General features: G+C 72.2%; 50 protein-coding genes and 1 pseudogene (1 of these 51 only partly in view). 25 read left to right on the forward strand and 26 right to left on the reverse strand.

All coding sequences use genetic code 11. The annotated features are described in order from the left end of the window. The first annotated feature begins 375 nt into the window (after positions 1-375). The gene (locus tag I5Q34_RS04720) at positions 376-1338 is read left to right on the forward strand and encodes a zinc-binding dehydrogenase (protein ID WP_199890865.1); all 963 of its coding nucleotides are present in this window, start codon (positions 376-378) and stop codon (positions 1336-1338) included. Positions 1339-1345: 7 nt separating this feature from the next. Further along, positions 1346-2713: a glycoside hydrolase family 5 protein gene (locus I5Q34_RS04725; RefSeq protein ID WP_199890866.1), complete on the forward strand. Its 1368-nt coding sequence runs from the start codon at positions 1346-1348 to the stop codon at positions 2711-2713. A gap of 521 nt (positions 2714-3234) precedes the next feature. On the opposite strand, the gene I5Q34_RS04730 is transcribed toward I5Q34_RS04725, so the two are convergent. Together I5Q34_RS04730 and I5Q34_RS04735 are read right to left on the reverse strand one after the other, a co-directional pair. Next, positions 3235-4107: a PadR family transcriptional regulator gene (locus I5Q34_RS04730; protein ID WP_199890867.1), complete on the reverse strand. Its 873-nt coding sequence runs from the start codon at positions 4105-4107 to the stop codon at positions 3235-3237. Then, complete coding sequence (locus I5Q34_RS04735) at positions 4107-4940, reverse strand: DUF4097 family beta strand repeat-containing protein (protein ID WP_199890868.1); 834 nt, start codon at positions 4938-4940, stop codon at positions 4107-4109. The genes I5Q34_RS04730 and I5Q34_RS04735 overlap by 1 nt, the downstream gene beginning before the upstream one ends. A gap of 123 nt (positions 4941-5063) precedes the next feature. On the opposite strand from I5Q34_RS04735, the gene I5Q34_RS04740 reads away from it, so the two are divergent. After that, positions 5064-5870, forward strand: a complete 807-nt coding sequence (locus tag I5Q34_RS04740; protein ID WP_199890869.1) for a hypothetical protein — start codon at positions 5064-5066, stop codon at positions 5868-5870. A 70-nt stretch (positions 5871-5940) separates the two neighbouring features. On the opposite strand, the gene I5Q34_RS04745 is transcribed toward I5Q34_RS04740, so the two are convergent. After that, positions 5941-6120 carry a DUF6104 family protein gene (locus I5Q34_RS04745; RefSeq protein WP_199890870.1) on the reverse strand — a complete coding sequence of 60 codons (180 nt, stop codon included), beginning with the start codon at positions 6118-6120 and terminating at the stop codon, positions 5941-5943. 197 nt (positions 6121-6317) lie between these two features. On the opposite strand from I5Q34_RS04745, the gene I5Q34_RS04750 reads away from it, so the two are divergent. The 8 genes from I5Q34_RS04750 (at position 6318) to I5Q34_RS04785 (ending at position 19223) form a co-directional block, all read left to right on the forward strand. Beyond that, entirely contained in the window at positions 6318-6722 is a 405-nt protein-coding gene (locus I5Q34_RS04750) for a CU044_2847 family protein (protein ID WP_199890871.1), read from the forward strand. A gap of 17 nt (positions 6723-6739) precedes the next feature. Continuing rightward, a complete protein-coding gene (locus I5Q34_RS04755) occupies positions 6740-8857 on the forward strand; it encodes a trypsin-like peptidase domain-containing protein (protein WP_199890872.1) in 2118 nt (705 codons plus the stop codon). Between the two features lie 156 nt (positions 8858-9013). Next, positions 9014-10018, forward strand: a complete 1005-nt coding sequence (locus tag I5Q34_RS04760) for a MoxR family ATPase (RefSeq protein ID WP_199890873.1) — start codon at positions 9014-9016, stop codon at positions 10016-10018. A 6-nt stretch (positions 10019-10024) separates the two neighbouring features. Then, a complete protein-coding gene (locus I5Q34_RS04765) occupies positions 10025-13357 on the forward strand; it encodes an SAV_2336 N-terminal domain-related protein (protein ID WP_199890874.1) in 3333 nt (1110 codons plus the stop codon). A 131-nt stretch (positions 13358-13488) separates the two neighbouring features. Further along, complete coding sequence (locus tag I5Q34_RS04770) at positions 13489-14157, forward strand: hypothetical protein (RefSeq protein WP_199890875.1); 669 nt, start codon at positions 13489-13491, stop codon at positions 14155-14157. Beyond that, entirely contained in the window at positions 14154-15458 is a 1305-nt protein-coding gene (locus tag I5Q34_RS04775; RefSeq protein ID WP_199890876.1) for an HEXXH motif-containing putative peptide modification protein, read from the forward strand. The genes I5Q34_RS04770 and I5Q34_RS04775 overlap by 4 nt, the downstream gene beginning before the upstream one ends. A 99-nt stretch (positions 15459-15557) precedes the next feature. Continuing rightward, positions 15558-18581, forward strand: a complete 3024-nt coding sequence (gene fxsT, locus I5Q34_RS04780; protein WP_199890877.1) for an FxSxx-COOH system tetratricopeptide repeat protein — start codon at positions 15558-15560, stop codon at positions 18579-18581. Positions 18582-18590: 9 nt separating this feature from the next. After that, positions 18591-19223, forward strand: a complete 633-nt coding sequence (locus tag I5Q34_RS04785) for an EF-Tu/IF-2/RF-3 family GTPase (RefSeq protein WP_199890878.1) — start codon at positions 18591-18593, stop codon at positions 19221-19223. A gap of 7 nt (positions 19224-19230) precedes the next feature. Here the strand turns inward: I5Q34_RS04785 and I5Q34_RS04790 are convergent, their stop codons facing one another. Next, a complete protein-coding gene (locus tag I5Q34_RS04790) occupies positions 19231-19482 on the reverse strand; it encodes a winged helix-turn-helix domain-containing protein (protein ID WP_199890879.1) in 252 nt (83 codons plus the stop codon). 593 nt (positions 19483-20075) lie between these two features. Between I5Q34_RS04790 and I5Q34_RS04795 the strand changes: the two genes are divergently transcribed. Then, complete coding sequence (locus I5Q34_RS04795; protein WP_199890880.1) at positions 20076-20267, forward strand: hypothetical protein; 192 nt, start codon at positions 20076-20078, stop codon at positions 20265-20267. A gap of 198 nt (positions 20268-20465) precedes the next feature. Beyond that, positions 20466-22442, forward strand: coding sequence for a glycosyltransferase family 2 protein (locus I5Q34_RS04800; RefSeq protein ID WP_199890881.1), 1977 nt, complete (start codon positions 20466-20468; stop codon positions 22440-22442). Between the two features lie 12 nt (positions 22443-22454). Here the strand turns inward: I5Q34_RS04800 and I5Q34_RS04805 are convergent, their stop codons facing one another. Then, on the reverse strand, positions 22455-22625 hold the full coding sequence (locus I5Q34_RS04805) for a hypothetical protein (RefSeq protein ID WP_199890882.1): 171 nt from the start codon (positions 22623-22625) through the stop codon (positions 22455-22457). A 73-nt stretch (positions 22626-22698) separates the two neighbouring features. On the opposite strand from I5Q34_RS04805, the pseudogene I5Q34_RS34365 reads away from it, so the two are divergent. Then, positions 22699-23008, forward strand: a pseudogene (locus I5Q34_RS34365) (IS5 family transposase); the annotation flags it as partial. Between the two features lie 378 nt (positions 23009-23386). Here the strand turns inward: I5Q34_RS34365 and I5Q34_RS04815 are convergent. Together I5Q34_RS04815 and I5Q34_RS04820 are read right to left on the reverse strand one after the other, a co-directional pair. Continuing rightward, positions 23387-23752, reverse strand: a complete 366-nt coding sequence (locus tag I5Q34_RS04815; RefSeq protein WP_199890884.1) for a hypothetical protein — start codon at positions 23750-23752, stop codon at positions 23387-23389. Positions 23753-23761: 9 nt separating this feature from the next. Continuing rightward, on the reverse strand, positions 23762-27631 hold the full coding sequence (locus I5Q34_RS04820; RefSeq protein ID WP_199890885.1) for a polymorphic toxin-type HINT domain-containing protein: 3870 nt from the start codon (positions 27629-27631) through the stop codon (positions 23762-23764). 619 nt (positions 27632-28250) lie between these two features. Here I5Q34_RS04820 and I5Q34_RS04825 point away from each other — a divergent pair. Together I5Q34_RS04825 and I5Q34_RS04830 are read left to right on the forward strand one after the other, a co-directional pair. Beyond that, entirely contained in the window at positions 28251-28700 is a 450-nt protein-coding gene (locus I5Q34_RS04825; RefSeq protein ID WP_277965655.1) for a hypothetical protein, read from the forward strand. 157 nt (positions 28701-28857) lie between these two features. Then, positions 28858-30399 carry a trypsin-like serine protease gene (locus I5Q34_RS04830; RefSeq protein ID WP_199890886.1) on the forward strand — a complete coding sequence of 514 codons (1542 nt, stop codon included), beginning with the start codon at positions 28858-28860 and terminating at the stop codon, positions 30397-30399. A 181-nt stretch (positions 30400-30580) separates the two neighbouring features. Here I5Q34_RS04830 and I5Q34_RS04835 read toward each other — a convergent pair whose 3' ends face one another. The 6 genes from I5Q34_RS04835 to I5Q34_RS04860 all read right to left on the reverse strand — a co-directional run bounded on the left by I5Q34_RS04835 (position 30581) and on the right by I5Q34_RS04860 (position 38070). Beyond that, positions 30581-30799 carry a type II toxin-antitoxin system RelE/ParE family toxin gene (locus tag I5Q34_RS04835; protein WP_199890887.1) on the reverse strand — a complete coding sequence of 73 codons (219 nt, stop codon included), beginning with the start codon at positions 30797-30799 and terminating at the stop codon, positions 30581-30583. Positions 30800-30837: 38 nt separating this feature from the next. Beyond that, positions 30838-31152, reverse strand: coding sequence for a hypothetical protein (locus tag I5Q34_RS04840; protein WP_199890888.1), 315 nt, complete (start codon positions 31150-31152; stop codon positions 30838-30840). A gap of 133 nt (positions 31153-31285) precedes the next feature. Next, on the reverse strand, positions 31286-35122 hold the full coding sequence (locus tag I5Q34_RS04845; RefSeq protein WP_199890889.1) for a multifunctional oxoglutarate decarboxylase/oxoglutarate dehydrogenase thiamine pyrophosphate-binding subunit/dihydrolipoyllysine-residue succinyltransferase subunit: 3837 nt from the start codon (positions 35120-35122) through the stop codon (positions 31286-31288). 250 nt (positions 35123-35372) lie between these two features. Next, positions 35373-36464 carry a HAMP domain-containing sensor histidine kinase gene (locus tag I5Q34_RS04850; RefSeq protein ID WP_199890890.1) on the reverse strand — a complete coding sequence of 364 codons (1092 nt, stop codon included), beginning with the start codon at positions 36462-36464 and terminating at the stop codon, positions 35373-35375. 16 nt (positions 36465-36480) lie between these two features. Further along, a complete protein-coding gene (locus I5Q34_RS04855) occupies positions 36481-37218 on the reverse strand; it encodes a response regulator transcription factor (RefSeq protein ID WP_049716958.1) in 738 nt (245 codons plus the stop codon). 150 nt (positions 37219-37368) lie between these two features. Then, positions 37369-38070: a spermidine synthase gene (locus I5Q34_RS04860; protein ID WP_199890891.1), complete on the reverse strand. Its 702-nt coding sequence runs from the start codon at positions 38068-38070 to the stop codon at positions 37369-37371. Positions 38071-38263: 193 nt separating this feature from the next. Here I5Q34_RS04860 and I5Q34_RS35720 point away from each other — a divergent pair, with 193 nt between their 5' ends. Then, on the forward strand, positions 38264-39304 hold the full coding sequence (locus tag I5Q34_RS35720; RefSeq protein WP_199890892.1) for a rhomboid-like protein: 1041 nt from the start codon (positions 38264-38266) through the stop codon (positions 39302-39304). A gap of 269 nt (positions 39305-39573) precedes the next feature. Here I5Q34_RS35720 and I5Q34_RS04870 read toward each other — a convergent pair whose 3' ends face one another. After that, positions 39574-40449, reverse strand: coding sequence for an NAD(P)-dependent oxidoreductase (locus I5Q34_RS04870; protein ID WP_199890893.1), 876 nt, complete (start codon positions 40447-40449; stop codon positions 39574-39576). Positions 40450-40610: 161 nt separating this feature from the next. Between I5Q34_RS04870 and I5Q34_RS04875 the strand changes: the two genes are divergently transcribed. Then, on the forward strand, positions 40611-41663 hold the full coding sequence (locus tag I5Q34_RS04875) for a helix-turn-helix domain-containing protein (RefSeq protein ID WP_199890894.1): 1053 nt from the start codon (positions 40611-40613) through the stop codon (positions 41661-41663). 57 nt (positions 41664-41720) lie between these two features. Continuing rightward, on the forward strand, positions 41721-44180 hold the full coding sequence (gene lon, locus I5Q34_RS04880; protein WP_199890895.1) for an endopeptidase La: 2460 nt from the start codon (positions 41721-41723) through the stop codon (positions 44178-44180). Positions 44181-44269: 89 nt separating this feature from the next. Here the strand turns inward: lon and I5Q34_RS04885 are convergent, their stop codons facing one another. Beyond that, positions 44270-44629: a hypothetical protein gene (locus I5Q34_RS04885; RefSeq protein ID WP_199890896.1), complete on the reverse strand. Its 360-nt coding sequence runs from the start codon at positions 44627-44629 to the stop codon at positions 44270-44272. 110 nt (positions 44630-44739) lie between these two features. Next, positions 44740-44910 (reverse strand): hypothetical protein, encoded by a 171-nt coding sequence (locus I5Q34_RS04890; protein ID WP_199890897.1) that lies wholly within the window; start codon positions 44908-44910, stop codon positions 44740-44742. A gap of 466 nt (positions 44911-45376) precedes the next feature. Between I5Q34_RS04890 and I5Q34_RS04895 the strand changes: the two genes are divergently transcribed. Beyond that, positions 45377-45607, forward strand: coding sequence for a GntR family transcriptional regulator (locus I5Q34_RS04895; RefSeq protein ID WP_234428473.1), 231 nt, complete (start codon positions 45377-45379; stop codon positions 45605-45607). Between the two features lie 3 nt (positions 45608-45610). Here the strand turns inward: I5Q34_RS04895 and I5Q34_RS04900 are convergent, their stop codons facing one another. Next, complete coding sequence (locus I5Q34_RS04900) at positions 45611-45805, reverse strand: hypothetical protein (protein ID WP_199890899.1); 195 nt, start codon at positions 45803-45805, stop codon at positions 45611-45613. A 138-nt stretch (positions 45806-45943) separates the two neighbouring features. On the opposite strand from I5Q34_RS04900, the gene I5Q34_RS04905 reads away from it, so the two are divergent. Then, the gene (locus I5Q34_RS04905; protein WP_277965654.1) at positions 45944-46648 is read left to right on the forward strand and encodes a MerR family transcriptional regulator; all 705 of its coding nucleotides are present in this window, start codon (positions 45944-45946) and stop codon (positions 46646-46648) included. Between the two features lie 453 nt (positions 46649-47101). After that, positions 47102-47698: a hypothetical protein gene (locus I5Q34_RS34375; protein WP_234428442.1), complete on the forward strand. Its 597-nt coding sequence runs from the start codon at positions 47102-47104 to the stop codon at positions 47696-47698. A 29-nt stretch (positions 47699-47727) separates the two neighbouring features. Here the strand turns inward: I5Q34_RS34375 and I5Q34_RS04915 are convergent, their stop codons facing one another. Both I5Q34_RS04915 and I5Q34_RS04920 read right to left on the reverse strand, forming a co-directional pair. Continuing rightward, on the reverse strand, positions 47728-48360 hold the full coding sequence (locus tag I5Q34_RS04915) for an NAD(P)-dependent oxidoreductase (RefSeq protein ID WP_199890902.1): 633 nt from the start codon (positions 48358-48360) through the stop codon (positions 47728-47730). A 149-nt stretch (positions 48361-48509) separates the two neighbouring features. Then, positions 48510-49331 (reverse strand): trans-aconitate 2-methyltransferase, encoded by an 822-nt coding sequence (locus tag I5Q34_RS04920; protein WP_199890903.1) that lies wholly within the window; start codon positions 49329-49331, stop codon positions 48510-48512. Between the two features lie 41 nt (positions 49332-49372). Here I5Q34_RS04920 and I5Q34_RS04925 point away from each other — a divergent pair, with 41 nt between their 5' ends. Next, positions 49373-49756: a hypothetical protein gene (locus I5Q34_RS04925; RefSeq protein ID WP_199890904.1), complete on the forward strand. Its 384-nt coding sequence runs from the start codon at positions 49373-49375 to the stop codon at positions 49754-49756. A gap of 90 nt (positions 49757-49846) precedes the next feature. On the opposite strand, the gene I5Q34_RS04930 is transcribed toward I5Q34_RS04925, so the two are convergent. Further along, a complete protein-coding gene (locus I5Q34_RS04930; RefSeq protein ID WP_199890905.1) occupies positions 49847-50251 on the reverse strand; it encodes a MerR family transcriptional regulator in 405 nt (134 codons plus the stop codon). 60 nt (positions 50252-50311) lie between these two features. Between I5Q34_RS04930 and I5Q34_RS04935 the strand changes: the two genes are divergently transcribed. Both I5Q34_RS04935 and I5Q34_RS04940 read left to right on the forward strand, forming a co-directional pair. Next, positions 50312-51196, forward strand: coding sequence for an NAD(P)-dependent oxidoreductase (locus tag I5Q34_RS04935; RefSeq protein WP_199890906.1), 885 nt, complete (start codon positions 50312-50314; stop codon positions 51194-51196). A 141-nt stretch (positions 51197-51337) separates the two neighbouring features. Then, positions 51338-51772 carry a lamin tail domain-containing protein gene (locus tag I5Q34_RS04940; RefSeq protein ID WP_199890907.1) on the forward strand — a complete coding sequence of 145 codons (435 nt, stop codon included), beginning with the start codon at positions 51338-51340 and terminating at the stop codon, positions 51770-51772. Between the two features lie 64 nt (positions 51773-51836). Here the strand turns inward: I5Q34_RS04940 and I5Q34_RS04945 are convergent, their stop codons facing one another. The 6 genes from I5Q34_RS04945 to I5Q34_RS04970 form a co-directional block, all read right to left on the reverse strand. Continuing rightward, a complete protein-coding gene (locus tag I5Q34_RS04945) occupies positions 51837-52250 on the reverse strand; it encodes a hypothetical protein (RefSeq protein WP_199890908.1) in 414 nt (137 codons plus the stop codon). A 164-nt stretch (positions 52251-52414) separates the two neighbouring features. Further along, a complete protein-coding gene (locus I5Q34_RS04950) occupies positions 52415-53623 on the reverse strand; it encodes an ABC transporter ATP-binding protein/permease (RefSeq protein ID WP_199890909.1) in 1209 nt (402 codons plus the stop codon). A 46-nt stretch (positions 53624-53669) separates the two neighbouring features. Continuing rightward, entirely contained in the window at positions 53670-54512 is an 843-nt protein-coding gene (locus I5Q34_RS04955) for a DUF4097 family beta strand repeat-containing protein (RefSeq protein WP_199890910.1), read from the reverse strand. A gap of 82 nt (positions 54513-54594) precedes the next feature. Then, entirely contained in the window at positions 54595-55098 is a 504-nt protein-coding gene (locus tag I5Q34_RS04960; RefSeq protein WP_199890911.1) for a hypothetical protein, read from the reverse strand. A gap of 600 nt (positions 55099-55698) precedes the next feature. Continuing rightward, a complete protein-coding gene (locus I5Q34_RS04965) occupies positions 55699-55911 on the reverse strand; it encodes a hypothetical protein (protein ID WP_199890912.1) in 213 nt (70 codons plus the stop codon). Continuing rightward, a protein-coding gene (locus tag I5Q34_RS04970) for a hypothetical protein (protein ID WP_199891350.1) crosses the window boundary here: on the reverse strand, positions 55908-56196 show its 3' portion. 110 nt of this gene lie beyond the right edge of the window; the window shows 289 of its 399 coding nt (coding positions 111-399); its start codon lies off the right edge, out of view; it ends in the stop codon at positions 55908-55910. Before I5Q34_RS04970 ends, I5Q34_RS04965 begins: the two co-directional genes overlap by 4 nt.

The following is a 56196-nucleotide window of genomic DNA, read 5'->3' on the forward strand; positions in this document are numbered from 1 at the left end:
GGGGCGGGGGGCGGGGGGGGGGGGGGGGGGGGCGGCGGGGGGCGCGGGGCGCTGAGGCGATGCCGAGCTGCGGCGATGCCGTGGTGACGCGTCCGGGGCGGGGGCGCCCGGCCCCGTACGCGGGTGTCGACAAGGCGGCGGACGAAGACGTCCGCCGCCTTGTCGGTGTCACCGGGGACCGGATCGCCCGCGTCGCCGGTGAAGACCACGGTGCGCCGGGAGCGGTCCACCGCGGGAGCCCGCCCGACCGGCCGTCGGGCGGGCTCCCGCCCCTCTGCGCCCGTCAACGGGAACGGCCGCGTCCTCCCGCCACGGATACGGCCGTTGTCGCAGTGCACCCTGGACGGTCGGGGCGCGTGGGGCTAGGTTCGGATCATGTTCGCCGCCTACGCCGCCCGCATCGACCGCGACCAGCCGCTCAACGGACTCGAGTTGGGCGATCGCCCCGAGCCCGGGCAGCGGCCCGGCTGGACGACCGTCACCGTCAAGGCCGCCTCCCTCAACCACCATGACCTGTGGACGCTGCGCGGGGTGGGGATCACCGAGGACGCGTTCCCCATGATCCTCGGCGGCGACGCCGCCGGGATCGACGAGGACGGCAACGAAGTCGTCATCCACTCCGTCATCGGGGAGACCGGGCACGGCATCGGCCCCGGGGAGAAGCGCTCCCTGCTCACCGAGCGGTACCAGGGCACCTTCGCCGAGCGGGTCTCCGTACCCACGTGGAACCTGCTGCCCAAGCCGAAGGAGCTCTCCTTCGAGGAGGCCACCTGCCTGCCGACCGCCTGGCTGACCGCGTACCGGATGCTGTTCACCAACGCGGGCGTCCGGCCCGGCCAGAGCGTCCTGGTGCAGGGGGCCGGCGGCGGGGTGGCCACCGCGGCGATCGTGCTCGGCGCCGCCGCCGGGCTGCGGGTCTTCGCCACCAGCCGGGACGAGGCCAAGCGGCGCCGTGCCGTCGAACTCGGCGCCGAGGCCGCCTTCGAGGCGGGTGCGCGGCTGCCGCACAAGATGGACGCGGTGATCGAGACCGTGGGCGCGGCGACCTGGTCGCACTCGGTCAAGTGCCTCAAGCCGGGCGGCAGTCTCGTCATCTCCGGTGCCACCAGCGGCCCGAACCCGCCGGCGGCCGAGCTCACCCGCATCTTCTTCCACGAACTCAAGGTCATCGGCTCGACCATGGGCAGCAAGGACGAGCTGGCCGACCTCATGGACTTCTGCGCGGCCACCGGGGTGCGGCCGGTGATCGACTCGGTGCTGCCGCTGGACCGGGTGCGCGAGGGGCTCGAAAAGATGGCCGGGGGTGAGCTGTTCGGGAAGGTCGTCCTGACGGTATGACCGTGGGATGCGGACGAGACGCTGGTGGGGCGCGGGGCTCGTTCTCGCGCTGGTGCTGATCGCTCCTCCTGTTGCCGCCGCGCCCGGTGACGGCATTCCGCCGCTGACCGACGGGCGCGGCCGGGTCCTGACCCTGCGCGGCTGGAACCTCGCGGACAAGACCCACCGCGGCGACGCGGCCCTGTCCTCCATCACGGAGCGCCATCTGCGGGACATGGCCGGCCGGGGCTTCGGCTTCGCGCGGCTCGCGGTGTTCTGGGACGACCTGGAGCCGCGGCGGGGGCAGTACAACGAGCGCTACCTGCGGAAGATCGAACGGATCCTGGACTGGGCGCAGCGGTACCGGATCCGCGTCGTCCTCGACGCCCATCAGGACGTCTACGGGCCCGCGTTCGGCGGCCACCGGGGCATTCCCGAGTGGGCGACGCGGACGGACGGGCTGCCGTGGCGGCCGCATCCGGACGACTGGTTCGCCGAGTACTTCGAGCCCGGCGTCCAGGCCGCCTTCGAGCACCTCTACGAGGACGCGGACCTGCGGCGCGCGCAGGAGGACATGTGGCGGGTGCTGGCGGGCAGGCTCGGCCGCCACCCCGCGGTGTTCGGCTACGACCTGATCAACGAGCCGATGGGCAGGCTGCGGCCGGGGGAGCAACTGCCGGACGCGGCGCGGCGGGTGGAGTCCACGCAGGTGACGCCGATGTACAACCGCCTGGCGGCGGCGATCCGGTCGGCCGACGCGGACCGGCGGCACTGGCTCTTCGTCGAGCCGACGCCGGTGGTGGGGGAGGGCGTCCCGACGGCCCTCGGACGGATCCGGGATCCCGCCGGGAAGGTCGTCTACGCGCCGCACTTCTACAACACGGCGATGGAGACGGGCGGCGACTACGACCCGGCGGCCGGGTGGATCGAGCGCTACGAGGCGGCGGTCGTGCGGTACCCGAGGGAGCAGCGGGTCCCGGTGGTGGTGGGGGAGTGGGGGCCGCCGGACAGTTCGCTGCCGGGGATGGCGCGGTATTACGCGGATGCGCTGGGGTCGTTGGGGCGGTACGGGAGTGGGTGGGCGGGGTGGGAGTGGTGTTACGGGGGTGGGTATTGCGCGGTGGACGAGGGCGGGCGGTTTCTGCCGAACAAGGGGTTGACCGTTGGGCCTTACGCGGTGGCCGTCGCGGGGGCGGTGCGGGGCTCCTCGTACGAGGAGGGGCGGTTCCGGCTGGAGTATGTGGCGTCGGGGGCGGGTGGGGTGACGGAGCTGTCCGTGGGGCGGGGGCGGGTTGAGGTGCGTGGGCCGGTTGTGGTGCGGGTGGGGGAGCGGGGGAGGGTGTTCTTGCGGGCGGTTGGGGTGGGGGTGGTTGTGGTGCGGGTGGTTGGTGGGTAGGGGGGGTTGCCCCTGGCCCGCCCTTTCACCGTTTCTTCCGGGGCTCCGCCCGGGCCTGGCACCGCGCTCCGCCCGGGGGGGTACCGCGCTCCGCGCGGTGGGTGCGGTGGCTTTGCCCCCTGCGCCCCCACCGGGGGCTTCGCCCCCTGGACCCCCGCAACCGCGCTGCGCGCGGTTGTCCTCAAGCGCCGGACGCCCCTGGACCCCTGCCGGGGCTGCGCCCCTGGCCCCTTTGCGGGGCTGCGCCCCCGCGCCCCGCTTCGGGGCTCCGCCCCGGACCCCGTATCGCGGCTCCGCCGCTCGTCCTCAAACTCCCCGGAGGGGGCAACCCCCGGACGGGCTGGATCGGCGCGCCAATCCAGCCCGTCCGGCGCTTGAGGACAACCGCGCGGAGCGCGGTTGCGGGGGTCCAGGGGGCGAAGCCCCCGGTCAGCGTGGCGAAGCCGCGTTGCGGGTCCGGGGCTTGCCCCGGAGGAAACGGTGAAAGGGCGGGTCCGGGGCACCCTCCCCGCGAAGCGGAGCTAACGCCGCAACACCGCCCCCACCCTCCCCACCGCCTCTGCCAAATACCCCCGGCACTCCGCCAGTTGCTCCGCCGTCACCCCATGATCCCGCGCCACGTCGCGGATCTCGTCGCGGAAGCGGTCGAGCAGCCGGTCGAGATCGCGAGCCGGGTCCGCGGAGGCGGAGTCCGCGGAGGCGGAGTCGTCCGCGGAGCCCCACTCGGGGGCGGAAGCCGGAGGACGTCCCCCCGCCAGCGAACCCAGCTCCCGCGCCAGCGCGTTGACCCCCTCCACCAGCCCCGTCGGCCAGTCCCCCCGCCGCGTGTGCTCCCGCACCTGCTCCTGGACCCGCTCCTTGACGCGCAGCACCTCGTCCCGCGCGTTCTCCTGGACGCGCCGCGCCTGGCGGCGGGCCTGCTGGGCCTCCTGGCGGGCCCGGCGGCTCTCCTCCTTGGCCCGGCGGGCCTGTTCCTTCCATTCCGCACCGGGCCCGGGCCCGGCCGCGGCGGCCTCGCGCATCTCCCGCCGCATCTCGCGGCGCAGATCGCCGGCCGCCCCGCGGACGTCCTCGCGGATGTCCGCGGCGAGCGCCGTGACGGAGTCCTGGATCTCCAGCTCCAGCTCGGCCAGTTCGCCCCGCCGGCCGTCGAGTTCGGCGCGTCCGGCGTCGGTGACGGAGTAGACCTTGCGGCCGCCCTCCGTGGCGTGGCCGACCAGGCCCTCGGCCTCCAGCTTGGCGAGCCGGGGGTAGACCGTGCCGGCGGACGGCGCGTACAGGCCCTGGAAGCGCTCCTCCAGCAGGCGGATCATCTCGTAGCCGTGCCGCGGTGCCTCGTCGAGCAGCTTGAGCAGGTAGAGGCGCAGCCGGCCGTGGGCGAAGACGGGGGGCATCAGAGGACCTTCCCTTCGCGCCGGCGCAGCAGGGCGACCGCGCCGGAAGTCGTGGTGACCTTGACCCGCACGCCGCCCGCGCCGAGCCGGCCCGAGACGCGCCGGGGCGGCCAGTGGCCCTGGACGGTCAGGGACTCGAAGGCGCAGGAGACGCGGCCGGTCGCGGTGGTGGCGTCCACGTCGGCGTCCGTCTCCGGGGGCAGCCGCAGGGCGACGTCGCCGGAGACGGTGGTGAGGTCCAGCGCGGTGCCCGCGGCCCCCGAGGCGTCGGCGAGGTCGATGACCATGCCGCCGGTGACGGACTCGGCCCTGACCGCGCCGCCACGGCCCTCGACGAGGGTCAGGTCGCCGGAGACGGAGTTGAAGTGGAGGTCGCCGCCGAGGGACTGGGCCTCCAGGGCGCCGTTGACGCTCTCGGCCCGGACCGGCCCGGTGAGGGCGACGAGCGTGACGTCGCCGGTGACGCCGCGGACGTCCGTCGCCCCGCCGATGCCCGAGACGACGGCGGCGGCGCCCACGACGCCGGCCTCGACCCGGGTGGCGGTGGGCACGGTCAGGGTGACGGTGGCGCTGCGCCGCCAGCCCGAGCGGTCGAGCCAGGCGAGGAACCCGCGCCAGGGCACGTCCTCGTACCCGACGGTGAGCCGGCCGTCCTCGTGGGTGACGCGCAGCGGCGGCCCGGAGACGGCGGACAGCTCCAGCCGGGCGGGGCCGGAGTCGGTGCCGACGATGTTGAGGGTGCCGTTGACGAGGCGCACGTTCAGCGCCGTGACCGGTTCCTCGAAGGTGAGCTTCTGCGGTGCGGTCAGCGACCACTCCGACGGTGTCGGCATCCCGGCCTCCCGGCGTCCATGCGGTATCGATGCAACATATCGCGTCTTATCGCGTCTCTCGAAAACACGATATATCGCGGATGGGTGAAGTCAAGCGGCGGCGACGTGGCATAGCGTGGACGCATGTCCGCTTTCGATCACACCCCCGCGGCGGGGATCCTGCTGCTCTGCCGGGCAGCGCCCGACCGTGTACGCCCCTCCGCACAGCTCCTGCGGCGGCCGCTGCTCATGGCCCCGGCGGGGGAGGAGTGGAGCGTCCTGGTCCCCGCGGAGAAGTCCTGGCTCGACAACGGGACCAACCTCGCCGCGGTGACGGCGGACTGGGCGCGCGCGCTGACCGCGGACGGCAACTGGCCGGTCGTGGGCCTGTGGTGGGACGCGGACGGGGCGGGCTTCGTGGTGGCGGCGGGCTTCCGCCGGACGGTCGGCCACACCTGGCTCGCGGACGGCACCCCGCTCGGCGGGCAGGAGGCGATGACCGCGCTGCGGGCCCGGCTCGGCCTCGACCCGGTGCTGGACGCGGCGGCGTTCGACCGGCTGATCCAGCAGGACGGCGGCGAGGACGCGGCGGACGCGGCCGCGCGGGTGCTCGGCCTGGTCGCGGTCCTGGCCCGGGCGGGTCTGCACCTCGGCCCCGGCCTGGTGCCGGGGGTGAGCGCCGGGCGGCTGTGCGAGGCGGCCGGGGCGCTGCCGGGGGCCGAGCCGGTGGACTGGCCGGGGTGGCGGGCCGCCGAGCGCGGGGCGCTGGGCGTCTGGACGCGCGGGCCGCGGGCGCGGGCGCTCGGGAAGGCCGAGGTCGCCCTCGGGGCGGCGCTGCTCGTCTGGTCGCGCGGGTCCACCCGGCGGACGTGGCGGGCGGCGGGCGTGGCACTGGTCGCCGACGGCGCGCTGACGCTGCTCTACGACCGGTGGCGCGCGGGGCGCGTGTAAGCCGGAGGGCGCTTCAGGGGGCTTCTGCGCGCCCCCTGTGAGCGCCACTGCGCACTTCTTGCCCGTCGTCCTACTCGTCGTCCTCGTCGTCGAGCCGCGCCAGCCATGTCGCCAGCCGCTCCACCGGGACCTCGAAGTCCGGGTTCAGGTCGACGAAGGTGCGCAGCTGCTCGGCCATCCAGCCCAGGGTGACCTCCTCCTCGCCCCGTCGTTTCTCCAGCTCCTCGATGCCACGGTCGGTGAAGTACAACGCTCTCTCCGTCTGGGGTGGTTCCTGGGTTTTCGGTCCGGTCGGTCCGGTCGGTCCGGGAGTCTCCGGGGGGAGGCCCCGGGAGTCCCAGGATAGGCGGCGTTGGCCATGACCTCTCGCGTCTGTCAGACCCGGGGACTAGCCTGCTGCATCATCGCGGAGCACGCGGAGCACCGGACAACAACGGGGGCGGACACGTGACGGACGGAATCACCCAGGTGCGGCTCGACGACGGAACGGTCGTCTGGGCCCGGATCAGCGAGCCGGAGCAGCTGCGCGCGGCGGGCGACGGCAGGTATCAGGACTCCGGCGGTTACGAGGACTCCAGCGCCGCGCGCCGGGTCGCGCGGCTCGCGAGCGGGATGTCGGACGTGGTGCGCGGGGTGGTCAACTCGCTGCGCACGGGGCTGGAGGCGGCGCGGCCGCAGGAGGTCAGGGTCGAGTTCGGCATCGAGCTGTCCGCCCAGTCGGGCCAGGTCGTCAGCGTGATCGCCGAAGGCGGCGGCAAGGCGTCGGTCACGGTGACGCTGACCTGGACGGAGGGTGGCGGACCGGGCGACGGCGGCGCCCCCGGGACACCCGTGACCCCCGGCACTCCTTGAACCCCCACGAAGGAATCGTGCGCCGGTCCGTCGTCCGCATCTCGGCCCCCGGCGCCGGGCAGGACGACGGAGGAGGGCGGTTCTGGGGCAGCGGCTTCTTCATCGCCCCGGGCCGGGTCCTGACCTGCGCCCACGTGGTGGCGATGGGAGGCGGCGGCGTGCTGGAGGGCGGCGTGGCCTTCGACGTCACGGACTGGCGGGAGCGCACCCTGCGCGGCCGGGTCGTCCTCGCGCTGCCGCCCCCGCGCCCCGGCGCCCGCCCGCCGGACCGCTGGCCGCTGCCCGACCTCGCGCTGGTCGAGGTGGAGGACGCGGCGGACGCCGAGTGCCTGTGGCTGAGCGACCGCTCGGCGGTCGTCCCCGCCCCGGTCGCGCTCTACGGCTGGTCGCGCGAGACCGGCGAGCTGGGCTGGCGCTACGGCACCGGCACCGCCGCCGGCGGGGACGGCAGCGGCGGCGCGATGCTGCTGCGCGGCGAGATCCCGGTGGCGGGCTGCTCCGGCGGGCCGGTGGTGGACACCGGCCGCGGCGCGGTCATCGGCGTGAGCAAGGGCCGCGGCGAGGGCACCGCCGGCCTCGCCGTCCCCGTCACCGCCCTGCGCGCCGTCGCCAACGAACGCCCGGGCCGCGAGCGGCTGCACGCCCTCGTCCGCGCCCACGACCGCTACCACCTGCGGCACTACCGCGCCATCGGCGCCGGCCGCAGCTGGACCGGGCTGCAGAAGCAACTGCGCGGCCCCGTCGGGGGGTTCGCCCCCGTCCTGCGCACCCAGCTCTTCGCGCGCCTGGCCGAGCTGACCCAGCCGGCCGGCCCCGGCGAGGTGATGACCCTGGTCGACGAGGTCAAGTCCCGGGTGCTCCAGGACCCCTACCAGCCCGGCGTCGAGCACGACCCGCGCACCTGGCGCGAGGGCGTCGGCCTCCTCTACGACCTGCGCGACGGGACCGTGGACCGCGCGGAGCGCGTCGGCGGCCCGCCCCGCGACCTGGAGCTGGAGGCCGTCCTGCTGTACGCGGCCCGGGTCGCGGCCGCCGTCAGCCGGCTCGGGCACGCCGCGGACGCGAAGCCGCTCAGCGGCCTCGCCGACTGGCTCGTCATCCAGGCCGACGAGGTCCAGGAGGCCGTCCGCAAGGACATCCACCGCCTGCTGCACGGCGGTTCCGCCGGCTCCGCCGAGCCGGACCGGCGCCCCGCCGGCGACAAGGTCTCGCTCGACAAGGTCCGCTTCGGCGCAGTGGAGTCCGAGGAGGACGGCGGCCGCGCCCGCGCCGACGTCCTGGTGGAGATCGACCCCACGATGTACGGCGACCTGTACCCGTGGCGGATCAAGCTCCTCGGCGAGAACAACCGGGTCACCCCGCTGTGCGACGACGTCCGCGGCGTCCCCCGGGCCGCCCTGCGCGAGACGCTGCGCGAGCCGATAGCCGAGGCGCTGCGCCAGAGCGACGTCGGGGAGCACCTGGCCGCGCTCCAAGTGGTGCTGCCGCGCGAGCTGTTCGACGAGCCGGTGGCCTCCTGGCGGCTCACCCCGCCGGGCGCCGGGGACGACTCCTTCGACCCGCACGCCCTGCCGCTCGGCCAGCGCCGCGTCGTGGTCGTCCGCGACCGGCGCCGCCGCGACCACCCCGCCTTCCCGGAGTGGCACACCCGCTGGCGCGGCGCGGGCCGGGGGCCCATGACGGCCGTGCGGCTGCGCGACGAGGTGCCCGTCCCCGGCCACGCCGCCCGCCGGAAGGAGAGCCGGAACGCGGCGTACGCCCGGTTCCTGGAGACCGACCCGTCCGCCGTCCCGGTCTACTGCGGCCCGGTCTCGCACGGCCCCGGGGCCACGGCGCTGGAGGCGGCCCTCACCGCCGGACACGCGGTCGTCATCTGGCGGTGCTGCACCGGAGAGCACGACGACTGCGAGGAGTTCCACGAGCAGGCGTCCCGACTGGTGTGCGAGGCCACCACGGTGGAGGGACTCCACCGCAGACTGCGCAGCCTGCGCATACGCTGCGCCGACCCCGAGGCCCCCGACGAGGACGCCCGGTGGGCGCAGTCGATCGCGCTGCTCATGGACTCGCCGGAGGATCCCGGGCTGGCGCCCCCGCCGCTCACGGCGCCGGGGCCGCGCCCGGGCGAGGGGGCGTGACGGTGTGACGGAGCGGGCGACAGGGAAGCGACAGAGAGATACGGGACCGGTCGTCAGGCCCCATCCGGACCGGTACCTTCGTCCCGGGAGCGGCGGACGCGTGGGGGCAGGGGCGGAGCAGGTCCCGGGAGCCACGCCGGCAACGAGGAGCCCAGTGTGAACGATTGGCGCATCTACCGGGGAGCCGGCCTGCCGCACGACGGCATCCGGCGGCTGCCGCCGCCCCCGCCCTGGCGGGACTTCGCCGCGACCGGTCCCGACACCGGATCCGGCACCGATCCGAGCGCCGCCCGCCGGCTGGGGGTGCAGCGCCGCCTGGTGGAGAACCACCATCCGCGCCCCGAGGAGGTCGAGGCCGTCAACGCCGCCCTCTACCTGCGCCGCCCCCTCCTCGTGACGGGCAGCCCCGGAACGGGCAAGTCCACTCTGGCCCACGCCGTCGCCCACGAGCTGGGCCTGGGCCGGGTGCTGCGCTGGCCCATCGTCAGCCGCTCCGCGCTCCGCGACGGGCTCTACCACTACGACGCCATCGCCCGCCTCCAGGACGTCCAGCTGGAGCGGGCCGGCGCCGACGTCGGCGAGCGGCGCTCGATCGGCTCGTACGTCCGCCTCGGCCCGCTGGGCACCGCCCTGCTGCCCGCCGAAAAGCCCCGCGTGCTGCTCATCGACGAGCTCGACAAGAGCGACCTCGACCTGCCCAACGACCTGCTGAACGTCCTGGAGGAGGGCGAGTTCACCCTCCACGAGCTGGAGCGGATCGCCGACCGCGAGCCCGAGGTCGAGGTCGGCACGGACGACGGCGGCCGCGCGGTGATCGCCGGCGGCCGGGTGCGCTGCACCACCTTCCCGCTGATCGTCCTCACCTCCAACGGCGAACGGGACTTCCCCGCCGCCCTGTTGCGCCGCTGCATCCAGCTCGACCTCGAACCGCCGGGCGAGGAGCAGCTGACCGCGATGGTCCGCGCGCACCTCGGGGACGACGCCGTGACCGACGGCGAGGAGCTCATCCAGCGGTTCCTGCACCGCGAGCCGGGCGAGGTCGTCGCCGCCGACCAGCTGCTCAACGCCCTGTTCCTGACCCAGCACGCCCCCAGCACCGAACGCGTCACGCGCGAGCGGCTCGCCGACATGCTGATGCAGCCGCTCGACCGCCCGAGGTGATGAGCGATGACGGCGCCCCCCGAGCCGTGGCTGGAGGAACTGATCGCCCGGTTGCGGTCGGCCGCGCCCGGCCTCACCGCGGAGGAGATAGCCGACGCGGTGTGGCTGGCCCGCCGGATGACGCCCGGCCCCGGGGTGCCCGCCCCGGCCGGTGACACCGGCGGCGCGTTACCGGACGCGGCGCCCGCGGCCGCCCCGGCGAAGCCGGCCGCGCCGGAGGCCGCCCGGCGGCCCGTCCCCGGACGCCCGTTCGCGCCCGGACGTCCGTCCGGGTCCGTGGCCGTGCGCGCGATGCCGCGCCCGCGGCCCGAGGAGGACGGCGGCGGGCCCGTGGAGGGCTTCCCCGTCCGGGTGCCCACGGCCGCCTCGCTGCCCGGCCTGCTCGGCCTCCAGCGCGCCCTGCGGCCGCTGCGCGGCTACCGCTCGCTGGCCGCGCCCGCCCGTGGCCCGCTCGACGAGGACACCACCGCCGACCGCGCCGCCCGCACCGGCGTGGTGCACCCCGTCTACCACCGCGGTCGCGGGCAGGCTGCCGCCATGCAGTTGTTGATGGACGCCTCCTCCTCCATGGTCGTCTGGGAGCGGACCCTGGACGAAATGGAGCAGATCTGCGCCCAGTTGGGCGTCTTCCGGGACGTACGGGTCGGCTACCTGCACCGCGCCGCCGACGGCACGCCGCTGATCGGCCCGGCCGCGGGCCGGGGCGCCCGCCCGCACCCCCGCCCCGCCGAGCAGTTCCTCGACCCCACCGGGCGCCGCCTCACCCTCGTCCTCAGCGACTGCGTGGGACCCCTGTGGCAGGAGGGACGGGCCCAACGGCTGCTCCACCACTGGTCGCTGACCGCCCCCGTCGCCGTCGTCCAGCCGCTGCCGCCCCGGCTGTGGCCGCGCACCGCCCTGCCCGCCGAGCCCGGCCTGCTCACCCGCGACCCGGTGGCCGGCGGCCGGCTGGGCTTCGAGCCGGACGCCTTCGCGCCGCCGCCCCCGCCCGGCGCCCTGCCCGTGCCCGTCCTGCTGCCCGTCCGCGAGGCGCTGGGCGCCTGGGCCCGGCTGCTGTCCGGCCCCGGACGCACCGCCGTGCACGGCGCGGCCGGCTGGCTGCGGCCCGGCCCCCTCCCCGGGCCGTCCCGGCCGCTCCCGGCGGGGCTCCCGGCGGGCGACGAGGGCGTCCCGAGCGCCGACGCCCGGCTGACGGCCTTCCGCGCCTCGGCCTCGCCCGGCGCCCTGCGGCTGGCCGTCCATCTGGCGGCCGTCCCGCTGGCGCTGCCGGTGATGCAGCTGGTGCAGCGAGCCATGCTGCCCGACACCGGGCCCATGGAGCTGGCCGAGGTGCTGCTCGGCGGGCTGCTGTGGCGGATGCCCGCCCCGGCGGGCACCGGCGACGACAACGGTCCGTGGTACGAGTTCGCCGACGGCGTCCGCGAGCTGCTGCTCCAGTCCCTCGACCGGAGCGAGGCCGCCCTCGTCCTCAAGCACTGCTCCGACTACGTGGAGCGGCACTTCGGCAGGGGCGCCCGCAACTTCTCCGCGCTCGCCGTCGCCCGGCTCTCCGGACTCCCGACGGCGCCCGGCGCCGCCCGCGCCCCCGAGGGGCCCTCCCCGGAGCCGGAGCTGTTCGCCCAGGTCCCCGCCCGGGTCGTGCGCTGGTACCGGCCCCCGCAGTCCGAACCCGGCCCGCTCGCCGAGGCCGAGCTGCTGCTGGAGCTCTGGCACGACCAGGGCGACCCCCAACTCCTGGCCGACGCCCGGGAGCTGGCCGCCCCGCTCGCGGCGGGGGAGCCGGACGAGGAGGGGGTGCGCGCCCGGCTCGTCCTCGGCGGCGTCCTGCGGGCCCTCGCCGGCACCGAGGCGGTCCGCGCCGACCCGGCGGCGCGCCGCGAACTGCTCGACGAGGCCGTCGCGTTGCTGGCGGAGGCGTACGCGCACGTGGCGCCGGGCCCGGCCCGGGGGACGCCTGTGGGCGAGGGCGCGGGGCCCGGATCCGGCGGGACCGGGCGGGTGGACGACGGCGCCGACTCGCAGACCGGTTCCGGTGGTGGTACGGGGCGAACGGCCGTCGGCGGCGTCGCGCGGACCGCCCCCGACGTCCGGCGGTCCGCCCCCGGCGGCCTCCGGCGCACCGCCGCCGGGCTGGAGCTCGCCGCCGCCCACTGGGACCGCTGGCGGGACGCCGGCGACGTGGGCGAACTCCTCGCCGCCGAACGCGTCCTGCGCGCCCTGCCCGCCGACGGCGCCCCCCGCAGGCTGCGCCTGGGGCGGGTCCTGCTCGCCCTCGCGGACGCGGGGCCGGACGCCGTGGCCGCCTCCGCGGCCGCCCGGCCCGGGCAGGGCGCCGGGCTCCCCGGGCAGGCGGCCCGGGACGCCCAGGCCGTCCTGCAGGACGCCGGCACCGGGCAGGACGCCCACTCGCCCACGCGGGCCGCGCAGGCCCCCGCCGCCGAGGCCGTCACCGAACTGCGCGCCGCCTGCGACCTGCTGGAGGCCGAGGACGCCCCGTACGCCCGCCGCTGCGCCGCCCTCCTGGACCTCGCCCGGGCCCTGCGCCGCGCGGGCGCCCCCGCCGCCGAGGTGCTCCCCGTCCTCGGCCGGGCCGAACTGACCGCCGCCGACGACCTCCAGCTGCTGCACGCCCGTACCGAACAGGCCCGGGTGCACACCGACGCGGGCGACGGCCCCCTCGCCGACGCCGCGTACACCGCCGCCGTCTCCCTCACCGGCCGGGACAGCCCCCGCCGCTGCGCCCTGCTCGGCGAGTGGGGCGCGGCGCTGCTGGAGCGCGCGCAGGCGGCGGGCGGGCGCGGCAACGGGACGGTCTCCCGGGCGGAGGCCGTGCTGCGCGAGGCGTACGCCGTGAGCCCCGGGCGCGCGCCCGAACGCCCGCGCCTGCAACTGCTGCTCGGCCGCGCCCTGGTGCTGCGCTACGGACGGCTGGGCTTCCTGCCCGACCTCTACGAGAGCTGCCACCTGCTGGAGCAGGCCGCCCGCCGGGCCCCCGACGCGGCCGTCCGCGCCGAGGCATGGCTCGAACTGGGCACCGCCCGGCTCGCGTTGCGCGAACGGGCGCCGGGCGTGCCGCTCTCCGACGCCGCCGACGCGTTCTCCGCCGCGGCCGAGGAGGCCCGCCGGGCCGGCGGCGGCGAGCCCGGCTCCGTCGTCGCCGCCCGCGCCGCGCACCGCTACGGGGACGCCCTGGAGCGGATGGGGCTGCGGCGGCAGGCCCTCGCCGCGTACCGGGCGGCGGCGCGGGAGTGGCGCGACCTGACGGCCCGGCTCGAGGACGTCCCCTGGGACGAGGTCCGGCGGACCCGGGAAGGAGTGGCGCGGCTGTCCGGCGGATGAACGGAGCCGGTACGGGACGAACCGCGGCCGCTCCGAACGGGTTTCCGGATTGCGGCGATCGGGAAGAACCGAGCAGCCGCGCGGGGGCGTGATCCGGGAATCCGGCGTACAGCGGCAGGGAGGAGAAGAGGGTGCCCATCGGTGAGCCGGCGAGGAACCCCTCGGCTTCGGCCGGGCGGGGAATCGCCTCCCCGAACCCCGGTCGTTCACACGGCCGTTCGCTACCGCCCCGCGAGGGCCCGGCGCGGTCCGGAGCCGCGCCCGGACCTCCGGGCGGATCCGAGCCCGGAAGCGATGTCCGGCCCGGGCTTCCCGGCGAGGGGCTTCCAAGGGACGGAGCCGCCAGGGCCGATGTCGCGTACCGGCGGGCCGCCGTCTCCGGGGGCGATGTCCCGCGCGGGGCTCCCGGCGGGGGGCCGCCCGGGGACAGGACCGCCGGGAACGGCGTTCCGGATCGTCGGATCGCCGCGTCCGGCCCCGCGTCCGCGCCCGTCGGCGCCGCGTGGCCCCTGCCGCTCCTGCCCGACCTCACCGGCGTCCGCCTGGGCGGCCTGCGCGCGCTCGACGATCCGTACCTGACGGCCGCGGCGGACAGCGCCCTGCGGCACCCGGACGAGCTGGCCGAGACCTGGTACTCCAGCGGGGCCCAGGGCGGCCGGCGGGAGGCGGCGGGCGGTGCGGGGCCCGGCCGGGGGCCGGCGGACGGCCGGGAGACGGCCGGCGGGCGCCGGGTGGTGGCGGGCCACCGCCGGGAGGCCGTGGACGGCCCCCGGGAAGTCCCGGGCGGCAGCCGCCCGTGACGCGCGCCGTCGGCGCGGCCCTCGCCCCGCAGCGCGTCCCGCCGTCCTCCCTGGCCCGCCTGGCCCGCACCCGGGCCGCCCCCGAGGATCTCGCCCTGCTCCGGCGCGCGTTGCACAGCAGACGCCTGGTGCTGCTCAAGTCCCTGCTCACCCGCCTGGAACGGCAGCCCGACGCGGTGCCCGCCCGAACCCGGGAACGCTTCGAGGCGCACTGGCGCCTGCTGGAGCGCGCGGAGGCCCGGCACGCGCCCTCCGTCCGCGACACCCTCGACTACCCCTCCGTCGGCACCTGGCTCGCCCGCGCCCTCGCCGCACCCGCCGGGCCGGCGCTCGCCCGGGAGCTCGACCACTTCGGCGCCGTCGGCGCGGCCGCCGCCCTGCGCTCGGGCGCTGGCTTCACCGTCGAACTGGCCACTCCCACCGGGACCTTGGCCCTCCCCGGCATCGGCCTGCTGGAAACCGGCCGGCCTCTTGTCCGCCTCACCGCCCGCTCCCGCACCGCCCGCCTCACCGGTCCCGGCGGCCGCGCCGCCGTCCTGCTGCGCTCGGCGGGCCGGGTCGCCGGGGCGGGCCGGGGCTGGCACGGCCTGCGCCGCCTCCCCGGCGGCGACGCCCTCCTCGACGACCTCGACCCCTACCGCGCCCCGCCCGGCGGCGTCGGCCGCGCCGCCCTGCCCCCCGCCGGCCGCGACGGGACCGGCGCCCGGCGCTGGACGTCGCGCTGGCGCGCCGCCCTCGCCCTGCTGCGCGCCACCGACCCGCACCGCGCCGCCGAGACGACCGCGCTGCTGCGCTGCCTGGTGCCCGTCGCCGGCCCCCCGGACGACCCCGGCCTCAAGGTGAGCGCCACCTTCCGGGCCGCGCCCGGCGCCGTCCTGGCCACCCTCCCGCCCACCGCCGCGGACCTCGCCGAGGTGCTCGTCCACGAGACCCAGCACAGCAAACTGGCCGTCCTGCACGACCTCCTCCCGCTGCACACCGCGGGCCCCGACGCCCTCCACAAGGTGGCCTGGCGGCCCGACCCCCGCCCGCTGGCCGGCGTCCTCCAGGGCACCTACGCCCACCTCGCCCTGGCCGACTTCTGGGGCAGGGCCGCCCACGGCCCCGCCCTGCCGCCCGCGGCCCGGCGTGAGGCGGCCGAACGCCGCGATTCCTACCGCCGACAGGTCGCGGAAGCGGTCCCCATCCTGCTTGAATCCATTGAACTGACTCCGGCGGGCAGGGAGTTCGCCGGCGGGATGGAGCGGCTCCTCGCGACGCTCGGACGGGCGGGGCGACTGCCGTCGGCGAGCGGTGAGTGACAGTCGCATGACGTACAGTGAGGGCGATGCCGCCGCCACGGTCCGCGCCGGGCGGGGCCACGGGGACCACGCGGTGCTGCGAAGGAACGAGGGACGCGCATGAACACGCAGCGGTATCAGGTCGGCACCGGTGCGCAGGACCGGGTCGGCGAGCACTTCGTCGTCGTCTTCGCCGGCTACTACCGGCCCTGGGCCACCTGGATCGCCCACCGGCTGGAGAGCCACGGCCACCGCGTCACCCTCCACCGCTGGGACCCGCCCCGCGAGGTCCCCCTGGAGGACGCCCTCGGCGACCTCCTCCTCGCCTCCGGCCGGATCCTCCTGGTCCTCAGCGACTGGTTCTTCGAACTCGGCCCGCGCCGCGAGGGCGAGTGGAACGACGCGCTCCGGGGCGTCGTCAACGCCAACGCCGAGCGCTTCGCCGCCGTCAACCTCACCAACCGCGCCCTGCTCCCCGCCACCGCCGTCCTCGAACCGGTCGACCTGTGGGGCGTCGGCGCCCAGGAGGCCGAGCGCCGCCTCCTCGTCCGCCTCCAGCTGCCCGACGGTCCGCCCCGCCGCCCCCTGCCCGCCGGCCCCGGCTCCCGCTACCCCAACGACCCGCCGGCCGTCTGGGGCGACATCCCCCGCCGCAACCGCCGCTTCACCGGCCGCGACGACCTCCTCAACCGGCTCCAGGAGCAGCTCACCGAGGCCGAGCACGGCACCGCCGTCTGCGCCCTGCTCGGCATGTCCGGCATCGGCAAGACCCAGATGGCCGCCGAGTACGCGCACCGCTTCAGCTCCGACTACGACGTCGTCTGGTGGGTCAACTCCGACACCCGCGGCACCCAGCGCGAACGCTTCGGCGAACTCGCCCCCGAGCTGGGGCTCAACGCCGGCTCCGAGCCCGGCGAGCGCATCCGCGCCGTCCGCGAGGCACTGCGCCGCGGCGAGCCGCACGGCCGCTGGCTGATCATCTTCGACGGCTGGGACGACACCGACATCGCCGACGAACTGCTGCCCGCCGGCCAGGGTCACGTCCTGATCACCTCCCGCAACCGCAGCTGGGACCGGGCCGGCGCGACCGTCCTCGACGTCCCCGGCTTCCAGCGCCACGAGAGCACGGGCTATCTGATGCGCCGCGCGCCGCGGTTGACTGCCGACCAGGCCGACGAGGTCTCCGGCGAGCTCGGCGACATCCCCATCGCCCTCGTCCAGGCCGCCGCCTGGCTGGGCGAGTCGGACATGGAGGTCTCCGACTACCTGCGCATGGTCCGCGAGGGCGAGCTGTCCGGCCTGGAGTCCCAGCCCGACTTCACCGACATCCCCCGCTCCTCCCTCACATCCTGGTCGATACTGATCAACCGGCTCCGCGAGACCCAGCCGCACGCCGTCGAACTCCTCACCCTCTGCACGGCGTTCGGCGCGGGCCGCATCCCCATCGGCCTCATCCGCGTCATGCCGCCCGCCCAACTCCCCGAGCACCTGGGCTGGCTGGTCTCGGACCTGCCCAGCTGGACCCGCGCCCTGGACACATTGGTCAACTACTCCGTCTTCACCCGAGAAACGCGCGATCTGCGGACAGTGCAGGCCAGCGACCCCGGACCGGAGCAGGAATCGGTCCACATGCACCGCCTGGTCCACGACATCGTCACCCGCCTGTCCTCCCCGGCCGAACGGCAGCTCTACCGCCGCATCGTCCGCCGCATGATCGCCGCGGCGGACCCCGGAAACCCCCAGGACAGCCGCCTGTGGCCCCGCTACGCGGAGCTGCTCCCCCACCTGGAACCGTCCGGCGCCCTCGGCAGCCACGACTACAAGGTCCAGGAAACCGTCCTCAACATGCTGCGCTACAGCTGGCAGAGCGGCGAATTCCGCACGGGCGCGGCCCTGGCCGAACAGATCCGCACCCGCTGGACGGACCTCTTCCCGCCCGAACACCCCCGCATGCTCGAACTCACCGTCCAGCAGGGCAACATCCTCCGCTCGTACGGCCGCTTCCGCGACGCCTACGAACTCGACCGCGCGACCCTGGACCGCCTGCGTGCCCTCCCCGACGCGGACGCGACGAGCTTGATGACGGCCACGAGCTGCCTGGCGGCGGACCAGCGCTTCCTCGGCCAGTTCACCGAGGCCCTGCAGATGCAACGCGAGGTCCTGGAGTCGGCCCTCTCCCTCCTCGGCCCGGAGGACTACACCACGCTGATCGCACAGCACAACCTGGGCGTGGGCCTGAGGTTGTTGGGCCGCTACAGCGAAGCCTACGAAATCGACCTGGAAACGTTGCGCACCCGCGAGAGCTTGTTGCGCGCCCGCCACGCCGCAACCCTCATGTCAGGCATCGCGTGCGCCCGGGACCTCCGTCTGATGGGCCGCTACCAGGACGCCCTGGCCCGCCAGGAGCTGGGCATGCGCCTGCACATCCAGATCCTGGGCCCGAACCACCCCCACACGCTCCGCGCCCGCCACAACCTGGTCCTGTGCCAACGCCGCGCGGGCGTCCCGCACGACATCGGCGCGGCCATGGCAACCCTCCTGGAACAGATGGAACAGGCCCACAGTCGCACCCACTACTCGACGCTGGGCCTGGTCGTGGACTTCGGCAACTACTGCCGAGAACACGGCGACTTGCACCAGGCCCGAGAGCTGATCGAGGAGGGCGAGTCCGGCTTCCGCACGCTGCTGGGCCCGGCCCACCCGGTAAGCACGGGAATGCTCTCCAACACGGGCCTGGTCCTCCAGGCGGCAGGCGAACGGGCGGAAGCCCTGACCATGTTCGAAGCGGCCTTGGCCGGCCTGACGGCCTCCCTGGGCCCGGACCACCCCTGGGTCCTGGGCTGCGCCCTGAACGCCGCGGCGGGCCGCAACTTCACGGGCCGCCTGGAAAGCGCCCTGGAACTCTCCCGCGAGACCCTCCGCCGAGCCCGCCTGATCCTGGGCCAGGATCACCCCTTCACCCTCTCCTGCGAGGTGGCCCTGGCAGCGGACCTCCGAGCCCTCCGCGAACACGAGGAAGCAGGCAAGGTAGAAGAGGACGCCCTCCAACGCCTGGCCCGCACCCTCGGTGCCCAACACCCCCACGCCATGTCGGCCCGCCAACGCTCGCGCCCTTACTGGGACTTCGAGCCCTATCTGGGCTAGATTCCTCGGATGGCCAACGAGGAGCCCTGGCGGTCGGTCGGCCTGCCCGCGTACGGAGATGTCAACGCACCCTTGCTCATCATGGTCGAGGACACCCTCCACTACAGGTGGATGGGGCGGCGGTTCCAGGTCATCGGCCGAGTGTGCCGTGGCGTCGTCGAGGTGGGCGAGCAGGTCGAGATCATCGGCCTGGGGGAGACGCGAACGGCTGCGGTAAGCGGCATCGACATGTTCCGACAGCAGGTCGACCGGGCCGAGCCCGGCGACAATGTCGGCCTGGAATTTCACGGTTTGACCCGCGATGACTTCCAACGCGGCCAAGTCCTCGCCGCACCCGGCTCCATAGCACCGCACACAGACTTCAAGGCGGAGATCTGCATCCGCACGGAGGAGGAGGTCGGCCGCCCGATCATCTTCCCCCAGGCCCGCAAGCACGCGTTCCACCTGAGCTACGCCGAAACCTTCGGCAAGGTCCTCACCCTCCACCGGGACGGCCAGGACCTGGAACGGCCGTCCCCCGGTCCCGCCACCCTGACAGCCCGCCTGTTCGAGCCCGTTGCCCTGGAACCGGGCCTGCCCCTCCTCATCCGCGAGCGCGGCAGCGCGATCGCGGACGGCGTCGTCACGCGCGTCCTCGCCTGACGCCGCGTCACTCGACGACGAAGGTCCCCTTGGCGGGCAACGTGACCAACAGCCCACGCTCCCGCAACTCCTGAATGGCACGCCGGGTCGTACCGATGGCGACACCATACTGCTCGGCCAGATCCCGCTCTCCCGGCAGCCGAGCGCCCCGCTTCAGCGTCCCTGCCTCGATCTGCGCTGCGATGTGGTCCGCGACCTGCATGTACACGTAGGCCGCCTTCGTCGGGTCGACGGGCGAGGTGTCCTGCTCGGCTGCCATGGAGGTCAACATAGAGCAATAGCCCGCAACACGTATGAGTGGATAGCGCCTTACTGCTCTATACCGCTCCAGTCGGCAGCTGTACGTTCGCCGCACAGAAGACCCCGGCGACGCCTGGCAGCGCCCCGGGGCATGGCCACCAGCTGAAACGGAGCTGATGACACGCGGCATCGTATCGATCGCCTACTCGCCTGGGCGAGGAAACTCCTCATGCGGGAGAGCGAACCGACATACGAAGCTCCTGCTCTCCATCAACCCGACCCTCCCATCGGATACGCCACCCCGACGACCTACATCACCTTCACTCCGCATGGCATCAACATCGCCTCGCGCACCACCCCTCGGTGTATCTGTCCGGAGGTCAACCAAGGCCGACCAGCGGAAGAGTTGCTCTCTCCCGGAACGTATGTGATCGATACTCGAACCGGGCGCCTCGGCCAGGTCATGGGTCACGAAGGCCCTCACCTCCAACTCCGGCCGCCACGAGGCGGACTGGAATGGGAGGCCGGCCCGGGCGACGTACGGCCGACCACCGACGGGGAACGCCTGAGCGCCAAGGTCCAGGCCGCCAACTCAATCCACAGGTGGGGTGCATGAGGCCCGTACCCGAGACGGAGATGCCGGTCACCTTCGCCATGCACTGCACCCGATGTGACGCCGCTTCCGTCCCCCACATCGACTTCACGATCGTCCATACGTGGGCCGTCCAACACGCCGTCCACAACTCGGCACACACGGCCTACCGCGAGATCCACAGGCATTGGCGAACAGCACCGGCGGACTGACCGGCGCCGGTCGGGTAGTCCCATACGTCGGCCCTCCCGCAGAGCCGGTCTGGGGGAGGGCCGACGTATGGGGTCGCGCTACGCGTCCGAGAACCCGTCCACGGGCGAGCTGCCGAAGAGCAGGTCGCCCGCCGGCCGGACATGGCCATGACCTAACCTTGAGTAATCTCCTGGACTGCGGAAACGGAGCACCCCGCCATGCCTGCGCCGGACGTCACGGTCATCATCGCCGCGTACAACGCCATGCCGTACGTGACCCGCAGTGTCCGGTCGGCCCTCGACCAGTCCTTGGGCGGAGAGCGCGTCGAAGTGATCGTGGTCGACGACGGTTCCACGGACGGTACGGCGGCCGAGCTCGACCGCCTGGCGGAACAGGCGCCGCGACTGCGCGTCATCCACCAGCCGAACTCCGGCGGACCCGCCGCCCCGCGCAACCTCGGCCTCGACCACGCCACCGGACGGTACGTCTTCTTCCTCGACGCCGACGACCACCTCGGCCCCGAAGCCCTGGAGCGCATGGTCGCGACGGCGGACGCGAACGGCTCCGACGTCGTCCTCGGACGCATGGTGGGGGAGGGCGGCCGCCGCGTCCCCCAGTCGATGTTCCGGCGCAACCAGCCGAAGACGGACGTCTTCACCTCCCGCGTGTACTGGACACTCGGCCCCTTGAAGCTGTACCGGCGTGAACTGGTCGAACGGCATCAACTCCGTTTCGACACCGGCCTGTCGATAGGCGAAGACCAGCCGTTCACCGCCACCGCGTACCTCAAGGCCGCCGCGATATCGGTGGTCGCCGACTACGACTGCCTGTACTGCCTCGCCCGCGAGGACGGAGGCAATATCACCGCGCGGGAACACAGCACGCGGATGCGCATCGACCTCTTCCGGACGATGACCGGACTCATCGCCGACCACGTCCCGGCCGGCCCGGAACGCGACACCCTGATGCACCGCCACTTCGCCGTGGAACTCCGCGAAGCCGTACTGCAGCTGTGCCGCGAGCCCGAACGGGACGCCCAGGACAAGTTCCTGCGCGAACTGGCCGACCTGATCACCCCGTACTGGACCGAGGGCCTAGCCGCCCGCCTCCCCGCCGTTTTCCGGCTCCGCTACCACCTCATACGTCACGCGCTCCTCGACGAACTCCTCACCCTCGTCCGCTGGGAACTGGACCGGGGCGCGGCGAACTCCGAGATAACCACCCTGGCCCCCACGACCACGACGGAACCGGACGTCCACGTGGAGAACGGCCGCGCCTACGCCCTCTATCCATACTTCCGCGACTCCACGCTCAACATCCCCGACGACTGCTACGACATCACCTCCGAACTGCGCGTACGCCACCGCGTCGATACCGCCGACATCAACGGATCGGGGCTGCGCCTCACGGGGCACGCGTACATCCACCGAATACCCGCGAGCGACATCACCACGGAGCTCGTGCTTCGGAAGCGGGGGACGAAGACCGAGCAGCGCCTGCCGGTGGCTTCGGTCCCGGGCGCCGGCGACGACGGTGACCTGCCCGGCTTCGACACCGTGATCGACCTCGCGCCGCTCTCACCCGGCCTGTGGGACATCACGCTCGCGGTCGACGCACAGGGAGTGGTTAAGGAAGCTCGCCTGGGCAGCAGCCGCGCAGAGGCGGTCACGACCGCGACGTCCACGCTGGTCACCGGCACCGGGACGGCCGTAGCCCTCTACACCACGAAGCCGTACGGCAACCTGACCCTGGACGTAGGCGAAACCCACCACCGCGTACTGCCTCACCTGCGCGTCACCAGCGCGACGTGGTCACCGGACGACCCGGCCGCTCTGCTCGTGAACGGAAAGTGCACTCTGGCGAGTTGGCCGCAGGGCGCGCTGACGGTGTACGCCAGGGACCTGCACGGAGCGAAGCAGGCGGTGCCGGTCGAACCTGACCCGTCCGACGCCAGTTTCAGGGCGCTGCTGCGGTGCGAGACCGCCGGAGAATGGGAACTTGCCCTCCGGCTGGCGGCGGGGGGCCAGGAGTGGAGCGTGCCGGTACCGCCGAATCCTTCGCTCAAGCCCGCCCGTTGGCGACGGTTCGGCCTGCCGTGGTACGCGAAGCCGCTGGCGGGGAGGGACGCGCTGACGTTGCGGGTGGGGAAGGTGGAGCTGCTCAAGGCGGTGCGGAAGAGATTCGGGGGACGGTAATGGCCCGAACCCCTACCTGAACTGAGCAATTCTGCCGACCAGCCGCAAGGCTGCGAACCCAAGCGCTTCGCGCAGCTCGGCGGCATCGGTGAGGACATCCCACCGGTTGTCGTGGTCGGGGAAGACCCAGACTCGGTCGCCCAGGTACCGGCCCGGCGGGGGCACGAAGAGTTGGATACGCACCCTTCGTCACACGGTAGGGGTCAGGGTTCATGTGACCTTGTGACCGATGTCTGTTCGGGTCGTTCCTCCTGTCATGGGGCGGGGTGATCTGAGTGATGCGGAGTGTGAGCGGTTACGGCCGTTCCTGCCGGTCAGCAACAAGCATTGTGGCCGGTGGCGGGGACCATCGGCAGGTGATCGACGGGATTCTTCACCGGGTGCGGACCGGTGTTCAGTGGCGTGATCTGCCTGAACGGTTCGGCCCGTGGAAGACCGTCTATGAACGCCACCGGCTGTGGTCGGCCGACGGAACCTGGGAGCGTCTGCTCCAGCAGGTTCAGGCCGCCGCAGGCGAGATCAACTGGGATGTCTCGGTCGATTCCACTATCATCCGCGCTCATAGGGCCAATAGGATGTACGAGCTTTATCGGGCAGGGCCCGGCAGACCGACGGATGCATGGAAGCTCCTTGGAATACAGGCGACTTGGGGGGATCAGTTGCTTCAACGGAGCTTCGTTGCATACGGCGCGACCACTGCACCACCGGCCCGCCTCGCAAAAACCTGATGCCTTCAGCTGGAATAGGGACGCCGACGGCGTTCACCAGGTATCTGGTGGTGGGGGGAGCCGTCGGCGTTGGTCCACAGCTGCCAGACCGAGCCCGTCGGCGTGCAAGTCCCGGTACCTCCCAAGTGATTCCGGGATCTGCCACGACGTAGTCACGAGGTCTTGCAGCGAACTGCTGAGAATTCCGCAGAGGTGCCGGTAGTGGAACCCGACAATTCAGCGGGCGCGCGCCTCCAGGTATTTCATAAATACGGCTGATGCTCCGTGAGCGCCATTTCTGGCGGACAGGAACGAGTCCAATTCCTCAAACAGGGAATCGATCGCTCGTACCTCATCGGTTTCATTGATTTCCCAGGCGTCGTGTGCAGGAACCTGTGCCATCCTCAAGATGAGAAGAGGCCAGGCTAGATTCGCTTCACAGTCAGCCTTGATGGCGAGCCACTCTCGGAAGCCAACGAGTAGCCCCCATGCATTCCCGGCATCGCATCCGTTGATGAACGCCACGGCTTCTCGGAAGGATCCGTCCAGTCCGTAGCTGTTCGGACGTCTTCTGATGTCAGAAAACAGCTGGCGATAATCCATGGCGTCCTCTCAGTCCAGTTGATCGAATCTCAGGTACTCGCCGTACTCGAATCGGCTGCGGTAAACGTCGATTGGCTCGCCGTATCTATCTGTCCAGGCGTCGTATACACGGCCGTTCTTGATCAACACGTCATGATGAGCCCAGCCTGTATCCTGGCCTCGATACTTCCCCAGGCTTGGAGCGCCGTAGGAATCAGTGATCCTGTGACGCTTGCCCCCTATTTGCTCTTGGATCTTCTTTGCGACATCTTCGCAACCCGTACTTTGGCAAATATCCGAAATTTTTGCCGGTTTCCAGCTCTCGCCGAGGTCTCCGCAGTCGCTGTTGTGGACGAGGACCGGCGTCCGCCCAGCGAGTACATAATACGTGTGGAGGTCGTCGACGGTGAGGTTGTAAGTGCGTGCGTGGTGGTCGTAGGCGCGGTTGGCCTGAACGCGGGCGGTGGTGCCGTCGCTGGTGCGAAGGGTGGTGCCGGGGGTGAGTTCGCGGGCGGGGAGCCAGCGGTGTTTGTCCGGTGCCCAGAAGGGGTGTTCGTGGGTGGCGGTGAGTTTCTTCGGGCCGTTGGAAGTCCTGATCGTCACTTCGTTGAAGTGCTTATCGCTGTCGGTGACGATCGTTCGGCTGACCTGGCGGGCTGCTGACCAGCCAGTGACCGGGTCGGTTGCGAGGACTTGGTCGCCGGTCTTGATGTCCTCGATGTTGCGGGTGGAGCGGTCGCCCATGAGGACCTTGGTGCCGGCCAGGAAGCAGTTGTTGCAGCCGGGCTTGGGGCGGCGTCGTGACTTGCCTGCGGCCTTCTCTGCCTCCTTTTCAACTGCCTTCTTGCCCGACTTGCCCCAGGCCCACTTCCCGCCCTTGATGGCCCACTTTGCGCCCTTTCCGCCCGGGCCCGGGATGAGTTCCAGGCAGCCGAGGGATTCTCCACGGGCATGGGCGCACTCGGATATGCCCTTCAGTGGCGTGAGCTCGGCGACGATGCCCAGGGGGCCCTTCCAGCATCCGGGGTCCCACCAGGGGCACTTCTTCTCCTGACCGCCGGCCTGTTCCTCGATGTTTTTGAAATCGAGGAGCTTCTTGACGATTTCTGACGATGCGCCGGCGATCTGATCCTGCGCCTCTTGCATGGCCTTTTCCGCGGCCTTCAGGTCGCGGACACGGATCTTGATCTGTGTGACGGCGGTCTTGGCCTCGGCCGCGTCCTGGCCTGCCTTGTCGGCGGAGATGCGGGCGTCTGCGGCGGCGGCGTAGGCCGTGTCGGCGGAGTCGTGTGCCCATCGGGCCGATGCGCCGGCCCGGGCAGCGGAGATTTCCGCGGCTTCGGCGTCGTGTGCCGCTGCTTGTGCTGCTTGCGTGGCGGCTTGTGCGGAATTCGCGGCCTGGGCGGCCGAGGCCTCGGCCGACTTGGCGTACTGGCGTGCCTGGCCCGCGAACTTGTCGGCCTGGCCGGCGTATTCCTTGGCCTGCTTGGCGGCGGCGTTCGCTTCCTTGCTGGCCTTCGCGGCCCTGGCTGCGACGACCGAGGCGAGGGCCGCGTTCTGCTGGGCGAGGGACGCGGTCCGCGCAGCGCCGGCGATGAGCTGCTGCACGGTCGCGACATGGGTGGCCGTGAGGTTGTCCAGACGAGCGGCGGAGTACTGGCCGGTCTCGATGAACTGGTGCAGGAGTTCCGGCGGGCTCTCCATCGCGACCTTGGCGGCGGCCTTGACCTCGGGGCCGCCGGTGTGGATGAGCTGGGCCGCGCGAGTGCGCTCGTCGGCTTCCCGGGCGATGTGCTGGGTGCGGTTGAGGAATTCGCGGAGCTTGCCGGCGGAACTGTCCAGCAGCGCGTCCTGGCCGGCCTTCTTGAGCTCCGGCCCGGCGGTGTGCACGATCTGGGCCACGCCCAGGCGGTAGTCGCCCAGAGCGGCCTCGTGCTGACCGGTGCGCAGGAACTCGGCTATCTGCTTCGCGTCGCCCTTGAGCGCTTCCTTGGCCGCCTTGCGGACAGATTCCAGCCCGCTGTCCTCGGCAAGGCGCTGGACGCCGGCGCGTTCGTCCTCCTGCAGGGCCTCTTGCCGGCCGGCCCGCAGGTACTCAACCACGTTGTCATCGGAACCCGCGAGGGCGAGCTTGGCGGCGGCCTGGCTCCAGGGGCCTGCGGTCTTCAGTGACCGCATGGCGACCTTGCGGCCCTTGGCCGCGGCCTCCTTGACATCGACACCGGGCTTGGCAGCTTCGGCGGCGAGGCGGTCGGCCTCCTCGTCGAGCTCCTTGCGCTCCTTGTCAGCGCGCTCTGCTTCGGCTTGGCGCCGCTCTCCCTCGATCCGCAGGATCCGGGCCTGCTCGACCCTGGCGGCAGTACGGGCCCTGAGCTCCTCCGCCTCGACCTTGCGGGCGACGCCCTGCACCTTGCTCGCGGTCTTCACCGCGTCGAGCGCGGCGTTGGCCGCCTTCTTGGCCTCCGCGGCATGGAGCGCCGACTGTTTGGCCGCGCTGGACGCCTGCCCCGCGTGCTTGGCGGCCTCCTCCGCCGCCTTGCCCGCGTTGCGAGCGTGCTTGGCCGCCGAGTCCGCGGCCTTCGCCGCCTCGTCCGCAGCGGCCGCCGACTCACGGGCCAGAGCCTGCGACTGCTGGGCAGCACGAGCAGAGTCATCCGCGCGGGCGCGGGCCGTGGCCGCCCACTGCCTGGCACGGGCCGCCTCCGCGTCGGCCACCCCGGCAAGGCCACCGGCCCTGTCCGCCTCACTCGCCGCCACCTGCGCATTGGCACTGGCACTCGCAGCCGCACCCGCGGCCTTCTCGGCGGCCCTCGAAGCGACACCCACCTGCTTCGCGGCATCCCTGGCCAGATCGGCCGCCTCCGCGGCCGCATAGGCGTCCTTGGCGGCCTTGCGCGCGTCGCCCGCCCGGCCCGCGTCCTTCGCCGCGTTCGCAGCGGCGTTGCGTGCCCGCGCCGCGGCCTCGGCGGCACCGGCAGCGGCAGCGGCGGCGTTCGCGGCAGCCGTGGAGGCCATCCGCGCCGCGTAGTTGGCCGCCTGCGCCGCGCCTATGGCCTCTTGTGCCGCGTTGGCGGCGCCCTGCGCGGCGGTCGCGGCCTGCTGGGCCGACCGCGCCGCGCGGGCCGTGTCCTTGCCCGCCGCCTTGGTCTCCTCCGCAGCCTTCTGCGCCTGCTTCTTGGCCAGATCCGATGCCTTCACGGCCCGGTCGGAAGCCCGCCCGGCCGCCTCGGTCTGGCTCCTGGCCACCTGGCCGGCTTCCTTCGCCCGCTGCGCGAGCTCGGCGACGGTGGCCCGTTCCTGGTCACGCATGCGGGCAACATGCTGGCCCACGGCAAGGAACTCGCGGACGTCGTCGGCGGATCCCTTCAGCGCGACCTGGGCGGCTTCCTTCGTAGCCGGACCACCGGTTCCGAGGATCTGGACGAGACGGAGCCGCTCGTCGGCCTCGCGCGCGATGAACTGCTTGTCCTCCAGGAACTTGGCCATGTCATCGGCCGTCCCGAGAAGCGCCTTCTGGCCCGCCTCCTTGAGAGAAAGACCGCCCTCGTTGATCGCCTGTGCAACCAGGATGCGTTGGTCGGCCTCGAACGGGGTCTGCCAACCCTCCTCAAGGAACTTCCGTATGTCCTCGTCGGTCCCCTTGACCAGGACCTCCTGGGCGGCCTCACGCAGCGTCGGCCCGCCGAGGTTGTAGATCCGGGCCGTCGCGACACGCTCATCCCCGAGTTGGGCGAGGTCCTTCTCGCGGTCGAGGAAACGGCGTACGTCCTCATCAGAGCCGAGGAGTGCCACCTCAGCCGCAGCTTTGACCCCTGGCCCGCCCTTCAACCACCGCTCAACGACGCTTCCGCGGGGGGTCAACCACAGCACATCAGAGATGGCGTAGTCATTCGTGTCCAAGTCTTCTGCCGCCCTGGCGGGAGCGGTTCCGAGCAACCCGACGAGGAGCGCCAAGGGCAGCAAGGCCAGGCACAGCAGGCGTATGACGAACGCTGGCGCGCCCCGCATCCTCTTCAAGCAAGGTTTATGTCTCACGAACTGCCTTCTTAACTTTGTGAAGTGACTGCTGTGCAGTCAATTAGCGCCGGTGATCATAGTCGGAGAAATCTGCGACACAGTGTGAGGCGGTCAGAACAGGCCAGCGCGGCTTGAAGCAGAGGAGGGGGGCGCTTAGTCACGGGCTGCCGTAATGTCAAGTCGCGTTACGCAAATGATAGATGGATGAGACTGATGCGGCGTCAGACATCTCAAAGTGCCGTCTTGCCAGGGTGGTAGGTTCGATCAGTGCCGCTCTCCCACATCCATGATGCGGCCCTTTTTTGTTCGCCAACCCTGTCGAAAGGAAAACTCGATGAGGTCCCCCCTGCGCGGGACACTAAGGGTTGTCCCGTAAATGATCTACGAGTTGGTGGGTGACGAGTCGGCCCCAGCCACACCAAGATCATCTCACCCGTGACCAGCAGTTACGGGACAACCCTTAGTTGCCGCCGTCGCCGGAGCCGTCTCCGTCATCCTGACTGTGGGCTCCACAACGAGCGCGGCCGCACCCTCGGTAGACGTAGCTGACGGCCCATCACTGTCCTACGCGGTCGAGGGCTTCGAATACCCCAACGCCGCGAAGATTCTCAAGGAGCGCGGAATCGCGCTCCGCAAGGGCGACGGCCACATCCTCCTGTCCGACTGCACTGTGACCCAGGACATCGTCGTCAATACCAACAACCTCGACAACGTCGACCGCGGAAAGTACTGCTTCAAAGTCACGGGCACCGGCAAGTCCGGCGAACTCACCCTGGAAATGGCCAAGGTCATCTCCATCACCGCCGGGAACTACCTCGTCCAGGCCAGCCTCACCACCGATGGCCGCACCACCGAGGTCGGACTGTCGAAGTACGACACCAAGGTGGTCGGCCAGGGCGTCAACCCGACCGGCAGCCCCGCTGTGCTGGTCAAGCTTCGCGTCAAGGGCTGACAACGCCGCCACCCCACGCGGGCGGCTCACGACCAGCTGACCCCGCCACCGCGTGACTCACCACACCACTACTTCGCTGAGGAACAACAGAATGCCTGGCATACGTCCACGCGCCGCGTGGAGCACCGGACTTGCCGTATCCGCTGTCACGGCAGGCTTGCTGACCGCCGCTCCCGCGCACGCGGTGGTCGGTGAGCAGGCCAAGGACGACGCGTTCGCGTTCACCGCCAAGCTCGACATCGGAGGCGAGCGCAGCTGCTCGGCCGCGCTGGTGGGGGAGCAATGGCTGGTCACCGCCGCCAGCTGCTTCGCCGATGACCCGGCACGGAGCCTGACGGTGCGGGCAGGCACGCCGAAGGTTCGGACGATCGCCACCATTGGCCGCACCGACCTCACCCGTGGCGGCGGCAGCGTGGTGGAGGTCGTCGAGCTCGTCCCGCGTACCGACCGCGACCTGGTCATGGCCCGACTCGCCACACCGGTCACCGGCGTCGCTCCCATCGGCCTCGGCGCCAACGCCGTACTGCCCGGCGAGGACCTGTGGGTCGCCGGTTACGGACGGACCCGCGACGAATGGGTCCCCGACCGGCTGCACCACGCGCGATTCACCGTGGACGCGGTGAAGAGCACCTCAATCGGCCTGTCCGGCAAGTCCCCCGACGCAACTGTCTGCCAGGGCGACACCGGCGGCCCGGCCTTCCGGGAGATCGGCGGCCGCTACGAACTGGCAGGCATCAACAGCATGTCGGGGCAAGGCGGTTGCTTCGGCACCGATGAATCGGTGACCAGCAGAGCCGCGGCGAACACCCGGGTCGACGACATCACCGGATGGATCCACTCCGTCGCCTACCGCGATGTTCTGAAGCAGGCCAACTGGAAAAACGTGGCCCACCTGGCCTCCGGCCGCTTCACCAACGCCGCCGGGGCGGCGGCCAAGCGCCGCATGGACCTGTTCGTGATCTGGAAGGACGGCTCGGCCAGCATCTTCCCGGGATCCGACAGCACCGACCCCAAGACACCGTTCTCGGCCGAGCACAAGGTGGCCAAGGCCGGCAGCGACTGGCAGTACGCCAGCGTCATCGCGGCGGGCAATTTCGCCGGCAGCGGCACGGACGGACTCTTCGTCCGGTGGAAGGACGCCGAGGTGACCGAGTACGGACACCTCGACCTCAAGGGAGCCCACAACGAGAAGACGCTGAAGAAGAAGCGGCAGCTCGACCCCAAGAACTTCTGGAACAACGCCCGGCTGATCACCGTCGGCCGGTACAGCGGCAACAGCCTGCGCGACGACGTGCTGGTGCTCTGGGAAAACGGGTCCACCTCGCTGTACACCGATATCCACAGCAAGGAGCTGAACGGCTACTCCCAACTGTCCGCCGCGGCCAACTCCTGGAAGAACGCCACCCAGATCAGCGCAGGGGAATTCAACGGCAAGAAGACCTCCGACCTGCTCATCCAGTGGAAGGACGGAGAGACCAGCGTCTTCCCGGGCGTCGACGCCAAGGGCTACCACGGCCGAACCAAGATCAACAACACCGGTTCCGCCTGGAAGAACGCCCACATCCTCACCACCGGGGCCTTCACCAACAACGACGACCGCGTCAACGACATCCTCATCAGCTGGAACAACGGCAACCTGGGCCTCTACCCCGATGTCGACGGAAACGGGACCCACGGAGGCATCGAGCTCCTCAAATGACCGCGAGCGCCTGAGGGGAGACGCATTCTGCTTCCGCGCACCAAGCAGGTGACTCGTTCAGGAACATGCCGAGTGTTGCACTCCTGGGCAGGGGCGTATGGCGGCCGTCACGGCTTCACCTGCAAACGGGTCGGGGCACGTACCGCTTGTGCGCGGTTCGAGCCCCGGCCCATGTCGGGCGTTATGGCCGGACGGGCGTACTGCCGATCAGCAGCAGCGTCACCGCGACATTCGGTCCGTCGATCTCGTACAGCGCCCGGTACCGGCCGACGTGCAGTCGCCAGGTGTTCGTTCCACCCAGGCGCGCGGCATCGGCCGGGCGCGGGTTGGTCGCGAGGGCGTTGATGGCGTCGGCGTAGGGCTTGACCGCGTCGCCGTCCTTCTGGCGGAGGGCGCGCATGATCCGGGCAGTGTTGTTGGCCCAGATCAGGGTGTACTTTATGAGGCCGCCTGCTGGTCGAGCATGGCCATCACCTCGGCGTGGGTGAGGGTGCTGCCGTCGCTCTCGGCGCGGGCGAGTTCGATGAGGTGGAGGTCGGCGGCGTCCTCCAGGGCGGCGCGGGCCTCGGGGTCGTCGCCGGCGGTGTCCACGACGGCCTGCCGCCACCAGTCGTTCAGCAGGAGGCTGAGGGCGCCGGGGCTGTCGACGCCGCGGACGTCGTCCCAGAAGCGTCTGTGCCATCTCTCGTCTAGGGCGTCGGCGATACCGCCGATGGTGCGGGGGATGTCCGGCAGCTCGGTGGAGAGGTTCATGGCGGTCTCCTGGGGAAGGGACATACTCGCGTTCAGAGAGCAGGGCATGGGAAATGGCCCGGGGCCCGTACCGCTCGCGGAAGCGAGGGTACGGGCCCCGGGCCGTTCAGCCGACGGCGTCAGAAGATCCGCCTCAGGCGTCGAACACCTCGTTCACCAGAGCCGTCTGCTCCACCTGGTGCCGCTTCGCCGAGCCCACCGCCGGGGACGACGAGTGGGGGCGGGAGACGCGGCGCAGGCGCTCGGGGGCGGGGATGTCCGCGCCGACCGCCAGGTCCAGGTGGTCGATCAGGTTGAGGGCGATGAACGGCCAGGCGCCCTGGTTGGCCGGCTCCTCCTGGGCCCAGATGTACTTCTCGGCGTTGGGGAACTTGGCGATCTCCGCCTGGAGTTCGGCACCCGGGAGCGGGTACAGACGCTCGAGGCGGATGAGGGCCGTGTCCGTCGCGCCGCGCTTCTGACGCTCGGCCTCCAGGTCGTAGTAGACCTTGCCGGAGCAGAAGACGACCTTGCGGACGGCGGACGCGTCCACGGTGTCGTCGCCGATGACCGGGCGGAACTGCCCGCTCGTGAACTCCTCCGCCTTCGACGCCGCGGCCTTCAGACGCAGCATCGACTTCGGGGTGAAGACGATCAGCGGCTTGTGGTGCGGGTTGTGGACCTGCCAGCGCAGGAGGTGGAAGTAGTTGGAGGGGAGGGTCGGCATGGCGACCGTCATGTTGTTCTGGGCGCAGAGCTGGAGGAAGCGCTCGATGCGGGCCGAGGAGTGGTCCGGGCCCTGGCCCTCGTAGCCGTGCGGGAGGAGGAGCGTGACGCCGGACGTCTGGCCCCACTTCTGCTCGGAGGAGGAGATGAACTCGTCCGTGATGCTCTGGGCACCGTTGACGAAGTCGCCGAACTGGGCCTCCCACAGCACCAGCGCGTCCGGGCGGGCCAGCGAGTAGCCGTACTCGAAGCCCATCGCCGCGTACTCGCTGAGCAGCGAGTCGTAGACGTTGAAGCGCGCCTGGTCCTCGGAGAGGTAGAGCAGCGGGGTGAAGTCCTCGCCGGTCTCGCGGTCCACCAGCACCGCGTGGCGCTGGCCGAAGGTGCCGCGGCGGGAGTCCTGGCCGGCGAGCCGGACCGGGGTGCCCTCCATCAGCAGCGAGCCGAAGGCGAGGGTCTCGCCCATGCCCCAGTCGATCGTGCCGTCCTCGATGCTGGCGGCGCGGCGCTGCAGCTGCGGCACCAGGCGCGGGTGCACCGTGACGTTCTCCGGCGGGGTGACCTGCGACTCGGCGATGCGCTTCAGCACCTCGGCGGAGATCGCGGTGTCGACGGCGGCCGGGAACTCCGGGCCGGAGGGGGCCGAAGGGGCCTCCGCCGGGGCCGGGTTGGCGTCGGCGTCGCGGACCTCGACGAAGACCTTCTCCAGCTGGCCCTGGTAGTCCTGCAGGGCCTGCTCGGCCTCCTCCAGGGTGATGTCGCCCCGGCCGATCAGCGACTCGGTGTAGAGCTTGCGCACCGAGCGCTTCTTGTCGATCAGGTCGTACATCAGCGGCTGGGTGAACGAGGGGTTGTCCGACTCGTTGTGGCCCCGGCGCCGGTAGCAGATCAGGTCGATGACGACGTCCTTGTTGAACGTCTGGCGGAACTCGAAGGCCAGACGGGCAACGCGGACCACGGCCTCGGGGTCGTCACCGTTCACGTGGAAGATCGGCGCCTCGATCATCCGCGCGACGTCGGTGCAGTACATCGACGAGCGCGAGGACTCCGGCGGCGCGGTGAAGCCGACCTGGTTGTTGATGACGATGTGCACGGTGCCGCCGGTGCGGTAGCCGCGCAGCTGCGACATGTTGAGCGTCTCGGCGACGACGCCCTGGCCCGCGAAGGCCGCGTCGCCGTGCAGCTGGACCGGCAGGACGGTGAAGTCCGTGCCCGCCTTGCCGATGATGTCCTGCTTGGCGCGGGCGATGCCCTCGACGACCGGGTCGACCGTCTCCAGGTGGGACGGGTTGGCGGCCAGCGAGACCTTGATCTGCTCGCCGTCCAGGCCGGTGAAGGTGCCCTCGGCGCCCAGGTGGTACTTCACGTCGCCGGAGCCGTGCATCGACTTCGGGTCGAGGTTGCCCTCGAACTCGCGGAAGATCTGCGCGTACGACTTGCCGACGATGTTCGCCAGGACGTTGAGGCGGCCGCGGTGGGCCATGCCGATGACGACCTCGTCGAGGCGGGCCTCGGCGGCCGCGTCCAGCACCGAGTCCAGCAGCGGGATGACGGACTCGCCGCCTTCCAGGGAGAACCGCTTCTGGCCCACGTACTTGGTCTGCAGGAACGTCTCGAAGGCCTCCGCCGCGTTCAGGCGGCGCAGGATGCGCAGCTGCTCCTCGCGCTCCGGCTTGGCGTGCGGGCGCTCGACGCGGTCCTGGATCCACTTGCGCTGCTTGGGGTCCTGGATGTGCATGAACTCGATGCCGGTGGTGCGGCAGTACGAGTCGCGCAGGACGCCCAGGATGTCGCGCAGCTTCATCAGGGACTTGCCGGCGAAGCCGCCGACCGCGAAGTCGCGCTCCAGGTCCCAGAGGGTCAGGCCGTGCTCGGTGATGTCCAGGTCGGGGTGCTTGCGCTGGCGGTACTCCAGCGGGTCGGTGTCGGCCATGACGTGGCCGCGCACCCGGTACGCGTGGATCAGCTCGAAGACGCGGGCGGCCTTGGTGACGTCGTCGTCGTGCGAGGCGTCGATGTCCTTGAGCCAGCGGACCGGCTCGTAGGGGATGCGCAGCGCCTCGAAGATCTCGTCGTAGAAGCCGTTCTCGCCGAGCAGCAGCTGGTGCATGATCCGCAGGAACTCGCCGGAGGCGGCGCCCTGGATGACGCGGTGGTCGTACGTCGAGGTCAGGGTCATGACCTTCGAGACGCCCATCTTGTTCAGGGTGTCCTGCGACGTGCCCTGGAACTCGGCGGGGTAGTCCATGGCGCCCACGCCGAGGATCAGGCCCTGGCCGGGCATCAGGCGCGGCACGGAGTGGACGGTGCCGATGCCGCCGGGGTTGGTCAGCGACGCGGTGACGCCCGTGAAGTCGTCCATCGTCAGCTTGCCGACGCGGGCGCGCTTGACGATGTCCTCGTAGGCCTGCCAGAACTCGAAGAAGTTCAGGGTCTCGGCCTTCTTGATGGCCGCGACGACGAGCTGGCGGTCGCCGTTCGGCTTGACCAGGTCGATGGCCAGGCCGAGGTTGACGTGCTCGGGCTTGACGAGGGTGGGCTTGCCGTCCTTCTCCGTGAAGGAGTGGTTCATCGACGGCATCAGCTTCAGCGCCTGCACCATGGCGTAGCCGATGAGGTGCGTGAAGGACACCTTGCCGCCGCGGGCGCGCTTGAGATGGTTGTTGATGACGATGCGCTGGTCGAACAGCAGCTTCACCGGGACGGCGCGGACGGACGTGGCCGTCGGCAGCTCCAGGGAGGCGTTCATGTTCTTGGCGACCGCGGCGGAGGGCCCGCGCAGCGTCACGAACTCCGGACCGGCCGGGGCCTCGGCGGGCGCGGCGGCCTTGGCGGCCGCGGGCTTGGCGGCGGCGGGCTTCGCGGGGGCTGCCGGGGCGGCCTGCGCGGGCTTCGCCGGAGCCGGAGCCGGAGCCGCTGCCGGAGCGGCAGGTGCGGCGGGCGCGGCCGGAGCGGCGGCGGCCGGCTGCGCGGGCGCGGGAGCGGCCGGGGCCGGGGCGGCGGCGGGAGCGGCGGCCGGGGGCGCGGCGGGGGCGGTGCCCCCGGTCACGGCCTGCTGCGCCGCAGCAGAGCTCGTGTCCTTGCCCGGCTTGTAGTCGGCGAAGAAGTCCCACCAGGCTCGGTCGACCGAGTTCGGGTCCTGGAGGTACTGCTGGTAGATCTCGTCGACGAGCCACTCGTTGGGACCGAACACGTCAGCAGGGCTCTTGCCCTGCCCGTCTTGGTCGGTCGAGATGCTCGATGAGTTCGGGGACTGTGGCGACACGGCGGCAACCGCCCTCTTCCGCTTCCTAAGGTGGTGGACAGCGGGAATAAAGGCTACGCCTGTCAGGGGCTCCCATGCAGGTCGCCGAGGCCAGTCGTCGCCTAAGTCACACTCTGCACGGGGTTTCGGGGCATGACTCGGCGGGAAACACACGAAGTTTTGCCTGTCCCGTCCCTGTCCGGCGGCTTTCGGGTTCGCCGAAGCCCGCCGCACATCCGGACGAATGTGTGCCTCCGGCTCCGACCCTACGTCAAGACTGATCACGAGGTCCGCCCGGAAGAATGACTTTGATGCGACAGCCACGCGGGGATTCGGCCACCCCGATGCTCCCGCCGTGCAGGTCGACCGCCCAGCGGGCGATGGCCAGCCCCAGCCCCGTCCCGCCGTCGCTCTCCGGCCCGTGGTGTCCCGAGCCGCCCCGGTTGAACCGCTCGAAGACCCGGTGCCGCTCCGCCGGGGGGATGCCGGGGCCCTCGTCCAGGACCTCCAGGGCCAGCGACTGGGCGCCCTCGCCGCGCCGGGCGCGGATGGTGACCCGGCCGTGCGGGGGGCTGTGCCGGACGGCGTTCTCGACCAGGTTCGCGACGACCTGGTGCAGCCGCTCGGCGTCCGCGTGCGCGGTCAGCTCCGGCGGCGAGACGTCCAGGTGCAGGTGGACGTCCTTGCGGACGCGCGGCGAGCCCGAGCCGCAGGCGATGCTGGTCTCCTTGAGCACTCCGGCGAGATAGGGCCAGACCTCGAAGCTGCGGGTGTGCAGCGGCACGACACCGTTGTCGAGCCGCGACAGGTCGAGCAGGTGCTCGACCAGCCGGCCCAGCCGCTCCGTCTGGCGCAGCGCGGCCCGCATGGTCTCCGGGTCGGCGGCCGAGACGCCGTCCACCACGTTCTCCAGCACGGCCCGCAGGCCGGCGATCGGGGTGCGCAGCTCGTGCGAGACGTTGGCGACCAGCTCCTTGCGGTGGGTGTCCACCGCCTCCAGGTCGGCCGCCATCCGGTTGAAGGCGTGGGCCAGGGCTCCGAACTCGTCCCGCCGCCCGTCCCGCACCCGCCGGCCGTAGTCGCCCTCGGCCATCGCCCGGGTGACCGCGGTCATCTCGTCCAGCGGCGCGGTGAGGCCGTGCGCCACGAACTGGGTGATCAGCAGCGAGGCGATGATCGAGAAGACCGTGATCACCCGTAACCCGGTCGCCGAGCGGAAGGCGACGAAGACCAGGAAGGTGGTGATCACGACCGAGCCGACCACCAGCCAGCCGAGGGCGGCCTTGACCGAGCGGTAGGGGTCCAGCGGGCGCAACGCCTCCCAGAGGCGGGCCGCCGGCCCCGGCGGCGGACAGTCGGTCATCTGCGGCCCGTGTTCGTCATGCGGCCGGCGTCTCCAGCGCGTACCCCACACCGTGGACCGTCCGGATCCTTTCGGCACCGATCTTGCGCCGCAGCGCCTTGATGTGGCTGTCCACGGTCCGGGTGCCGGAGGCGTCCGCCCAGTCCCAGACCTCGGCCAGCAGCTGTTCCCGGGAGAGCACCGCGCGCGGGGTGTTCGCCAGGCAGACCAGCAGGTCGAACTCGGTCGGGGTGAGGTGCACGTCCGCGCCCCGCACCCGCACCCGCCGCTGCGCGTGGTCGATCTCCAGCTCGCCCAGCCGCAGGATCCCGCTGCGCGGGGTGTGCGCGGCCAGCGTCGCGCGCTCCACCCGGCGCAGCAGGACGTGCACCCGCGCGGCCAGCTCGCGCATGGAGAACGGTTTGGTCATGTAGTCGTCCGCCCCCACGCCCAGCCCGACGAGCATGTCCGTCTCGTCGTCGCGCGCGGTGAGCATCAGCACCGGCACCGGCCGCTGGGCCTGCACCCGGCGGCACACCTCCAGGCCGTCGTAGCCCGGCAGCATCACGTCCAGGACCAGGAGGTCCGGCTGCCAGGCCTCGGTGGTGTCCACCGCGGCCGGACCGTCGCCGGCGGTCCGCACCTGGAAGCCCTCGGCCCGCAGCCGGGCCGCGATGGCCTCCGCGATCGTCCGGTCGTCCTCGACGACCAGCACCCGCCGCTGAGCCCCGGCGGAGGCTGCGGTGCCGCCCGGGCCGATGTGTGTCTGCTCCATGCGCCCCGCCCCTAAGCGTCGCCCCTGGCGACTCGAGTGCCAGTCCTCTCGAGTGCCCGATGAATGCCTGATGAATGGCTGTTGAGTGCCAGTTGAGTGCGAGTCCTCACAACTGTGGCAAGCAGGGTACGGGCAGGTGGCGGGGGACGGCTACGCGGCGAGGAGGCCGAGGTGGACCACGTCCGGGACGCCTCGGGCAACGCTGATCTCTTCGGTGGTTACCCCGGCGAACCCGGCATTCCGGAGCGCTTTCTCGAACTCCGGGGACGGTTGTGCGGACCAGACCGCCAGCACCCCGCCCGGGCGCAGCCGTTCCCGGCAGGCCCTGAGGCCGGCGGGGGAGTAGAGGTTGCCGTTGTCGTCGGTGACGGTCCAGTCGGGCCCGTTGTCGATGTCGAGGCAGAGCGCGGCGTAACGCTCCCCTGTGGTGCGGATGTGACGGACGAGGTCCGCCTCCACGATCCGGACGCGCGGGTCGGCGAGCGCGGCCGACGAGATCCCCGCCAGCGGGCCGGACCGGTGCCAGTCGATCACGGCCCGCTCCCGCTCCACCACGGTGATCCGCCCCCAGCGCGCCTCCTCGGCGGCCCGGGCCAGCGAGAAGCCCACGCCCAGCCCGCCGATCAGCACCTCGGGACCCTCCACCGAGGATGGCAGGGCCGCCAGCGCCGCCTCGACCAGCCGCCGCTCGGAGCGGCCGTCGGAGGTGTCCATCAGGAAACAGCCGTTCTCGATGATCTCCAGCACCCCCGGCCCGGTGCCGCGCCGCCGCAGGACCACCTCCCCGTACGGACCCTCGCGGCGGTCGAGGGTGACGATCTGCTGTGCTTCGGACGGGAACGACGTGCTCACACGGACCTCCGGAGATCGTTGATGTTCGACGGACGCACCGGAAGGTTAAGAGGTTGACAAGGGTGGGCGGCCTCACGGCCGGAACCTGATTCCCCCGGGGGCCGGGGCCCGTACTGTTCATAGTGCCGCGGCGCCCCGGGCGGGCCGCCGCGCGAGACCCGAGCACATCCAGGGGAGAAAGGGGCCCGGCCGAGTGACCGCGGTTGACCCCGCCGACGCGTCCGAGGACGCGCCGGCCGACGGCGCCCCCCGCGCCCGCCGGAGCCGGCTGCGCGCCCTGCGGCAGCTCGTCCCCACCCCGCGGGCCACCCCCTTCACCTTCTGCTACGGCCTGGTGCTGCTCGCCACCGCCCTCTACACCGAGTTCGGCGACGAGGCCACCGTCAACCAGCTGCTGCGCGACTCCAGCACCGACGCGGCCCACCTCGCGGACCGGCCCCTGGTGGTGCTCGTCGCCAGCGCCCTGTGGGTGGCCGGCGGGCTCTGGACGTTCTTCGGGCTGGCCTTCGCGCCCGTCCTCGGCGCCCTGGAGCGGCGCGTCGGGGGACTGCGCACCGCCGGGGTCTTCCTGCTCGGCCACGTCCTGGCGACCCTCGCGACCGAGCTGCCGGTGGCGGGCGCCGTCGCCGCCGGCCGGCTGCCGGCCGCCTCGCTGCACCGGCTCGACTACGGCATCAGCTTCGGGCTGATGGCCGGCCTCGGGGCGCTCGCCTGCCTCCAGCCGCAGCGCCCCAAGTGGGTGCTGCTCGGCGGCGCGTCCCTGATGTGCGCCCAGGACCTCGTCGAGTTCGCCGACCCGCTGGCCAGCTGGGGGCACCCGATCGCCCTGCTCACCGGCTGCGCCTGCCACACGCTGCTGCGCGACGCCGACCGTATGCCCGCCGCCTCAGCGGACGCCGCCGTCCCACCGCCACTCCCCGCGCAGGCCGTGCCCGGGCAGCGCGAGCCGTCCGGTGCACCACAGGAGGGTCTCGCCGGGGGCGTGCCCGCGCGGGGCGCCGGGGAAGAGCCGGCCGAGCGCGGGGGCGGCGAGGTCGTCCGGCGGGGTCCAGCCGAGGCCCAGACCGGCGGCGATGTCATGGGTGTGGACGACGGTCTCCACGACGCCCATGGCGGCGAAGCCGGGCCCGTCCGCATGGCCCCAGGGGTGCCACGCCCGGTCCGCCGGGGCGGCGGCGCGGACGGCGGCGGCGAGGAACGACGCCGCGACGCGGATGCCCTCCAGCCGCGCTGAGACGGGGGCCTTCGGGTCCAGCGAGGCGAACAGGGTGATGTAGCGGTCCCGCGGCTTCGCCGTGAGCAGGCCCGCGTACCCGGTCAGGCCCAGCGCCAGGTGGTCGAGCGTCGCGTGGCCCGACCACTCCAGCCGCCCGGCGGGCCGCGACCAGTCGCCGCCCGCGTCCTCCAGGACCGCGGTGCAGCGCCGGGCCGCGTCGAGGGCCAGCGCGGCCCAGTCGATGGCGGTCTCCGGGTGGGCTGCGGTCTCCGGGTGGGTGGCAGTGATCACTTCCGGCCGTCCTCGCGGACGAGCTCCACCAGGCGGGCCCAGCTGTCCCGGCCATGACCGGCCTCGATGCCGCGCCGGGTCAGGTCCTGGAAGATCTCCGGCAGACCGGACGCGATGCCGCGGGCCTCGCTCGCGTGGACGAGGTGCTCGATCGCCGCGGCGTGGACGTCCAGGGTGGCGTCGTCGCCGGGGTACTTCCCGGCGTCCACCTGCGGGGCGTAGGTGTTCATGAAGACCTCGACCGCCTTCATCCAGCGGTTCGCGACCCGGGTGAACGCGGTCGCCCGCTCGCCGCCGTCCGCCCCGACCAGCGCCGCGCCGTGCAGCCAGCCGGTCAGCGCCGACCACATCAGGCCGAGCAGCGCCGTGTCGTACAGCGAGGCCAGGCCGGTGTCCTCGCCCAGGTGCACCGGGTCGCCGAGCGCGGCGAGGACCGGGCGGCGGGCGTCGAAGACGGACCGGGGGCCGCTGTACAGCAGCATGAAGTCGGGGTTGCCGATGCCGGGCGGGGTGGTCATGATCCCGCCGTCGAGGTACTCGGCGCCGTGCCCGGCCGCCCAGGCGGCTATCCCGCGGGCCTCCTCCGGGGTGCCCGAGGTCAGGTTGACCAGCGTGCGCCCGGCGAGGCCGCCGGCCACGGGGTCCAGGACCTGGTGGACGGTCTCGTACGTCGCCAGGCAGACCACGACCAGCTCGCTCGCGGCCACCGCCCCGGCCGGCGCCGCCGCCTCCGCCGCGCCCCGCGCGACCAGGGCGCCGGCCTTGCCGGGGGTGCGGTTCCAGACCGTGGTGCGGTGGCCGGCCGACAGGAACGCACCGGCCAGCGCCGTGCCCATCGAGCCGAGACCGAGGACCGTCACGTTCGCGCTCATGAATGACTCTCCGTGTGGTTCAAGGAAGTTGACCAGGAAGTTGGACCAGGAAGGTGACCAGGAAGTTGATCAAGTGGTCACCACCTTCGCAGCGCCCTCGGCGGCCCGACAGTGGCAGGACTGACCCGCTGCGCAAAATTCCTGCCAGTACCCTCGTGATCATGAGTGCTGGTTCCGTGGCCGTGGCAGTGATCGACGACGACGTCCCCTTCTGGGACCTGTACGAGCTGGGGGTGGTCTGCACCGTCTTCGGCATCCCGCATCCGGATCTCGCCGACCCCTGGTACGACCTGCGGCTCTGCGCCGCGAGCCCGTCCCCCGGCGCGCCGCCGCCCGCCGCCGCCGGCTTCACGATGCGCACCCCGTACGGCCTGGAGGGCCTGGAGGGCGCGGACACCGTGATCATTCCGTCGGTCCCGGAGGCGTGCGTCGACGGGGAGCGCGAACTGCCCGACGAGCTCCTGCGCGCGCTGCGGCGCGCCGCGGACCGGGGAGCGCGCATGGTCTCGCTGTGCGCCGGGGCCTTCGCCCTCGCCGCGGCCGGCGTCCTCGACGGCCGCCGGGCCACCGCCCACTGGATGCACACCGAGGCCCTCGCCCGCCGCCACCCCGAGGTCGAGGTGGACGACTCGGTGCTCTACGTGGACGACGGCAACGTCCTGACCAGCGCCGGCGTCACGGCAGGCCTCGACCTCTGCCTCCACCTGGTCCGCCGGGACCTGGGCGCGCACGTCGCCAACCAGCTCGCCCGCCGGCTGGTCGTGCCCGCGCACCGGCCCGGCGGGCAGGCCCAGTTCGTCGAGGTCTCCGTCCCGGAGAGCGGGGACGACGGGCTGGCGCCCGTGCTCCAGTGGGCCACCGAGCGCCTGGACGAGCCGCTGACCGTGGACGACCTGGCGGCCCGCGCCGGGATGAGCCCGCGCACCTTCTACCGCCGCCTGCACGCGGCGACCGGCTCGACCCCGCTGCAGTGGCTGCTCGCCCAGCGGCTGTCCCGGGCCCAGTCGCTGCTGGAGGCGACCGCCCTGCCGGTGGAGCGGGTCGGGGAGCTGAGCGGGCTGGGCACGGCCGCCAACCTGCGCCGCCACTTCACCCTGCACTTCGGCGTCACTCCGACGGATTACCGCCGGGCCTTCCCCGGCCGGGCCGTCGCGGGGCCTGATCGCTCACAGCGAACACGGCGCGGGGAACATCCCCGCCCCCGCGGACATTGACTCGGTACGGCCCGGCTTGAGCCGAGGCTGCTCAACTTGCCTGCCGAAGGGGAGATCATGGCTGCTGAGTCCACGGCGTTCACACCGCTCACCCTGCCCGTGCTGCCGCTCGACGACGAGGTCGTCCTGCCGGGCATGGTGGTGCCCCTGGATCTGACCGACGCCGAGGTCCGCGCCGCCGTGGAGGCCGCCCAGGCCGCCGCGCGGGACGGGGCCAAGCCGAAGGTCCTGCTCGTGCCACGGCTCGACGGCACCTACGCGGGCACCGGCACGCTGGGCAGCGTCGAGCAGGTGGGCCGCCTCTCCGACGGCGACCCCGGCGCGCTCATCCGCGGCCTGCGCCGCGTCCGCATCGGCGCCGGGACGACCGGTCCCGGCGCGGCGCTCTGGGTCGAGGGCACGGCGATCGAGGAGATCACCCCGGACCCGCTCCCCGGCGCGGTCACCGAGCTGATGAAGGAGTACAAGGCCCTGGCCACCAGCTGGCTCCGCAAGCGCGGCGCCTGGCAGGTGGTGGACCGGATCCAGCAGATCGACGACGTCTCCCAGCTCGCCGACAACGCCGGCTACTCGCCGTTCCTCACCGTCCAGCAGCGCGTCGAGCTGCTGGAGACCGCCGACCCGGTGGCCCGCCTCCGGCTCGCCGCCCAGCAGCTCGGCGAGCACCTCGCCGAGCAGGACGTCGCCGAGGCCATCGCCAAGGACGTCCAGGAGGGCGTCGACAAGCAGCAGCGCGAGTTCCTGCTCCGCCGCCAGCTGGAGGCCGTCCGCAAGGAGCTGGCCGAGCTCAACGGCGACCCGGAGAGCGAATCCGACGACTACCGCGCCCGGGTGGAGGCCGCCGACCTCCCCGGGAAGGTCCGCGAAGCGGCCCTCAAGGAGGTCGACAAGCTGGAGCGCGCCTCCGACCAGAGCCCCGAGGGCGGCTGGATCCGCACCTGGCTCGACACGGTCCTGGAGATGCCGTGGACGCGGCGCAGCGAGGACGCCTACGACATCCCGGGCGCGCGGGCCGTGCTCGACGCCGACCACGCGGGCCTGGACGACGTCAAGGAGCGGATCACCGAATACCTGGCGGTGCGCAAGCGGCGCGCCGGCCGGGGGCTGGGCGTGGAATGGGGGTCCCCCCTGCTCGAGCGAAGCCGAGAGCTTGGGGGAGGGCGGCGCGGGGATGGCGCGGTGCTCGCGCTCGTCGGCCCGCCCGGCGTGGGCAAGACCTCGCTGGGCGAGTCGGTGGCCCGCGCGATGGGCCGCGAGTTCGTCCGGGTCGCCCTCGGGGGCGTCCGCGACGAGGCGGAGATCCGCGGCCACCGGCGCACGTACGTGGGCGCGCTGCCCGGCCGGATCGTCCGCGCGATCAAGGAGGCGGGCTCCATGAACCCCGTCGTCCTGCTCGACGAGATCGACAAGGTCGGCTCCGACTTCCGCGGCGACCCGGCGGCGGCCCTGCTGGAGGTCCTCGACCCCGCGCAGAACCACACCTTCCGCGACCACTACCTCGAAGTCGAACTCGACCTGTCCGACGTCGTCTTCCTCGCCACGGCCAACGTCCTGGAGTCCATCCCCGAGGCCCTGCTCGACCGCATGGAGCTGGTCCGCCTCGACGGCTACACCGAGGACGAGAAGGTCGCCATCGCCCGCGACCACCTGCTGCCCAGGCAGCTGGAGCGGGCGGGCCTGGCGGCGGACGAGGTCGTGGTCACGGACGAGGCCCTGCGCGGCCTCGCCGGCGAGTACACCCGCGAGGCGGGCGTCCGCACTCTGGAGCGCGCCCTCGCCCGGCTGCTGCGCAAGGTCGCCGCCCAGCACGAACTGGGCGCGCGGGACCTCCCGTTCACGGTGGACGCGGAGCAGCTCCGCCCCCTGATCGGCCGCCCGCACCACACCCCCGAGTCCGCCCAGGACCCGGCCGAGCGCCGCACGTCCGTCCCCGGCGTCGCGACGGGCCTCGCGGTCACCGGCGCCGGCGGCGACGTCCTCTTCGTCGAGGCGTCCCTGGCCGACCCGGAGACCGGCGCGGCGGGCCTGACCCTCACCGGTCAGCTCGGCGACGTAATGAAGGAGTCCGGCCGGATCGCGCTCTCCTTCCTCCGCTCCCACGGCGCCGAACTGGAGCTCCCCGTCGGCGACTTCAAGGAGCGCGGCGTCCACCTGCACGTCCCCGCGGGCGCGGTCCCCAAGGACGGCCCCAGCGCCGGCGTCACGATGACGACGGCCCTGGCGTCCCTGCTGTCGGGCCGCCGGGTCCGCCCGGACGTCGCGATGACGGGCGAGGTGTCGTTGACGGGCCGTGTGCTCCCCATCGGCGGCGTGAAGCAGAAGCTCCTGGCCGCCCACCGCGCGGGCATCACGACCGTGATCATCCCCAAGCGCAACGAGCCGGACCTGGACGACGTCCCGGCGGAGATCCTGGAGAAGCTGTCCGTCCACCCGGTGTCGGACGTCCGCCAGGTCCTGGAGCTGGCACTGGAGCCGGCGGGGGTGGGGGTGGAGGCGGAGGTCGCGGTGGCGGCGTGACGCCTGTGGCTCTGCGGGCCCGGTCGTCGCCGCCCCGGGCGGCGCCCGGGCCACGGGGCTGATCGGGGTCGTATCCCCAGCCCCATGAGTCAGCCATCGGCCACCGCCGCCCGGGCCTCCTCGCGCACCGCCAGGCAATCGTCCATGGCCTCACGCCACTTGGGGTCATCGCGATCCAGCGTGTTGGCGGCGTCCAGAGCGGTCCGGTAGCGGGCGGCCAAGTGGGGCAGACGCTCGATCTCGATCTCCGTCGCCCACTTGACCTGGAAGAGATGGATCGGTCGGAATGAGTTGTGCCGGGTGGCCGAGGTGAAGGCCAGGTCGCGATCCGCCTGGAACTCGGCCAGCCGGGAAGGGGCGACGCGGGCCAGGGCGGTCCGCAGGGCCGGAAAGGTTTTCTCCGGCCTGGGGATCAGCTCGGGAGGGTGCTCGTGGTGCTGCGCGCTCATTGCTGCTCCGTCCGTGCGGCGTACTCCGGGTACTCCGGCCCGTGTGCGTTCACGGTACCGGGCGGTGAGCCCTCCGCACGGCCCCGGCGGGGTGCCGGGGCCGGCGGTTGTCAGGACGCCTCGACGGCGCGCCAGGTGCGGTGGATGACCTCGCGGTAGTCGATGTGTTCCGGGTTTCCGGCGACGTGGCGCAGGGTCCAGTCGTGCATGGGCTCGAAGTCCGCGTCGGGCGGTGAGGCGGCGTCACAGGTCGTGCAGCGCATCGAGAAGATGACGGGCATAGCTGGGCCGAGCTCCGGCTGGATCACCCAGCCGGTGAGGTTCTAGTGGCTCATGCGGCGCCCCCGCTGGGGGAGTTGGCGGCCGTCAGGGGCAGGTCGTGGACGGCGCCGGGGCAGGTGCAGCGTGGACGGGGGCCGAGTGGGAGGACGTTGATGCCGTGGGGGGGTGAAGACCACGGTGGTGGTGGGAGTTGTGTGTGCGATGAGGTTGGGGAGTGGTGCGGTCGGGACAGTCGCGGGGGCGTGCCTGAAGAGGGCTCTCTTCCAGGCGAGTAGGCGGGAGATAGGATGGCGCATGTCATCAGCTCCTGTGGTAGCTGGTGGCCGTGCCCCCGGACCGGTTGGACGGTCGCGGGGGTCTTCCGTGGCGTCACGCTAGGGCAGCCTGGATACACCTGTCTATGCCTGTTAATTCTTAGAGGGGGATGTGTTCGACTGTGTGCGAATACATACACTCTTCTGTGTGATGGACTTCGATCCCACGCGCCCGAAATGGACACAGATCGCCGATGTGGTCCGTGAGCGCATCGCGAGCGGCCAGTACCCGACGCACTTCATGATCTCGGAGGTGCAACTCCAGCAGGAGTTCGGTGTCGCACGCCTGACAGTCCGCAAGGTCACGCGAACTCTTCGCGAAGAAGGGCTGATCGTCACCACGCCCGGCATGGGCTCCTTCGTCGCCAAGCAGGAGAAGTAGGGCTCACGCCCCGGGCGCGGCGACGTGCCAGCGCCCCACCTCCTCGTACGACGAGTCGTGGATCGCCGAGCCGTCACCCGGCTCCAGCGCGTAGTGGCGCAGGTTTCCCGCCCAGTAGCGCAGGATCCGGCCCAGTTCGCCCACCGCGTCGTCCGCCAATGTGCCGTCCGTCAGGTCGACTTCGAGAACGAACTTCACGTTCGTCGCCTCCTCGGTTCGGAGTGGTTCCCGGTGTCAATGGTTTCATTGAAGTGCTGATGGGGACTTCGATGAGCATTCCCACTGGTCGATGCCGGGGCATGTCCGGAAAGTCTCAACCGGGGGTGACGGGTGCGGGTGCGGGTCGGCGAGCTGGCGCGTTCGGCCGGGATTTCCGTCCAGCAAGTGCGCAACTACGTGGAGACGGGCCTGCTCCCGCCCGTCGAGCGGACCCCCGCCGGGTACCGGGTCTTCACCCGGGCCCACGCCGACGCCCTCGTCACCGCCCGCGCGCTGGCCGCCGGCCACGGCTGGCCGGTCGCCCGTACGGTCATGCGCGCCGTCCACGCCGGGGAGCTGGAGGCGGCGCTGGCCGCGATCGACGCCGGGCACGCGGAACTCACCCGGGAGCGGGCCCAGTTGGCAGCGGCGCGCGAAGCGCTCGCCGGGCGGCCCGCCGCCGTCCCGGACGGGCCCCGACGCCCCCTCCGCATCGGCGAGGCCGCCCGCACCGTCGGCGTACGGCCGCCCGTCCTCCGCCTCTGGGAGGCCCGCGGCCTGCTGCGGCCGGAGCGTGAGCCGGCCACCGGTTACCGGATCTACGGGCGCGAGGAACTGCGGACCGCGCACATCGTGGCGCTGCTGCGCCGCGGTCACCAGCCGCTCGCGGCCATCGCGCCCGTACTGGACGCGCTCCGCGCCACGGGAAGCCCGGACAACGTCCTGGGCGAACTCGCCGCCCGCGAACGGGAACTCCACGAGCGCAGCCTGCGGCGGCTCCAGTCCTCCACCGCCCTGTACACCTACCTGACCGCGGCCGGCGCGACTCTCCCGTCGCGATAGCGGGCACTTGGGTTCGTCGCAGTGGCCGCACAGAGGCCCCGCCAAACCAATTCGCCCGCAAACCGTTTTTCCACAGGGGTGGCGGGCACCGTCGCCCCCTCGTCACACTCAGTGTTCATGAGGGGGAGTGAGGGGGATGCGGCGCTGGCCGCGTTGTCGCGGGGGCAGGGTGGGGTGGTGCTGCTGGCCCAGGCGGCGTCGCTGGGGTGGACGCGGGCCAAGCTGCGCGCGCGGCTGAGGACTCGGGGGTGGACACGGATTCATACCGGGGCCTATGCCCGCCCCGGCCTGAGGGTGGGGGTCCGGGAGCGTGTCCGGGCTCATCAGCTGGCCGCGCCCGAGCTCGTGGCCGGCTATTGGGCGGCGGCGCGGCTGCATGACGTCGAAGTCCGCTTGGACAGGGTGGACTTGATCGGCCCCAGGGCGTCGCACTTGAGGGCCAAGGGGAGTGTGATGCATCGGATGGATCTGGGCGTGGGGGAGATCGTGGCGGTGGAGGGGATTCGGGTGACCACTGTTGTGCGGACCATGGCGGACTTGTTGCGGGCCGGGCCGCGGGACGATGCCTTGGTGGCGGTCGAGTCGGCAGTGAACTGGCGCCCGAGCCAGGAGGCGGCGCGGTGCAGGCGGCGTCCCCTGACCACGCTGGACAAGGTTCGTGAGGCGCTGGCGAGTGGGGTGGGAATGTGGGGGACGAAGAGAGCTGTCGAGTGGCTGGGGCTGGCCGACCCCGGGGCCGGGTCGCCCGTGGAGACCCTCGCGCGGTTGTGGATGCGCGATGCCGGGTTGGTCCCGGAGACGCAGGTGCGGTTCGTCACGCCAAGTGGGCGGACCGTCTATGTCGACTTCTTCTTCCGGGGCCGTGGGCTGGTCGTGGAGATCGAGGGCTATGCCTGGCACGGGAGCAGGGCACAGCATCAGCGGGACACGGTCCGCTACAACGACTTGGCGGATTGCCCGGAGGTCCGGAAGATCCTGCGGTTCACGGCGGCCGATGTGCTGCACCGGCCGGCCGTGATGGTCCGCAGGGTTCAGGCGGCTCTGGGATGACGGGGGCTCGCGGCGCTCGTCCACAGTGCCTAGGCCCGGGCGGTCACGCCCACGTGCGTCCGGTGATGCCGCGGCGCGTCGATCTCGTCGAGGAGCGCGATCGCGAAGTCGGCGTACGACACGCGGGCGTCGGCGTCGCCGGGGGCGTGGCCGTAGCCGCCGGTCCGGGAGCCCTGGTGGTCGAAGTCGCCGGAGGGGCTGAGGAGGACCCAGTCGGGGCCGTCCGTCGACGCGTGCAGGACCGCCGCGCCGGCGTGGTGGCCGTCCAGGAAGGGGCGGTACTCCTGGGGGTAGCCGGGGGTGTTCATGAGGAGCGTGCCGGAGGCGTCCGGGAGGTACGACGCGAGGCCGACGGCCACGAGGCGGCCGACGCCCGCACGCGTCAGCCCGTCGAGGAGGGCCCGTGCGGCGGCGGGGAAGAAGACGCCGGGGTCGGTGGTCAGGTCCGCGGCGGCGTGGATCGCCGCGTCGTGGCCGGCGGCGAGGGCCGCGACGGCGTCGGCGTCCGTGACATCGCCCGGGAGGGTGTTGTGCGCGGCCAACTCCCCGTACTTCGACGGGTCCCGCATCACCGCCGTCACCTCGTGCCCCCGCCGCCGGGCCTCCGCCACGGCCGCCCGCCCGGCCCTGCCACCCGCTCCGAACACCACGATTCTGGACATGATCCGTGAACACCTCGCATCCGTCGGCGCCGGGGGCCGTCCCCGGGCCGGTGATCACGGACGTTAGCCGGAGGGGTGGTTACCTCCCGGATACCGTCCTGGAGTCCGGGCCGTCCTGGAGTCCGGGCCGTCCGGGCCGTTCGGGCCGTTCACGTCGTCCGGGCCGTTCGCGCCAGGAACAGGCCCGTCCGCGTGTCCAGCCGCAGGCTTCCGCCGTGCGCGTCCACGGCCAGCGCGACGTCGGCGAGGAGGGCGTCGCGCGTGACCGCGGGCAGGCAGCGGTAGAAGGAGAGCGAGGAGAGGAGGTCCAGGAACCCGGACGTGGAGCGGCGGTGCGCCGAGGGGTACTGGCGGTGCGTGACGTCCGTGAAACCGCCGTCGGCGAGCAGCTCCCGGGGCACCCAGGAGTCGGGGACCATGACGGAACCGCGCGGCACCTTCTCCAGGACGGAGTGCGAGGGGAGTTCGGGGAGGTGACGGTGGTGGGCGGCGGTGAGGGCGTGGCGGAGCATGTCGTCCGCGACGTACCAGTCGTTCCAGAACAGGGCGAGCGTTCCGCCGGGGCGCAGGTGCTTCTTCGCCAGGGTCCAGCGCGCCTCCGGGTCGATCCAGTGCCATGCCTGGGCGGAGAGGATCAGGTCGAAGGGGCGGGGCCGGTCGTCGGACGCGCTCCAGGTCTCGAAGTCGCCCTGCCGGATGGTGACGTGGGGGTGGCGGGTGCAGTTGCGGGTCAGGACGGCCGCCATGCGGGGGTCCGGTTCCAGGCAGGTCAGCGATATGCCGGGGCGGGCGGCGAAGGCGAGGGTTGCCTTGCCGGTGCCGGCGCCGACCTCGAGGGCGTCGATGCGGTCGCTTCCCGCGAAGTGGAGCACCTCGTCGACGAGTTGGTCCGGATAGCCGGGGCGGGCGGCGTCGTACTGCTCGGCGGCCTCGCCGAAGACGACGCGCCGGTCGTGGACGGGTTCGGTCATGGTGACAGGGTAGGAGCGGATGGGGTCGGGAGGGCCGGGCAATGGTCGATGACGAGGCGTTCGCGCCGGTGGCCCGCGATCTGCGGGCGTGCGGCCTGTCGGTGCGGTTCAAGGATGTCGTGTCCGGCGGGTTGGAGCTGGTGGTGGGAGGTGTGCGTACTGGTTGCCAACTGGGGGACGTGCAGGGCGATATGGCCATGGCGGCGCGGGTCGAGGAGCTCGCCTTCCACACGCAGAACGCCGTACTGGAGAACTTCCAGCGGCTCCCCGCCGGCCTGCCGTGGCCCGCGTGCAGGGCCGGGCATCCGCACCCCATGGACCTGGTGCGGGGGGACGACGAGGAGGACTGGCCGCACTGGGGGTGCCCGGTGGACGCGTCGTACCGGTGGCCCGTGGGCGGGCATCCCGGGCGCGGAGGACGGTGACGCAGGCCGTCGGGTGGCGCAGGCCGCCGGGCGGCGCAACGCTCCCCGGAACAGCAACGTTTATCCGAAACAGCAACGCTCCCCGAAGCGTCAGGGCGCCGGAGCCGCCACCCTCGGATACGCCCGCGCCCCGTCCGCCTCCTCCAGGTCCGAGCGGTCGATCAGCTCCTCCAGCAGCTCCAGCGCCGAGGCGAGTTCGCCGATGGTCGAGCGGATCCGGTCCCGTTCCTGGAGCACCTCCTCCGCCAGCGGTGAGCAGGCCGGGAGCAGCAGCCCGTCGTCCTCGACCGTGCACGGCAGCACCTCGGCGATCGTGGCCGTGCCCAGGCCGGCGGCGAGGAGGGTGCGGACGTCGCGGACGGTCCGGACGTCGCGCTCGCTGTACTCGCGGTAGCCGCTGGGGCGGCGCTCCGGCCTGAGCAGGCCCTGCTCCTCGTAGTAGCGCAGGGCGCGCGGGGTGACGCCCGAGCGGCGCGACAGCTCTCCGATGCGCAAAGTGACTCCCGTCACGGCGAGTTGACTCTCACGTCAACGTGAAGGTTTAGCGTCGCCAGCATGACGAACTCCCTGGACAACAGCAATCCACTTTCCCCTGTCACCGTGCTCGGACTGGGCCCCATGGGGCAGGCCCTGGCCGGTGCGCTGCTCGCCGCCGGGCACCCCGTCACCGTGTGGAACCGGTCGGCCGGGAGGGCCGGCGGCCTGGTCGCGCGGGGCGCCGTACTCGCCGGGTCGGCCCAGGAGGCCGTCGCGGCAAGCCCGTTGGCGATCGTGTGCGTGATCGACTACGACGCGGTGGACGCGATCGTCCGCCCCGTGGCGGCGGCCCTGCGCGGGCGGACGCTGGTGAACCTCACCGCCGACTCCCCGGACCGCGCCCGGGAGACCGCCGAGTGGGCCGCCGCTCACGGCATCGGCTACCTCGACGGCTCGATCCTGACGCCCTCGGTGTCGATCGGGACGGACGCCACGGTCGTCATCTACAGCGGTCCCGAGGAGACGTTCGCCGCGCACCGGGCCGTGCTGGCGGCCTTCGGCGGGCGGACCGACCACCTCGGCACCGACCCCGGCCGGGCCGCCGCCTTCGACGTCGCCGTGCTCGACTTCTGCTGGACGGCCGTCAGCGGCTACCTCCACGCGCTGGCCCTGGCCAGGACCGAGAACATCCGCGCCGCGGAACTCGTCCCCTATGCCCTGGGAATCGGCGACCTGTTGACGAACTTGGTGCCCGTGTTCGCGGAGCAGGTGGACGCGGGCGAGTACCCGGGCGACCAGTCCAACGTCATCTCGCTCGCGGCGGGCATGTCGCACGTCGTCCAGGCCGCCGAGGCCCGGGGCCTCGACACGAGCCTGATCGGCGCGGCCCTCGGCATGGCCCGGCGGGTCATCGACGCGGGGCAGGGCCGGGACGGGATTCCCCGGCTGGTCGACTCGGTGTGACACCGCGGTTACGGGGGTGAGGGGTCCGTCACATGGTTGGCGGATCCGGTACGGGACGTCCGCTCCTGCGGCAGAGTGATCACGCCCGGCGCCCGGCCGGGTCACGCGTGGCGCGTCCCGCGCCGGAGAGCAGAGGTTCCCTTGTCCCGAGTCATAGCCCGCCTGGCCACCGCCGCCGCCTGCGGAGTCGTGCTGGCGTCCGCCGCGGCGCCCGCTTCCGCGGCCGCGAAGAACCCCGTGGTGTTCGGCAAGATCCAGTACGACAGCCCGGGCCGTGACGACCGTTCCGGCAAGAGCCTCAACGCGGAGTGGGTGACGATCACCAACACCGGCAAGAAGGCGGTGGACCTGAGCCGTTGGACGCTCACGGACGCCTCGCGCCACACGTACCGCTTCGGCAAGCTCCGCCTCGCGCCGCACGCGTCGGTGCGTGTGCACACGGGCAAGGGGAAGGACACGGTCAAGGACGTGTACCAGAACCTGCGGGCGTACGTCTGGGACAACACCAAGGACAAGGCGACGTTGAAGGACGCGGGCGGGCGCACGGTCGCGACCGCTTCGTGGGGTCGTCGCTGACGACCGGACGCGGGTGCGCGGATCGCGGCCGCTCCGGGAGCGGGGCAGCCGCGACCGCGGATACTCAGCGGGTTTCCTTCGCCCGCTTGCAGTCCCGGGTGTCCTGGTCCCCCTCGCAGAGGTAGAGGTCGATGTACGACATCAGCTGACGCCTGGGAGCGCGGTAGCCGACGGGGGATGTACCGGGCCCGCACTGGGTGGCCACTGTGGTCGTCTTGCTCAGGAAATCATGGGTTTCCGAGATCTTCATCGACACACATCCCGGGCTGGCGTTCACCAGCTCGCCCTTGGCCACGAGCCATGTGACGCCGCTCGCCGACTTCTCCGTCCATCGGGTTCCCGAGGCAGTCGCATCGCCTTGCTGCGCGGACCAATTGATCACGTTCTCCGCCGCGGCGGCCGTCCCTGCGGAGGCCAGGACGAGCGGGGCCGCGGCGGCGAAGGTGACGGCGGCGAGAGTCATGAGTTGCTTGCGCACGGGAGTTCCCTCTGAGAAGTGAAGTAAGGCATGCCTAACCTTACTTCTTCTCTCTTGTGGGTCAAGGAAGTTGACGATCGGTCTCCTCCGCGTAAGTGGACTGGATGCGTCCGCTCCGATCCCGGCGGGCGGCCGGGACGAGCTGCGGGAGGTCACTTCGGCGGCTATCGCGGATCGCGGTTGAACTGTGCCTTCGACCAGTAGTAGCCGAGTGCGGTGAGGGCCAGGCACCAGGCGACGGCCAGCCATCCGTTGTGGCCGATCTCGGTGCCGAGGAGCAGGCCGCGGAGGGTTTCGATGGCGGGTGTGAACGGCTGGTACTCGGCGATCGGCCGGAACCAGCCCGGCATCGCGTCGACGGGGACGAAGGCGCTGGAGATGAGTGGGAGGACGATGAGCGGCAGTGCGTTGTTGCTGGCCGCCTCGGCGTTCGGGCTGGCCATGCCCATCCCGACCGCGATCCAGGTGAGGGCGAGGGAGACCAGCACCATCAGCCCGAAGGCGGCCAGCCACTCCAGGGCCGTGGCGTCCGTGGACCGGAAGCCGATGGCCATGGCGACGGCCCCGACGAGGAGCACGCTGACGACCGACTGCAGCACGCTGCCGATGACGTGCCCGATGATCACGGAGCCGCGATGGATCGCCATCGTGCGGAAACGGGCGATGACCCCCTCGGCCATGTCGGTGGAGACGGACACCGCGGCCCCGACCACGGTGCCGCCGATGGTCATCATCAGGATGCCCGGCACGAGATAGGCGATGTACTCGGAGCGGTCCGCACCGCCGCCGCCGATGCCGGCGCTCATCACGTCGCCGAAGACGTAGACGAAGAGCAGCAGCAGGACAACTGGCGTGAGCAGCAGGTTCAGGGTGAGGGACGGGTAGCGCCGTGCGTGCAGGAGGTGGGTCATGGCGATGTCGAGGCGGCGCTTCATGCCGCCGGAGTAGGTGGAGGCGGGTTTCTTCGCGGCCTCCGTGAGGTCGAAGCGCTCCAGGAGTTCGGCGGCGACCCGGCGCCCCTTGCGCTTGGGCAGGTGGTGCAGGTCTGCCATGAGGAGCATGTTCTCCTCGCCGGTGATCAGGCCGTCGACGGCGGAGAACTGCCCGGTGACACCGATCGCGGCCCGCACGCTGTCCGGGGAGGCGGCGATGTCGTGCCCAGCGACCTGGGCCTGCCCGCCGTCGGCGGTGATGAGCGTGGAGAGGATCTTGACGGCGGTGGTCTTCCCGGCGCCGTTGGGCCCGAGCAGTGCGAACACCGACCCGGTCGGGATGCGCAGATCGATGCCGTCGAGGACGGTCTTGTCGCCGTACGACTTGCGCAGGCCGACGGCGGAGACGGCGGTGGTCGTGAGCATGACAGGCGAAGGCATGGAGCCCTCCCGATTCGAAGGCTGAAGTGGCAAGGGTGGGAGGTGCTCAGGCCTTGGCGCGGCGGATGTCGATGTTGCCGTGCCGGGTGCGGGCGCGGACCTTGACGGTGTCCTCGGTCTGCTCCGGGGCCTCGGACGCGGTGAGGGTGTTGCGCACGTGGCCGGAGCCCGAGTGGACGTCGAGCCAGGCGGCCGTGCCCTCGCGGACGCCGACCTCGATGGCGCCGTAGTTCGTCTCCAACTGGACAGTTCCTCTGGCCACTTCGCCCACGCGCAAGGTGCCGTGGGCGGCCTTGGCGGTGACCGAGCTCTCGGCGCGCCGGATTTCGATGTCGCCGGTGGCGCCGCTCACCCGCAGCTCGCCGGTCGCGGCGTCGACGGTCGTGGTGCCGTGGGAGTTCTTCAGGACGGCGGGGCCGTCGACGAGGCCGACGCGCAGGCTGCCGGAGCTGGTGGTGATCTCGGCGGCGCCGTCGACCCGGTCCACGGTGATCGAGCCGTGGGAGGCGGTCAGTTGCAGTGGGCCGGTGGTGTCGAGGCGTACATCGCCGGACGAGGTCTTCACGTGGACTTCGCCGAGCCGGCCCGCGCCGAGCACCTGGGTCCAGGCGCCGGTCATGTCGATGCGGGAGCCGGTGGGCAGTTCGACGGTCACGTCGACGATGCCGGTGCGGCCGAACGGACTGGCCTTGGGCGTCCTGACCGTCAGCACGCCGCTCGCGTAGGTGACTTCGGTCTGGTCGGCCGTCCGCACGTCCCGGTCCTTCTTCGGGTCGCGGGGCTGCACCTCGACGACGGTGTCGAGGCGGTCGCCGGCGACGAACTGGATGGAACCGGCCTCCACGTACGCCGTGGCCGAGATCGCTTCGGGGGTGTCGAAAGAAGGCATGGCTGTCCCGTCCTCATGGGTCTTCGGTTCGTCCCTGCTGGTGGGACGTGGTGGGGGTGAAGTGGCGTGTGCGGGCGCGCGGTCAGCGCGCCCAGCCCGTGAAGCTCTGTCCGACGGTGCGGGTCTTCTCCGCCGTGCGCGGCCGGGTGCCGGTGTCGACCGCGGCCGACACGGCGCGCACCAGCCAGGCGTTGACCGACAGGCCCTCGCGGCTCGCGGCCTCCTCGGCGCGGGCCTTGAGGTGGGCCGGCATGCGCAGGTTGACGCGGGCGGTGCCGCCCTCGTCGCTGTCGGCCGGGGCCGGGGCTCTGAGCGGTTCGGCGGGAACGGTCGGCTCCATGGGGGCGCCACCGTCGGTGGGCGGTGGCGTCACCACGAAGTCGGGGTCGAGCCCGCGCAGCCGTACGTCGACCGAGCCGGGGGCGAGCTCGCGGGTGATCTCGTCCATCGCGGCGGAGAGCACGTTGAGCATGGTCAGCCGGGTCGCCGACTCCAGAGGGGCGATGAGCCGCTCGGCCAGCTCGCCGGCTTCGGCAGCGACCGCGAGTTCGCGGCGGAGGGTGTCGACATACGGGGTGAGGTCCATGACGCCATCATGGCGCCACAGTGGTGCCATCCGCAAGCCCGGGTGGCGCCTCGTGCGGGGTGGGGTGCCGCGACGGGCCGCTTACCTGTGGAAATGCAAAAAGGGTGGTACGAGTCATGGTGATGCCACGCGTGCTCATGCGCTTTTGGGGGCGAGGGGTGGTGCTGAGTGGCACCATGTGGCGCCATATGGCATCGAGCGGCGTCACTTGGTGTCGTGGTGATGCCATGCGGTGCCGTCAAAGAAGACGGCCTGCCACCCCGTCCCCGTACGCTCCCGCACCCGGAAGTGCCCGATCGGCGTCAGCAGCGAGAACAAGCCCGCTGCCGGGCGTCGGCGACGAGGGGTAGCGTTGCAGGCACGAACTACGGCGTGTCGCGCGGAAGTTCTACCCCTGCTCGACATCCTCCACGTTTGAACCCACACCACCGGTATCCCCGCATCCCTGCGGGCCCCGCAGGGGCAGGCGGGCGGACGGGCCTGCGCCCACCCCTTCACGTAGCCGGCCATCTTTGGGTCCGGAGGGCCCGAGACGAAACCGGCGGCCGACCGGGCGCAATGCCGCCCCGCGCACCCCATGCCCGTCATGGGGCGGCTGGGTCACTCGGTGGCGACGGCCCGCCATCTGCGGTGGATGATCTCGCGGAAGCCCGTGTGGTCCGGGTTCCGGGCGACGTGGCGGAGCGACCAGGTGTGCATCGGCTCGAAGTCCTCGTCGGGGTCGGACGCGGTGCACCGCATCGAGAAGGTGACGGCCCGCTCGGCGTCGTAGGCCGGCCGGAGCGTCCACTCCTGGGGTGCCGTGAGGTTCACGCGCCCCACCTGCTCGCGGAGTTCGCGATCTGGACCTTGGCGCTGAGCCGTTCGGCGTCGGTGGCCGGGCGTACGACGTTGCGCTCGGCGTCCCACTCCAGCCCGCCACGGGGCGGACGGAGCTGGAGGCGGGGGCCGTCGTCGGCCATGACCTGGCCGAGCCTGCCCGTGCGGGTGCCGATGACGAAGTCCCCGGGGGAGGGCGGGCAGATGCAGCGGGGAGCGCTGCGGGGGACGAGGTTGATGCCGTGGGCGGAGATCCAGACGTGCACCTCCTCGTTGCCG

The sequence above is a fragment of the Streptomyces sp. AV19 genome (assembly GCF_015999245.1).
Classification (GTDB): Bacteria; Actinomycetota; Actinomycetes; order Streptomycetales; family Streptomycetaceae; genus Streptomyces.

What these genes read in the sequence shown, in the direction of transcription:
- I5Q34_RS04800 (WP_199890881.1), top strand. Translation starts at nt 20,466, where the DNA reads ATGCCTGCGCCGGACGTCACGGTCATCATCGCCGCGTACAACGCCATG.
- I5Q34_RS04795 (WP_199890880.1), top strand. Translation starts at nt 20,076, where the DNA reads ATGAGGCCCGTACCCGAGACGGAGATGCCGGTCACCTTCGCCATGCAC.
- I5Q34_RS04785 (WP_199890878.1), top strand. Translation starts at nt 18,591, where the DNA reads ATGGCCAACGAGGAGCCCTGGCGGTCGGTCGGCCTGCCCGCGTACGGA.
- I5Q34_RS04935 (WP_199890906.1), top strand. Translation starts at nt 50,312, where the DNA reads ATGACGAACTCCCTGGACAACAGCAATCCACTTTCCCCTGTCACCGTG.
- I5Q34_RS04720 (WP_199890865.1), top strand. Translation starts at nt 376, where the DNA reads ATGTTCGCCGCCTACGCCGCCCGCATCGACCGCGACCAGCCGCTCAAC.
- I5Q34_RS04725 (WP_199890866.1), top strand. Translation starts at nt 1,346, where the DNA reads ATGCGGACGAGACGCTGGTGGGGCGCGGGGCTCGTTCTCGCGCTGGTG.
- I5Q34_RS04855 (WP_049716958.1), bottom strand. Translation starts at nt 37,218, where the DNA reads ATGGAGCAGACACACATCGGCCCGGGCGGCACCGCAGCCTCCGCCGGG.
- I5Q34_RS34375 (WP_234428442.1), top strand. Translation starts at nt 47,102, where the DNA reads ATGCATCGGATGGATCTGGGCGTGGGGGAGATCGTGGCGGTGGAGGGG.
- I5Q34_RS04950 (WP_199890909.1), bottom strand. Translation starts at nt 53,623, where the DNA reads ATGCCTTCGCCTGTCATGCTCACGACCACCGCCGTCTCCGCCGTCGGC.
- I5Q34_RS04960 (WP_199890911.1), bottom strand. Translation starts at nt 55,098, where the DNA reads ATGGACCTCACCCCGTATGTCGACACCCTCCGCCGCGAACTCGCGGTC.
- I5Q34_RS04870 (WP_199890893.1), bottom strand. Translation starts at nt 40,449, where the DNA reads ATGAGCGCGAACGTGACGGTCCTCGGTCTCGGCTCGATGGGCACGGCG.
- I5Q34_RS04840 (WP_199890888.1), bottom strand. Translation starts at nt 31,152, where the DNA reads ATGAACCTCTCCACCGAGCTGCCGGACATCCCCCGCACCATCGGCGGT.
- I5Q34_RS04955 (WP_199890910.1), bottom strand. Translation starts at nt 54,512, where the DNA reads ATGCCTTCTTTCGACACCCCCGAAGCGATCTCGGCCACGGCGTACGTG.
- I5Q34_RS04890 (WP_199890897.1), bottom strand. Translation starts at nt 44,910, where the DNA reads ATGCCCGTCATCTTCTCGATGCGCTGCACGACCTGTGACGCCGCCTCA.
- I5Q34_RS04790 (WP_199890879.1), bottom strand. Translation starts at nt 19,482, where the DNA reads ATGGCAGCCGAGCAGGACACCTCGCCCGTCGACCCGACGAAGGCGGCC.
- I5Q34_RS04765 (WP_199890874.1), top strand. Translation starts at nt 10,025, where the DNA reads ATGACGGCGCCCCCCGAGCCGTGGCTGGAGGAACTGATCGCCCGGTTG.
- I5Q34_RS04920 (WP_199890903.1), bottom strand. Translation starts at nt 49,331, where the DNA reads ATGACCGAACCCGTCCACGACCGGCGCGTCGTCTTCGGCGAGGCCGCC.
- I5Q34_RS04730 (WP_199890867.1), bottom strand. Translation starts at nt 4,107, where the DNA reads ATGCCCCCCGTCTTCGCCCACGGCCGGCTGCGCCTCTACCTGCTCAAG.
- I5Q34_RS04915 (WP_199890902.1), bottom strand. Translation starts at nt 48,360, where the DNA reads ATGTCCAGAATCGTGGTGTTCGGAGCGGGTGGCAGGGCCGGGCGGGCG.
- I5Q34_RS04875 (WP_199890894.1), top strand. Translation starts at nt 40,611, where the DNA reads ATGAGTGCTGGTTCCGTGGCCGTGGCAGTGATCGACGACGACGTCCCC.
- I5Q34_RS04885 (WP_199890896.1), bottom strand. Translation starts at nt 44,629, where the DNA reads ATGAGCGCGCAGCACCACGAGCACCCTCCCGAGCTGATCCCCAGGCCG.
- I5Q34_RS04740 (WP_199890869.1), top strand. Translation starts at nt 5,064, where the DNA reads ATGTCCGCTTTCGATCACACCCCCGCGGCGGGGATCCTGCTGCTCTGC.
- I5Q34_RS04815 (WP_199890884.1), bottom strand. Translation starts at nt 23,752, where the DNA reads ATGGATTATCGCCAGCTGTTTTCTGACATCAGAAGACGTCCGAACAGC.
- I5Q34_RS04835 (WP_199890887.1), bottom strand. Translation starts at nt 30,799, where the DNA reads ATGCGCGCCCTCCGCCAGAAGGACGGCGACGCGGTCAAGCCCTACGCC.
- I5Q34_RS04925 (WP_199890904.1), top strand. Translation starts at nt 49,373, where the DNA reads ATGGTCGATGACGAGGCGTTCGCGCCGGTGGCCCGCGATCTGCGGGCG.
- I5Q34_RS04735 (WP_199890868.1), bottom strand. Translation starts at nt 4,940, where the DNA reads ATGCCGACACCGTCGGAGTGGTCGCTGACCGCACCGCAGAAGCTCACC.
- I5Q34_RS04850 (WP_199890890.1), bottom strand. Translation starts at nt 36,464, where the DNA reads ATGACCGACTGTCCGCCGCCGGGGCCGGCGGCCCGCCTCTGGGAGGCG.
- I5Q34_RS04895 (WP_234428473.1), top strand. Translation starts at nt 45,377, where the DNA reads ATGGACTTCGATCCCACGCGCCCGAAATGGACACAGATCGCCGATGTG.
- fxsT (WP_199890877.1), top strand. Translation starts at nt 15,558, where the DNA reads ATGAACACGCAGCGGTATCAGGTCGGCACCGGTGCGCAGGACCGGGTC.
- lon (WP_199890895.1), top strand. Translation starts at nt 41,721, where the DNA reads ATGGCTGCTGAGTCCACGGCGTTCACACCGCTCACCCTGCCCGTGCTG.